This window comes from Oceanobacillus longus (genome assembly GCF_042650085.1).
GTDB classification, from domain to species: Bacteria; Bacillota; Bacilli; order Bacillales; family Amphibacillaceae; genus Oceanobacillus; species Oceanobacillus longus.
The window spans coordinates 57,672-115,342 of sequence record NZ_JBHSAO010000007.1 but is presented as its reverse complement, the minus strand read 5'-3'; the positions used below and the strand labels follow the sequence as shown (position 1 = coordinate 115,342).

The 57,671-nt window shown below is 37.3% G+C and carries 54 protein-coding genes, 2 tRNA genes and 1 other annotated feature (2 of these 57 cut by a window edge); of the genes, 21 read left to right on the top strand and 35 right to left on the bottom strand.

The window, feature by feature from the left end; translation table 11 throughout:
• The 8 genes from ACFOUV_RS10435 to ACFOUV_RS10400 form a co-directional block, all read right to left on the bottom strand.
• A protein-coding gene (locus ACFOUV_RS10435; protein WP_379496706.1) for an adenylosuccinate synthase crosses the window boundary here: on the bottom strand, positions 1-703 show its 5' portion. The gene continues 587 nt to the left of window position 1, outside the view; the window shows 703 of its 1,290 coding nt (coding positions 1-703); the start codon lies at positions 701-703; the stop codon falls past the left edge of the window.
• A gap of 231 nt (positions 704-934) precedes the next feature.
• Positions 935-1,858 (bottom strand): glycine betaine ABC transporter substrate-binding protein, encoded by a 924-nt coding sequence (locus ACFOUV_RS10430; RefSeq protein ID WP_379496705.1) that lies wholly within the window; start codon positions 1,856-1,858, stop codon positions 935-937.
• A 72-nt stretch (positions 1,859-1,930) separates the two neighbouring features.
• Entirely contained in the window at positions 1,931-2,788 is an 858-nt protein-coding gene (locus tag ACFOUV_RS10425) for an ABC transporter permease (RefSeq protein WP_379496704.1), read from the bottom strand.
• Positions 2,781-3,980: a quaternary amine ABC transporter ATP-binding protein gene (locus ACFOUV_RS10420; protein ID WP_379496703.1), complete on the bottom strand. Its 1,200-nt coding sequence runs from the start codon at positions 3,978-3,980 to the stop codon at positions 2,781-2,783. The genes ACFOUV_RS10425 and ACFOUV_RS10420 overlap by 8 nt, the downstream gene beginning before the upstream one ends.
• A gap of 845 nt (positions 3,981-4,825) precedes the next feature.
• A complete protein-coding gene (dnaB, locus tag ACFOUV_RS10415; RefSeq protein ID WP_379496747.1) occupies positions 4,826-6,199 on the bottom strand; it encodes a replicative DNA helicase in 1,374 nt (457 codons plus the stop codon).
• A gap of 130 nt (positions 6,200-6,329) precedes the next feature.
• A complete protein-coding gene (rplI, locus tag ACFOUV_RS10410; protein WP_379496702.1) occupies positions 6,330-6,776 on the bottom strand; it encodes a 50S ribosomal protein L9 in 447 nt (148 codons plus the stop codon).
• On the bottom strand, positions 6,773-8,752 hold the full coding sequence (locus ACFOUV_RS10405) for a DHH family phosphoesterase (protein ID WP_379496701.1): 1,980 nt from the start codon (positions 8,750-8,752) through the stop codon (positions 6,773-6,775). Before ACFOUV_RS10405 ends, rplI begins: the two co-directional genes overlap by 4 nt.
• A gap of 32 nt (positions 8,753-8,784) precedes the next feature.
• Complete coding sequence (locus ACFOUV_RS10400) at positions 8,785-9,732, bottom strand: YybS family protein (RefSeq protein WP_379496700.1); 948 nt, start codon at positions 9,730-9,732, stop codon at positions 8,785-8,787.
• A 278-nt stretch (positions 9,733-10,010) separates the two neighbouring features.
• On the opposite strand from ACFOUV_RS10400, the gene ACFOUV_RS10395 reads away from it, so the two are divergent.
• Positions 10,011-10,493, top strand: a complete 483-nt coding sequence (locus ACFOUV_RS10395; protein ID WP_379496699.1) for a DUF1189 family protein — start codon at positions 10,011-10,013, stop codon at positions 10,491-10,493.
• Between the two features lie 674 nt (positions 10,494-11,167).
• Here ACFOUV_RS10395 and rpsR read toward each other — a convergent pair.
• The 7 genes from rpsR to ACFOUV_RS10360 all read right to left on the bottom strand — a co-directional run bounded on the left by rpsR (position 11,168) and on the right by ACFOUV_RS10360 (position 16,013).
• The gene (rpsR, locus tag ACFOUV_RS10390; RefSeq protein ID WP_010648883.1) at positions 11,168-11,398 is read right to left on the bottom strand and encodes a 30S ribosomal protein S18; all 231 of its coding nucleotides are present in this window, start codon (positions 11,396-11,398) and stop codon (positions 11,168-11,170) included.
• A 21-nt stretch (positions 11,399-11,419) separates the two neighbouring features.
• Positions 11,420-11,935: a single-stranded DNA-binding protein gene (gene ssb / locus ACFOUV_RS10385; RefSeq protein WP_379496698.1), complete on the bottom strand. Its 516-nt coding sequence runs from the start codon at positions 11,933-11,935 to the stop codon at positions 11,420-11,422.
• 15 nt (positions 11,936-11,950) lie between these two features.
• Positions 11,951-12,238, bottom strand: a complete 288-nt coding sequence (gene rpsF, locus ACFOUV_RS10380) for a 30S ribosomal protein S6 (protein WP_379496697.1) — start codon at positions 12,236-12,238, stop codon at positions 11,951-11,953.
• Between the two features lie 218 nt (positions 12,239-12,456).
• Positions 12,457-13,557 carry a redox-regulated ATPase YchF gene (gene ychF, locus ACFOUV_RS10375; protein ID WP_379496696.1) on the bottom strand — a complete coding sequence of 367 codons (1,101 nt, stop codon included), beginning with the start codon at positions 13,555-13,557 and terminating at the stop codon, positions 12,457-12,459.
• 274 nt (positions 13,558-13,831) lie between these two features.
• Positions 13,832-14,032: a DUF951 domain-containing protein gene (locus tag ACFOUV_RS10370; protein WP_379496695.1), complete on the bottom strand. Its 201-nt coding sequence runs from the start codon at positions 14,030-14,032 to the stop codon at positions 13,832-13,834.
• A 38-nt stretch (positions 14,033-14,070) separates the two neighbouring features.
• Positions 14,071-14,970, bottom strand: a complete 900-nt coding sequence (locus ACFOUV_RS10365) for a mechanosensitive ion channel family protein (RefSeq protein ID WP_379496694.1) — start codon at positions 14,968-14,970, stop codon at positions 14,071-14,073.
• Positions 14,971-14,990: 20 nt separating this feature from the next.
• Positions 14,991-16,013, bottom strand: a complete 1,023-nt coding sequence (locus ACFOUV_RS10360; protein WP_379496693.1) for a YkvI family membrane protein — start codon at positions 16,011-16,013, stop codon at positions 14,991-14,993.
• Between the two features lie 89 nt (positions 16,014-16,102).
• On the opposite strand from ACFOUV_RS10360, the gene yyaC reads away from it, so the two are divergent.
• Positions 16,103-16,726, top strand: a complete 624-nt coding sequence (gene yyaC, locus ACFOUV_RS10355) for a spore protease YyaC (RefSeq protein WP_379496692.1) — start codon at positions 16,103-16,105, stop codon at positions 16,724-16,726.
• A 129-nt stretch (positions 16,727-16,855) separates the two neighbouring features.
• Here yyaC and ACFOUV_RS10350 read toward each other — a convergent pair whose 3' ends face one another.
• The 13 genes from ACFOUV_RS10350 to rpmH form a co-directional block, all read right to left on the bottom strand.
• Positions 16,856-17,566: a DUF554 domain-containing protein gene (locus tag ACFOUV_RS10350; RefSeq protein WP_379496691.1), complete on the bottom strand. Its 711-nt coding sequence runs from the start codon at positions 17,564-17,566 to the stop codon at positions 16,856-16,858.
• Between the two features lie 856 nt (positions 17,567-18,422).
• Positions 18,423-19,259: a ParB/RepB/Spo0J family partition protein gene (locus tag ACFOUV_RS10345; protein ID WP_379496690.1), complete on the bottom strand. Its 837-nt coding sequence runs from the start codon at positions 19,257-19,259 to the stop codon at positions 18,423-18,425.
• On the bottom strand, positions 19,240-20,013 hold the full coding sequence (locus ACFOUV_RS10340) for a ParA family protein (RefSeq protein WP_379496689.1): 774 nt from the start codon (positions 20,011-20,013) through the stop codon (positions 19,240-19,242). The genes ACFOUV_RS10345 and ACFOUV_RS10340 overlap by 20 nt, the downstream gene beginning before the upstream one ends.
• Positions 20,014-20,188: 175 nt before the next feature.
• Positions 20,189-21,043, bottom strand: a complete 855-nt coding sequence (gene noc / locus ACFOUV_RS10335) for a nucleoid occlusion protein (RefSeq protein WP_379496688.1) — start codon at positions 21,041-21,043, stop codon at positions 20,189-20,191.
• A 270-nt stretch (positions 21,044-21,313) separates the two neighbouring features.
• Complete coding sequence (gene rsmG, locus ACFOUV_RS10330) at positions 21,314-22,030, bottom strand: 16S rRNA (guanine(527)-N(7))-methyltransferase RsmG (protein ID WP_379496687.1); 717 nt, start codon at positions 22,028-22,030, stop codon at positions 21,314-21,316.
• 82 nt (positions 22,031-22,112) lie between these two features.
• Positions 22,113-23,999, bottom strand: coding sequence for a tRNA uridine-5-carboxymethylaminomethyl(34) synthesis enzyme MnmG (gene mnmG, locus ACFOUV_RS10325; RefSeq protein WP_379496686.1), 1,887 nt, complete (start codon positions 23,997-23,999; stop codon positions 22,113-22,115).
• A gap of 28 nt (positions 24,000-24,027) precedes the next feature.
• The gene (gene mnmE / locus ACFOUV_RS10320) at positions 24,028-25,404 is read right to left on the bottom strand and encodes a tRNA uridine-5-carboxymethylaminomethyl(34) synthesis GTPase MnmE (protein ID WP_379496685.1); all 1,377 of its coding nucleotides are present in this window, start codon (positions 25,402-25,404) and stop codon (positions 24,028-24,030) included.
• 241 nt (positions 25,405-25,645) lie between these two features.
• Entirely contained in the window at positions 25,646-25,855 is a 210-nt protein-coding gene (locus ACFOUV_RS10315) for a YozQ family protein (RefSeq protein WP_379496684.1), read from the bottom strand.
• Positions 25,856-25,874: 19 nt separating this feature from the next.
• Positions 25,875-26,138 carry a hypothetical protein gene (locus ACFOUV_RS10310; RefSeq protein ID WP_379496683.1) on the bottom strand — a complete coding sequence of 88 codons (264 nt, stop codon included), beginning with the start codon at positions 26,136-26,138 and terminating at the stop codon, positions 25,875-25,877.
• Positions 26,139-26,294: 156 nt separating this feature from the next.
• The gene (gene jag, locus ACFOUV_RS10305; protein ID WP_379496682.1) at positions 26,295-26,909 is read right to left on the bottom strand and encodes an RNA-binding cell elongation regulator Jag/EloR; all 615 of its coding nucleotides are present in this window, start codon (positions 26,907-26,909) and stop codon (positions 26,295-26,297) included.
• Positions 26,910-26,924: 15 nt separating this feature from the next.
• Positions 26,925-27,659 (bottom strand): membrane protein insertase YidC, encoded by a 735-nt coding sequence (yidC, locus tag ACFOUV_RS10300; RefSeq protein ID WP_379496746.1) that lies wholly within the window; start codon positions 27,657-27,659, stop codon positions 26,925-26,927.
• Positions 27,660-27,779: 120 nt separating this feature from the next.
• Positions 27,780-28,121 carry a ribonuclease P protein component gene (gene rnpA / locus ACFOUV_RS10295; protein WP_379496681.1) on the bottom strand — a complete coding sequence of 114 codons (342 nt, stop codon included), beginning with the start codon at positions 28,119-28,121 and terminating at the stop codon, positions 27,780-27,782.
• 134 nt (positions 28,122-28,255) lie between these two features.
• Complete coding sequence (gene rpmH, locus ACFOUV_RS10290) at positions 28,256-28,390, bottom strand: 50S ribosomal protein L34 (RefSeq protein ID WP_010648907.1); 135 nt, start codon at positions 28,388-28,390, stop codon at positions 28,256-28,258.
• A gap of 729 nt (positions 28,391-29,119) precedes the next feature.
• Here rpmH and dnaA point away from each other — a divergent pair.
• The 8 genes from dnaA (at position 29,120) to ACFOUV_RS10250 (ending at position 39,663) form a co-directional block, all read left to right on the top strand.
• The gene (gene dnaA / locus ACFOUV_RS10285; RefSeq protein ID WP_379496680.1) at positions 29,120-30,466 is read left to right on the top strand and encodes a chromosomal replication initiator protein DnaA; all 1,347 of its coding nucleotides are present in this window, start codon (positions 29,120-29,122) and stop codon (positions 30,464-30,466) included.
• Positions 30,467-30,699: 233 nt separating this feature from the next.
• The gene (gene dnaN / locus ACFOUV_RS10280) at positions 30,700-31,836 is read left to right on the top strand and encodes a DNA polymerase III subunit beta (protein WP_379496679.1); all 1,137 of its coding nucleotides are present in this window, start codon (positions 30,700-30,702) and stop codon (positions 31,834-31,836) included.
• A gap of 200 nt (positions 31,837-32,036) precedes the next feature.
• A complete protein-coding gene (gene yaaA, locus ACFOUV_RS10275; protein ID WP_379496678.1) occupies positions 32,037-32,258 on the top strand; it encodes a S4 domain-containing protein YaaA in 222 nt (73 codons plus the stop codon).
• Between the two features lie 5 nt (positions 32,259-32,263).
• Positions 32,264-33,376, top strand: a complete 1,113-nt coding sequence (gene recF / locus ACFOUV_RS10270; protein ID WP_379496677.1) for a DNA replication/repair protein RecF — start codon at positions 32,264-32,266, stop codon at positions 33,374-33,376.
• Positions 33,377-33,399: 23 nt separating this feature from the next.
• Entirely contained in the window at positions 33,400-33,684 is a 285-nt protein-coding gene (gene remB / locus ACFOUV_RS10265) for an extracellular matrix regulator RemB (RefSeq protein WP_379496676.1), read from the top strand.
• A gap of 35 nt (positions 33,685-33,719) precedes the next feature.
• Positions 33,720-35,645 carry a DNA topoisomerase (ATP-hydrolyzing) subunit B gene (gyrB, locus tag ACFOUV_RS10260; protein WP_379496675.1) on the top strand — a complete coding sequence of 642 codons (1,926 nt, stop codon included), beginning with the start codon at positions 33,720-33,722 and terminating at the stop codon, positions 35,643-35,645.
• Between the two features lie 230 nt (positions 35,646-35,875).
• Entirely contained in the window at positions 35,876-38,431 is a 2,556-nt protein-coding gene (gyrA, locus tag ACFOUV_RS10255) for a DNA gyrase subunit A (protein ID WP_379496674.1), read from the top strand.
• Positions 38,432-38,556: 125 nt separating this feature from the next.
• Entirely contained in the window at positions 38,557-39,663 is a 1,107-nt protein-coding gene (locus ACFOUV_RS10250; protein ID WP_379496673.1) for an HD-GYP domain-containing protein, read from the top strand.
• Positions 39,664-40,179: 516 nt separating this feature from the next.
• On the opposite strand, the gene ACFOUV_RS10245 is transcribed toward ACFOUV_RS10250, so the two are convergent.
• Positions 40,180-41,133: a YaaC family protein gene (locus ACFOUV_RS10245; RefSeq protein WP_379496672.1), complete on the bottom strand. Its 954-nt coding sequence runs from the start codon at positions 41,131-41,133 to the stop codon at positions 40,180-40,182.
• 302 nt (positions 41,134-41,435) lie between these two features.
• Between ACFOUV_RS10245 and guaB the strand changes: the two genes are divergently transcribed.
• The 4 genes from guaB (at position 41,436) to ACFOUV_RS10225 (ending at position 46,462) form a co-directional block, all read left to right on the top strand.
• Entirely contained in the window at positions 41,436-42,908 is a 1,473-nt protein-coding gene (gene guaB / locus ACFOUV_RS10240) for an IMP dehydrogenase (RefSeq protein ID WP_379496671.1), read from the top strand.
• A 162-nt stretch (positions 42,909-43,070) separates the two neighbouring features.
• The gene (locus ACFOUV_RS10235; protein WP_379496670.1) at positions 43,071-44,405 is read left to right on the top strand and encodes a serine hydrolase; all 1,335 of its coding nucleotides are present in this window, start codon (positions 43,071-43,073) and stop codon (positions 44,403-44,405) included.
• Positions 44,406-44,483: 78 nt separating this feature from the next.
• Positions 44,484-44,707: a binding site (T-box leader), on the top strand.
• 51 nt (positions 44,708-44,758) lie between these two features.
• Entirely contained in the window at positions 44,759-46,033 is a 1,275-nt protein-coding gene (gene serS / locus ACFOUV_RS10230; protein ID WP_379496669.1) for a serine--tRNA ligase, read from the top strand.
• Between the two features lie 336 nt (positions 46,034-46,369).
• Positions 46,370-46,462, top strand: a tRNA-Ser gene (locus ACFOUV_RS10225).
• Between the two features lie 63 nt (positions 46,463-46,525).
• Here the strand turns inward: ACFOUV_RS10225 and ACFOUV_RS10220 are convergent.
• Positions 46,526-47,272 carry a GTP pyrophosphokinase gene (locus ACFOUV_RS10220; RefSeq protein WP_379496745.1) on the bottom strand — a complete coding sequence of 249 codons (747 nt, stop codon included), beginning with the start codon at positions 47,270-47,272 and terminating at the stop codon, positions 46,526-46,528.
• A 344-nt stretch (positions 47,273-47,616) separates the two neighbouring features.
• Between ACFOUV_RS10220 and proC the strand changes: the two genes are divergently transcribed.
• Both proC and ACFOUV_RS10210 read left to right on the top strand, forming a co-directional pair.
• Positions 47,617-48,432 carry a pyrroline-5-carboxylate reductase gene (proC, locus tag ACFOUV_RS10215; RefSeq protein WP_379496668.1) on the top strand — a complete coding sequence of 272 codons (816 nt, stop codon included), beginning with the start codon at positions 47,617-47,619 and terminating at the stop codon, positions 48,430-48,432.
• A 13-nt stretch (positions 48,433-48,445) separates the two neighbouring features.
• The gene (locus ACFOUV_RS10210) at positions 48,446-48,733 is read left to right on the top strand and encodes a TIGR04104 family putative zinc finger protein (RefSeq protein WP_379496667.1); all 288 of its coding nucleotides are present in this window, start codon (positions 48,446-48,448) and stop codon (positions 48,731-48,733) included.
• 75 nt (positions 48,734-48,808) lie between these two features.
• On the opposite strand, the gene ACFOUV_RS10205 is transcribed toward ACFOUV_RS10210, so the two are convergent.
• Positions 48,809-49,492 (bottom strand): deoxynucleoside kinase, encoded by a 684-nt coding sequence (locus ACFOUV_RS10205; RefSeq protein ID WP_379496666.1) that lies wholly within the window; start codon positions 49,490-49,492, stop codon positions 48,809-48,811.
• Positions 49,493-49,508: 16 nt separating this feature from the next.
• Positions 49,509-50,150, bottom strand: coding sequence for a deoxynucleoside kinase (locus ACFOUV_RS10200; protein ID WP_379496665.1), 642 nt, complete (start codon positions 50,148-50,150; stop codon positions 49,509-49,511).
• Between the two features lie 138 nt (positions 50,151-50,288).
• Here ACFOUV_RS10200 and ACFOUV_RS10195 point away from each other — a divergent pair.
• The 3 genes from ACFOUV_RS10195 to ACFOUV_RS10185 all read left to right on the top strand — a co-directional run bounded on the left by ACFOUV_RS10195 (position 50,289) and on the right by ACFOUV_RS10185 (position 53,492).
• Positions 50,289-50,361: transfer RNA gene (locus tag ACFOUV_RS10195), tRNA-Arg, on the top strand.
• Between the two features lie 801 nt (positions 50,362-51,162).
• Positions 51,163-52,878: an acetate--CoA ligase gene (gene acsA / locus ACFOUV_RS10190; RefSeq protein ID WP_379496664.1), complete on the top strand. Its 1,716-nt coding sequence runs from the start codon at positions 51,163-51,165 to the stop codon at positions 52,876-52,878.
• Between the two features lie 98 nt (positions 52,879-52,976).
• Positions 52,977-53,492: a hypothetical protein gene (locus tag ACFOUV_RS10185; protein ID WP_379496663.1), complete on the top strand. Its 516-nt coding sequence runs from the start codon at positions 52,977-52,979 to the stop codon at positions 53,490-53,492.
• A 62-nt stretch (positions 53,493-53,554) separates the two neighbouring features.
• On the opposite strand, the gene hmpA is transcribed toward ACFOUV_RS10185, so the two are convergent.
• The gene (gene hmpA / locus ACFOUV_RS10180; RefSeq protein WP_379496662.1) at positions 53,555-54,784 is read right to left on the bottom strand and encodes an NO-inducible flavohemoprotein; all 1,230 of its coding nucleotides are present in this window, start codon (positions 54,782-54,784) and stop codon (positions 53,555-53,557) included.
• Between the two features lie 137 nt (positions 54,785-54,921).
• On the opposite strand from hmpA, the gene ACFOUV_RS10175 reads away from it, so the two are divergent.
• Together ACFOUV_RS10175 and ACFOUV_RS10170 are read left to right on the top strand one after the other, a co-directional pair.
• Positions 54,922-55,362, top strand: a complete 441-nt coding sequence (locus ACFOUV_RS10175; RefSeq protein WP_379496661.1) for an Rrf2 family transcriptional regulator — start codon at positions 54,922-54,924, stop codon at positions 55,360-55,362.
• 66 nt (positions 55,363-55,428) lie between these two features.
• Positions 55,429-55,944, top strand: a complete 516-nt coding sequence (locus tag ACFOUV_RS10170) for a type 1 glutamine amidotransferase domain-containing protein (RefSeq protein WP_379496660.1) — start codon at positions 55,429-55,431, stop codon at positions 55,942-55,944.
• A gap of 140 nt (positions 55,945-56,084) precedes the next feature.
• On the opposite strand, the gene ACFOUV_RS10165 is transcribed toward ACFOUV_RS10170, so the two are convergent.
• Both ACFOUV_RS10165 and ACFOUV_RS10160 read right to left on the bottom strand, forming a co-directional pair.
• Positions 56,085-57,374 (bottom strand): LysM peptidoglycan-binding domain-containing protein, encoded by a 1,290-nt coding sequence (locus tag ACFOUV_RS10165; RefSeq protein ID WP_379496659.1) that lies wholly within the window; start codon positions 57,372-57,374, stop codon positions 56,085-56,087.
• Positions 57,375-57,437: 63 nt separating this feature from the next.
• Positions 57,438-57,671, bottom strand: partial view of an isochorismatase family cysteine hydrolase gene (locus ACFOUV_RS10160; RefSeq protein ID WP_379496658.1) — the final stretch only. Its footprint extends 300 nt past the window's final position; 234 of the gene's 534 nt are visible here — the last part of the coding sequence; its start codon lies beyond the right edge, outside the window; it ends in the stop codon at positions 57,438-57,440.

Sequence of the window (57,671 nt, the reverse complement as noted above, 5' to 3'; positions counted from 1 at the left end):
GATAGGTACCTTGGTCAATATCAAGCATAACACCTTGCGCGCCTTCAAAAAGAACACGTCGTCCCGCGTCAAGTGCATCATTTAATACAACCGAAGTGTCTGTCACATATTGCGCCATTTGCTGACCATATTCATAATACTCTTCCAAGATATCTTCTACTTTCAATGGATCCACTTCATATACTTTTTCAAACAAACGATTTTTCTCATTCAAATTCTGTTCAAGCTTTTCACGGAAAGCTTCTTTATCCATTAGATCGGCAATACGGATACCCATGCGCGCTGCTTTATCCATATAAGCAGGACCAATACCTTTTTTCGTTGTACCAATTTTATTAATGCCTTTTTCTTCTTCTTGAAGAATATCTAGCTGTAAATGATATGGCAAAATAACATGTGCACGATTACTGATGCGAAGGTTATCTGTCGAAACATTGCGCTCATGTAAATAGGCAACTTCTTCAACAAAAGCTTTCGGATCAATTACCATTCCATTTCCTAAAACACATAGCTTCTCTTTAAAGAAAATACCGGATGGGATTAAATGCAATTTATAAGTCACATTATCAAATTTAATTGTGTGACCTGCATTGTTTCCACCTTGATATCTTGCAACTACTTCTGCGTTTTGCGATAGAAAGTCAGTAATCTTCCCTTTTCCTTCATCGCCCCATTGTGTTCCTACAACTACTACTGAGGACATAGCGCACCTCCAATAAATTTATGTGAATAATATGCTTTTATTATAACCAATTGTAAGTTTATCAATAATAAACGGGAGAGTCAATTTAGAATACGAACATTAAGGGAATTTTAAATGGTATTGTACGGTAAAACAGCAATAACAACAGTAAGCAACCACAGTACCACTTTTTAAAAACAGCCAATTAAAAAAACAGACTGCATAAGTACACAGTCTGTTTTTATCACTTAATTATTCAATTCCTTCTGTCCATTCAGCTACTCTATCGGAATTTTCTTCCACCCATGTTGCTGCAGCTTCCTCTACATCTGCTCCTTGATTGATATCAAACATGATAGATTCAAGGTCTGCAGGTGTCCAGTTAAAGTTATCCAAAACTTGGTACGCTTCTGGCATATCTTCTTCCAATCCTTCGCGAACCATCGTATTGATCGTTTCAGCTTCACCAAATGTACCTTCTGGATCCTCTAGATATTTCAAGTCATATGCTTGGAATTTCCAGTGTGGAGACCAACCAGTAACAATGATTTCTTCTTCGTTTTCATATGCCTCACCTAATGCTGTTGCCATGGCACCACTTGAAGAAGTTTGTACTTCCCAGCCTTCAAGGTTCTCATAATCTTCTAGTGCTTGTTCGGAAGCTGCAACCACACCTGCTCCTGGCTCAATACCAGTAACGGTTTGATTAGCTTGTCCTTCTAAATCAGCAATGGAGTCAACATCCATATAGCTTGGAACAACTAAGCCAATAGCTGCACCTTCTAAGTTTGGACCTAAATCAACGACTTGATCCCCGTATTCTTCAAACTGTGCAGCGTGAGTTCCTGGTAACCAAGCCGCAACCATACCATCTGCCTCACTATTTGCAACTGCTTCCCACATAACAGCATTGTCAAGTCCTGTTAATTTAACATCAAAACCTAAGTCTTCTAAAACCTTACCAATGACATTTGTGGATGCAACCTCTGTATCCCACTCCACATAAGCCAATTCAATTTCCTGACCTTCCACGGATGAAGATTGTTCTGTCTCTTCGTTTGTATCTGTTGATCCAGTATCTGTTTCTTCTTCTTCTGCAGCTCCACAACCTGCTGCAAACAATGCTAATGAAAGTCCGGATACTAATCCTAGACGTTTCCAGTTAAATTTCAACATAAAATACCGACTCCCTTTTCTTAAATTTTTTTATATGGAAACTTTTCAAATGAAAAGATCGCCAACAATTAATTAAGCTTCCTTGCGATTTATATTCTGTGTAATTCGATCGATTATAATCGCTAGAATAACAATTCCTATTCCTGCGACAAAGCCTGGTCCTACGCTTGCACGTTGTAAGGAAGATAGAACCTCTTTACCTAGACCTGGCGCTCCAATCATCGATGCGATAACAACCATGGATAATGCAAGCATTACCGTCTGGTTAATCCCGGCCATAATCGTAGCTTTCGCCATTGGCAGCTCTACTTTAAATAGTTTCTGTGCACCTGTACTACCAAATGCATCAGCAGCCTCAACCAAATCATTCGATACTTGTCTGATTCCTAAATTAGTAAAACGTACCGTTGGGGGTGTTGCAAAAATTAGTGATGCAAAAACACCTGGTACCATCCCAATTCCAAAAAATGCAACAGCAGGGATTAAATAAACAAATGCCGGCATCGTTTGCATAAAATCTAATATTGGTGTGAAAATTGCATTTGCAACTTTACTTTTCGACATTAATATTCCAATAGGCACCCCGATAAGGATAGATAATAAACTAGCAAGCAGTACGAGGGTGACTGTATTCATCAAGTCTTCCCAATGACCTTGATTATAAATTAGCCACAGCCCCACAATAGAAAATGCTGCAAGTCCAAACTTCTTACCAGTGACAAAAAATGCAATAAGTGCAACAAGGATAATAAAAATAATAGGTGGGATGTTCATTAATACACCCTCAGCAACAAATTCCATAAGATTCCCAAAGTGCTCCTTGATTGGATCAAATAGAAATGCAAACGTATCTTTTAACCAATCTGTCACAGTCTCTGTTGCTTCTGATATAGGTATTACTGGAACAAAATCCAACATGTTATTAAGCATTTTCCAAATTCACCTCGCCATCCCCAGCTAAAGCGGCAATTACAGCTCCACGAACGATAATCCCTTTTAGTTTGTTATCTTCAACGACTGCAACAGGTGTTTGTGAGTCGTGAATAATGGTAAAAATATCATGCATCGTTGTGTCTGGATTTACTTTAGGGATATCCGTTCGTAAAATTTCCTGTAAATTACTACTTTCTTTCTTACGTGCAGCTAAAGCATCCTCTGCTGTAACATAGCCTTTTAGATCACGTTTACCATCAATTACCAAGATACTTGATATTCCCTCTTCGCGCATACGTTCAAGAGCAACACGTGGGCCATGTTTTTCTATATTTACTGTCTCTGGTCGTTTCATAATATGATGTGCCGTTAGTATCTTGGATCTGTCTACATCCTCCACAAATTTTTCCACATAATCATTTGCTGGATGCACTAAAATTTCTTCAGGTGTTCCAATCTGAACGACAACACCGTCTTTCATCAAGGCAATATGATCACCTAAGCGCAGCGCCTCATCCAAGTCATGAGTAATAAAGATAATAGTCTTCTTCATAGAAGATTGTAAATCAATCAGCTCGTCCTGCATTTCTTTACGAATCAGTGGATCCAATGCAGAGAATGCTTCATCCATTAATAGTACTTTCGGGTCGTTGGCTAATGCGCGGGCTAAGCCAACACGCTGTTGCATCCCACCAGATAATTGTCCTGGCTTCTGGTGCTTATAGTCACCTAATCCAACCAAATTCAAAGCCTCTTCAGCCTTTTTCTTGCGTTCTTCTTTTGGTACGTTTTGGATTTCCAAACCATACTCTGCATTTTCTAGAATAGTTCGATGTGGAAATAGAGCAAATTGCTGAAAAACCATACTCATCTTTTCTCTACGTGCTTTTCGCAACGATTTTTTATCCATCTTCGCCAAGTCTACCCCATCAATTAAAATACTACCTTCTGTTGGTTCAATAAGGCGATTCAATAACCGTACTAAAGTGGACTTCCCACTACCGGACAGCCCCATGATGACAAAGATTTCTCCTTCTTCCACCGTAAAACTGGCACGGTTCACACCTACTGTATTACCAGTTTCCTTCAAAATTTCTTCTTTAGATAATCCTTTATCCATCAATTTTAATGTCTGTTTTGAATTTTTACCAAAAATTTTTGATAAATTCTTTGTTTCAATTATTGGCACATCTTTCACCTCTTATAGTTCATTTTTACCTCTTTTGACGAAATATGTAAAATGGTCGTATAGTCGCACTACCATTATATCATCTTGTAAACATGGGAAAAAAATGAATCTAATTTTGATTCATTTAGGATAAATTGTTCATTCCGCACGGCTTTTCATCAACTTATTTAGTTTAAACTTAATGAATACTTATCACAAACCTTAAAAATAGCTGTTTTCGCAAGTAATTACCGGCAAATTTGCTTGTATCCTTAGTAAATCGAAATAACATACATTTCCTCAACATTCCTTCAAAATACGAAATAATTATTGAAAAAAGGGTGTTTTCTAATAAAACGGGACTCCGCATTGCTTATTCTACCGAAAAGAATTGTTGCTAGTGTCACAAAATCTATAAACTACGAAGTAACTGCTGGTTGGTTTGGTTTCTATAAATAAGCGCTTTTCCCGCCGTCCGGAATCGCTCTGGGCGGATGCTTTCCGCGGGCACGGCCTCCGCTCACCCGGACTGGTGAAGCTGTAGGATGTTATTTTATCTATTAGCAAGTGAAGTCATTGTCAGCAACCTTAAATAGCTCTGGGAAATACACGGAGACTACTGCGGGAGGAAAGGCATAGGTGAGACTCTGAAATGCGTCAGCATGAAGGGGCTCACCAGCCGCCTTAGGATGCGCGCAGTGTATTTCCCAGAGGGTCGCCGAAGTTACCTACCCTAGTTCGCGGTTTAACTCATCTCTGCGATACTTAAAAAGCAATTCTTATTGGCAGGACGAGTAACAGAAGTCTAAAATATTAGTAAATGGGCCAAAAATAAAAAGCAGCCCTTGGCTGCTTTTTATTTGATTCTACGCCTGCATCATCGCAGGAGGAACATCTCCCTCTTGATAACGATGATCCAAATCAACGAATTTATTATATTCTTTCACAAATGCAAGCTCAACTGTACCAGTTGGTCCGTTACGTTGCTTGGCGATAATAATCTCGATAATATTCTGTTTTTCTGTTTCCTTATCATAGTAATCATCACGATATAGAAATCCAACAATATCTGCATCTTGCTCAATACTTCCAGATTCACGAATATCTGACATCATCGGTCGCTTATCCTGACGTGATTCCACACCACGAGAAAGCTGCGATAATGCAATCAGCGGGACTTTTAGCTCTCTTGCCAGTGCTTTTAATGCTCGGGAAATTTCTGATACTTCCTGCTGACGGTTTTCGCGTGAACTTTCACTCCCCTGTATAAGCTGCAAGTAATCAATTAAAATCATACCTAGCCCATGCTCCTGTTTTAGACGACGGCACTTGGACCGAATTTCACTAACACGAATTCCGGGAGAATCATCAATATATATCCCTGCATTGGATAATGAGCCCATTGCCATGGTCAGTTTCCCCCAGTCATCTGCTTGTAGTTGTCCATTACGAAGCCGTTGTGCATCTATATTTCCTTCTGCACAAAGCATACGTTGAACAAGCTGCTCTGCACCCATTTCAAGACTGAAGATGGCAACATTTTGTTCCGTTTTCACTGCTACGTTTTGGGCAACATTTAAGGCAAATGCTGTTTTACCCACTGATGGACGTGCAGCAATAATGATTAAATCATTTGGCTGGAAACCTGACGTGATTCGATCTAAATCATGAAAACCGGTTGGAATCCCTGTAACATCACCACTTTGTTGATGAAGCTCCTCAATATTGTCATAAACATCAATTAATACGTCTTTTATATTCTTAAAAGATCCCGAATTTTTCCTACCTGATACTTCGAGAATATTCTTTTCTGCATCATTCAGTACATCTTCAACTTCATCTTCCTTTTCAAAGGTGGAAGTAACAATGTCTGTTGCAGTCCGGATCAATCGTCTGAGTATCGCCTTTTCCTCAACTATTTTGCTATAGTACTCAATGTTTGCAGCGGTTGGAACACTCTCAGCTACCTGCGATAGATAGGTTACACCGCCCGCTTCTTCTAACTGTTTCTTATTATTTAAAAAAGTAGTAACTGTAACAACATCAATTGGCTCACCTTTATCTGTTAAACTCATCATTGCAGCAAAGATTCTTTGATGACTTGCACGATAAAAATCTTCAGGTACGAGTAATTCAGATGCTGTCGAGAAGGCTTGCGGCTCTAAAAATATTGCTCCAATTACCGATTGTTCCGCTTCAATATTATGTGGCGGTGTACGATCATTCCACGTTTGACTCATCATTCTCTCCCCCTTTTTCCAAGAGGTAAATTATTTCCTCTTTATTTTTACCAAATTATACAAGTCAACTGTCCATAAAGAAGAAATCGGCTTAATCGCCGATTTCAGTAATGTACTATTTTTTAATCCTTTACTGTTCACTTACATGTACTTTTACAGAACCAGAAACTTCAAGGTGTAGTTTCACTGGTACAGTTGTATAGCCTAATGCTCGAATTGGCTGATCGAGTTCAATTTTACGTTTATCAATCTTATACCCGTGTTGTTTATTTAGCGCATCGGCAATTTGTTTACTTGTAATGGAACCGAACAAGCGACCACTTTCTCCTGATTTTGCTTTCAGTTCTATCGTTAATTCTGCTAAAGTATCTTTAAGATTCATAGCTTCTTCTTTTTCCTGTTGCTCCATTTGACTGCTTTTGCGCTTTTGAGCTTCCAATGCTTTCAAACTTCCTGCAGTTGCTTCCTCTGCAAGTTTATTTTTTAACAGATAGTTACGTGCATATCCGTCGGGTACGTTTTTTACCTCACCTTTTTTTGCTTTGCCTTTTACATCTTTAAGAAAAATTACTTTCATTCCGTTTCTCTCCCTTCATAATACTCATTCAGAATATCTACTAGAAATGCTTCTGAATCATTAATCGTTGTATCCTCTATTTGAGTAGCGGCATTTGTTAAGTGGCCACCACCATTCATTTTCTCCATGATAACCTGTACGTTTACATCACCAAGCGATCTGGCACTAATACCAATTCTTCCATCACTTCTTTCAGAAATGACAAATGATGCTATTATTCCCGTCATCGTAAGCAGCGTATCCGCAGTTTGGGCAATCAATACGGGGCTATATGCTGTGCCTGATTCAGCTTTTGCGATTGCTATATGATCTCGGTAAATTTTAGCACGTTCAATTATTTTACTTCGCTTAATATAAAGTTCCAAGTCTTCCTTCATAAATTGCTGCACCAAGACTGTATCAGCCCCCTTGGAACGTAAATAAGAAGCAGCATCAAAAGTTCTGGATCCTGTTCGTAATGTAAAACCTTTTGTATCCACAATTATGCCTGCCAGTAAAGCAGTCGCTTCAAGCATTTTCAGCTTGGTTCCTTTGGGCTGGTATTCCAATAGCTCTGTTACCAGTTCCGCAGTGGAAGAAGCATATGGCTCCATATAAACCAATGTAGGATTATCGATAAATTCCTCACCTCTGCGGTGATGGTCAATAACAACTTTATATTCCGACTTATTAAGCAGGCTTTCAACAGCTACCATAGATGGTTTATGCGTATCGACTATGACTAGTAAACTTTTGCTTGTTATCATTTCCTCTGCTTCGTCAGGTTCAACAAAATAGCTCCATAATTCTTCATTCGCTTTAATTGCATCAACTAAACGGTATACACCTGTATCCAAATCATCTGGATCAAAAACAATATGCCCATTAATATTATTGATTTTCGCAATATTTAACACACCTATCGCCGCACCAAGAGAATCCATATCTGGTGACTTGTGTCCCATGACAATGACATTATCACTCGCTTTTATCAATTCTTTTAATGCATGGGATATCACACGTGCTCTGACACGTGTTCGTTTTTCCATTGGATTTGTTTTTCCTCCGTAAAAACGCACTTTGCCCTGATCCTCTTTAATTGCAACCTGGTCACCACCGCGCCCTAACGCCAAATCAAGACTGGATTGTGCGAGTTCTCCTAGCTCAGGCAAACTGATATTCCCAACCCCAACACCAATACTTAAGGTCACTGGATTATTCTCTGCACCAATCATCTCTCGCACTTCATCTAAAATATCGAATTTAACCTTTTCCAGCTGTTGGAGAATTTCTTTCGTTCCAACCGCCAAAAATCTTTCTTGTGATGTACGTTTTAAATACAACCCATAATGGCTGGACCAATTATTCAATACAGTGGTCACTTGAGAGTTCAATTGACTTTTCACAGTATCATCCATGTTTTGGGTGATTTCTTCATAATTATCCAAGAAAATAATTGCCAATATCGTTTGTTCATTATGATAAAGCTGCTGCAATTCTTGCTGATCCGTTCGGTCCATTAAATAAAGTAATCGTTCGTCTCTCCTGATAACTGTCTGAAACTTATAATCATTCAGTTCAAACCAAACACTGTCCTTATTCTCTTTAATCATTGGGATAAGATTTTCAGATAGTTTGTTAAGGGAATCACCAACAAGCGAGTCATGATTATTATCACTGAATTTATTCATATATGGATTAGCCCATTCAATATTAAAATCTTCATTATAAAGAATAATTCCAAATGGCATCTCCAATAATGCTTCTTCCCCAACTTTCTTAATCCGGTGGGAAATCGTGGAAATATACTGTTCTGCTTCATGAAGAAGTGCTCTTTCTGTCCTAATACTATAATAAAAGGAAGCAGCCAAAACAACAGTCATAATGAGACCCAATATCCATTGAAAGTACCATGTTACACCAAGTAAAATAAGGGATAATAAATAAATTACCCACAAATGACTACTCAGAGTAGGTTTCTTTTGTAAGTCTGGCATCACGATCAGCTCCTATATCTCAAATCACCTATCTATTTATTTCCGTTTTTCAGGCGATCCCTTAGCCTAAAGCCTATATCAATTATACCTAAGATTCGAACGAAATAAAGCAAAAATGTTGGGAAAAGTATTGTAAGAACAATACTAAAAATCGGTATAAATTTTGACATCTTCTTATGATGGGCATAAAAGAATATAAATGAGAATCCTTGCAATGTCATTAATAGACCGGTAAGTACGATAACATTCTGTACCGCCATAAAGTATATACCAGAAGGATCAAGATTAAAGAATGAAAGAAGTAAAGCAAAGAAATAAACCCATATTATTGATGTTGGGAATCTTAAATTGCGAAATGGTGGAAAACGAAGCTGTTTCCTTTCAATCCTGTTAATAAACTTATAACTAATCCATTGAGAAAGAAATGCAAGCAATATAGCAGATAAAGCTACACCTACTGGCAGCAGGTCAATTAGAACTTGTACTTGCAACTCCAACAGTTCCCCTATTGCTTCTGTTTGTTCTGCGGCACCGAATTGTTCCATCAAGGACGCACTCATTTCCAATGAGTCAGTTACAATTAACTCAAATTCCTCGACCAAGTTAACCGAAAATAGGACTTGGCTGAATACAAAAACGAACAATAGACCAATAACAAAACCCAATGTTCCTCTGGCCCATGTTTCATATGGAGATAATCCTTTATAAATAGCACTACCTATTGTGAGGCCTCCCAATCCCATTAATACTGCTAGCGGTAAAGAAAAGAATGTTGTAAAAAGTGTTGTTAACAACATGGCTACAGCAAACATTAACAAGGATGGCTTAAAGCCATATCTGGAAGCAAAAAACACAAATGGAATTGGTAGAAAGAACATGCTAATTATCGATATTACAGGAACAAAAATGGTAATAAACAATAGCACCATAAATATAGCCAACATTAATGCTCCGTCTGTCATTTTTCTAGATTGATTCATTCATTGCACCTCTATGCTAGTAAAAATATATTGATTGATACGTATTATAATATGATAACATGATTTTTATAGAAAGGCTTGTCGGATAATGTAGAAATTCTTATTTCCCGGGCAATAAGAATTCAAGCCTAGCGCACACTAAATGGAATGTTTGGTTTCTTATCTGACAATATTTGTCACAATTTGAAAAATGTGATCTATTTCCCACAATGAGAGACGCATTCCTCTTTATTTTGCATTATAATGTAAGTAATTACATATATATAAGGATGAAAATCATGAATTACCTACAAGTTTTTCTTAACAGTATTAAATTACCAAAGAAAGAAGCTATGTTCCGATTGAATCGAGTCGGAATGGATGTTGCAATCATTTATATGTTCATTCTTTTGGCTATAGTCTGCATTCCTGAATTTATTGAAAGGTTAAATGCTACTACCGGATTTGGATCAGAACTTAACTTTATCTTTAAATTCATCTATTTTTTTATGTTTTATTATCTTCCATTGACCATTATTGCTATAATCAGTCTCTCTCTTGTTGCTTATATTGGAAGAGGGATCGCTTATTTAATGCAACGTAAATTACGGTTTCCCATCCTTTGGAAAATGAGCGCATTCTCAACCACGATTCCATTCTTACTCTTTACTATTATCGCATTCATTATTGGTGTAAACGATACATATCTCTTATTTGCTTTTATATATACGATTGGATTATTAATAAAAATGATATCGATTTATCCAAAAAGAAGAATGTAAAACTTACGTTGGCTGTTTAGGTAGGAAGGTAAATCGACAAAATACTAATTATTATTTTATGTGAAGGCTGTTTTCTAACAGCCTTCACATACTCGTCCCATCGAAAAGAATTGTTGTTATTTCATAAAATCTATAAACTCCGAAGTAACTGCTGGTTGATGTAGAAGCTTCGGCGACCGCTATGGGAAATACACTTCGCTTTTCGCGGGCGGCTGGTGAGCCTCTTCATGCTGGCGCATTTCGAGTCTCACCTATGCCTTTCCTCCCGCAGAAGTCTACGTGTATTTCCCATAGCTGGAAGGTTGCTGACAATGACTTCACTTGTTAATAGATAAAATAACATCCTACAGCTTCACCAGTCCGGCATCGCTGTGGGCGGTGACTCCTGCGGGAATAGCACGTGTCCGAAGACCAGAAGATTGGTTTTTTCTTCGGGGCTGAGGCCGTGCCCGCGGAAAGCATCCGCCCGCAGCGATCCCGGACGGCAGCAATAGCATACATCTTAGAATACCACCCAGAAGTTATTACGTCGCTTTGTGGATAGGATCTAATAAAGGTAGAGGTTACTTCGTAGTTTATCTCAACTCTGCGAATTAAAAAGCAACTAACATTACGAAAATAATCTAAATGAAAAAACCTCAAAATCTAATCAAGATTTTGAGGTTTTAATTATATTACTCAGAAACATATGGTAGTAATGCCATTGTACGAGCACGTTTAATAGCAATTGTAAGTTTGCGTTGGTATTTTGCAGATGTTCCAGTTACACGACGTGGAAGAATTTTTCCGCGTTCTGAAACGAAACGTCTTAGCAAATCTACATCTTTGTAATCGATATGTGTAATTCCGTTTGCAGTGAAATAACACACTTTACGACGCTTTGCGCGTCCGCGACGAGCTGCCATTGATACCCCTCCTTTTAGATTCTAGAATGGTAAATCATCGTCTGATATATCGATAGGCTCTCCATTATTTTTAAATGGATCGTCTTGATTCTGATTTTGATTCTGACTCTGATTTTGCTGATATTGATTTTGGTTCTGACTCGTTTTATTTTGAAATTGGTTCTGATTTCTGTTTTGCTGGGATCCTGATGAGTCCTGTCCTCCCTGAGAAGAGGAACCTTTTGACTCTAAAAATTGTACACTGTCAGCAACTATTTCAGTTACGAATACAGTTTTACCATCTTGTCCTTCAAATGTACGTGTCTGAACACGGCCATCCACACCGATCAAACTACCTTTTTTCATATAATTTGCAAGGTTTTCAGCCGGTCTACGCCAAACAACACAGTTAATGAAGTCGGCTTCACGGTTTCCTTGTTGATTAGAAAAGGGTCTATTCACTGCAATAGTAAAGTTAGCCACGGCAACGCCATTAGGTGTATAACGTAAATCAGGATCCTTCGTTAACCTGCCTACCAATACGACACGATTTAACATCAGAACCACTCCTTATTATTGTTCATCTCGAATTACAATATGACGAATAATATCATCAGAGAACTTAGCTAGGCGATCAAATTCGTTTACTGCTTCATCACCACTGCTGAAGCTTATAATAATATAATATCCATCACGATAGTCATTGATTTCATAAGCAAGACGTTTCTTGCCTTTTTCATCTACTTTTGCGATCTCCGCCCCATTATCTGTTAGGATCTTGTTAAAACGCTCAACTAAAGCTGTTTGAGCTTCTTCTTCAATGTCTGGGCGGACGATATACATAATTTCGTATTTTCTCATCCGTTACACCTCCTTTTGGTCTTAGCGGCCCCTATCTGTCACAAACATTATCTGTTCATTTAAGGTAGGAGCAAGGAATAATCATAATCTAATTACTCACAATGATGAATTATACCAAATTTTACTCCGTTTGACAAGTACTCGAGAGATCCAAATTATACGTTATGGTAATTTTTACTGTTTTAACCCACACCTAGCTACCGTGTTTAAATAGCTTTCTATACATTAAATCGGAAATGAATGACGTCTCCATCCTTAACAATATATTCTTTACCTTCCAGTCGAACTTTCCCTTTTTCCCGTGCATGTCCCATAGATTCTGCTTCCACAAGATCATTATAGGAAACTGTTTCTGCCCGGATAAAGCCTTTTTCAAAATCAGTATGGATAATTCCTGCTGCTTGTGGAGCTTTAATCCCTTTACGGAATGTCCACGCACGCACTTCCTGAACACCTGCTGTAAAGTAGGTTGCCAGACCCAATAGACTATATGAAGCTTTAATCAACTTATCAAGCCCTGATTCTGTGATACCTAAATCTTCCAGGAACATCTCTTTCTCCTCTGAATCCAGTTCAGATATTTCCTCTTCAATCTTTGCACAAATAACAATTACTTCTGCATTTTCCTTTGCAGCAAACTCTTTAACCTTTTGTACATTTTCATTTGAATCAGGATCAGTAATTTCTTCTTCACTTACATTTGCTACATATAACGTCGGCTTGCTTGTTAACAAATGGAGACCTTTTACAATCTTCTGCTGATCTTCGGTAAATTCCATAGCCCTTACTGGTTTTTCATTTTCTAAACCGTCTTTTATTTTCACGAGTACATCGTGTTCAGCTACTGCATCTTTATCTTTTTGTCTTGCAAGCTTTTCAACACGGTGAAAACGTTTATTGACGGTTTCCAAATCTGCCAAAATCAACTCCAAGTTAATAATTTCAATATCATCAATTGGGTCAACCTTGCCCGATACATGGGTAATGTTCTCATCCACAAAACATCGGACTACCTGACAAATCGCATCCACCTGGCGAATATGTGATAGAAATTGGTTTCCTAAACCCTCCCCTTTGCTCGCACCTTTTACGATACCGGCGATATCAGTGAATTCAAAAGCTGTTGGTACCGTTTTTTTTGGTTTTACTAATTCAGTTAATTTATTTAAGCGTTCGTCAGGTACTTCTACAATTCCCACATTTGGATCGATCGTTGCAAATGGGTAATTTGCTGCTTCTGCTCCAGCTTGGGTAATTGCGTTAAATAGTGTAGATTTCCCCACATTAGGAAGTCCGACGATTCCTGCTGTTAATGCCATTAAACTTTCACTCCTTAAGGATTCCATTCAAATGAACGCGTTCGTTATTCCAATTATAGATAGTAGTAAGTAAAAAGACAAGCGAGTAAAAAGCAAAAATAGGCATATGATGGATGCCTATTTTTGCGTTGAACCCTATTACTTTTAATTTTTTATATCTCTTTATGATTCTATAATACTATTTCAGGAGCAATGTAGTCAATTTTAACTATTTTTTTAATTATTTAACGATGGCGTAAAATACTTAATAATTATTTTATTATCGGAAAAAACTCTAATTTAATTCCTCTGCTTTTTCGATGACCTTTTTCATCTTTTTTGCAAATTCTTTTCGTGGGATCATTACGCTATGTCCACAACCAAGGCACTTAATCCGAATATCCATGCCTAAGCGAATCACTTTCCATCGATTCTCTCCACATGGGTGCGGTTTTTTCATTTGTACAACGTCATTTAAACCAAATTCTTTTTCCATTTCGGGCTCCCCTTTTTTTCTATCATTATAACTAAAAATTAAAGCCCGCGCTCTCTATTTTCTCTAAATAATTTTTCTTTATCTTCATTGGAATACATAACAAGCCGTGGCGCTGGTATTTCAATGCCTGATTTATAAAGTTTGTCCTGCATTTCTTTTCGAATAACTCTTTCTCCTGCCCATTGGAACCCAGGCAATGTATCTGCAATGATGCGAATTGCAAAGTGCGATACATCTAAATTCTGCACTCCTATTGTCTCCGGCACACCAACTATATATTCATACTTTTCCGGCAGCGTAATCGCTACCTGGTCAATAATTTTTTCTGCATCTGCAACATTACTCTCATAAGGGATATTAATATCAACTACAGCAAGCCCATTATGAAGGGAATAATTCGTTACTTGTGTAACATTTCCATTAGGTAAAATATGCATTTCACCTGTCCAGCTCAAGACCTGTGTTGTTCGAAGTCCAATTTCCTCTACTGTTCCCTCCACACCGGAAACAGCTACATAATCTCCAACTGAGAATTGATCTTCAAAAATGATAAAGAATCCAGAGATGATATCCCTGACCAGGTTCTGTGCACCGAAACCAATTGCCAAACCTACCACCCCAGCACCTGCGAGTAGCGGTCCAACATCAAAGTTAAATACACCTAAAATCATTACGATTGCCATGAAGTAGACAACATATGCAACTACATTTTTAATTAGTTTTTTAAGCGTTTTTTCACGACGTTGTGAAATCCGAATGGGACCACTTGTCCTGTTTGTAAAAGTCTTATCGACCAGTGACCTCGTAACCTTCACGATAGTTATTGCGATGATAATAATAACGATAATTCTTAAGAAAGCTGTGATCAATGTAGTCCATAATTCCGGACCTGTTATATATGTCCATAATACTGATAATTGTTCATTAATTATTTCCATTTCTATCCTCCAAAATTCAATTACTTCCATTTGTCCAGCTTACTCCATAGTGGATATAATAATAATCTGGCTAATATATACAAATTAAGTATCCCATATATGGGGTATATAAAGCTAATTAATGTTGAAAATCCAAATGTAGTTAGTGGAAGCATTAAAACTAACGTACCAATAGCTATTGACTGTAATGGTTTCTGAAAATACTCTTGTAATCTAGTAACAATCCCCAGCATCCCAGAAGCTGCTGTTGTAAAAATAGCAAACCACAAGAGAATCGACATAAAAATCAGTATCTCAAATGGGTAATGCTTTAATATGGCAAACAAAGGAATTTCATACAAAAGGATTTCATCTGCAATTTGAATTAGACTATTGTTATAAATATAGGAAATGCCACCGAGACAAATGCCGCTACCCAAGCAGGCAATCATGATTTCCTTTTTCGAATGAACCTTACTCCCAATCGCTCCAAGAACTGCTACAAGTGGTAAAATATTTAAAGCTGTAAATGGAAAGGCAGCCATCCAATTTCGTTGTTCATGCCAATGCGAGAACAACGCCAATTCCTGATCGATGGTGAACATAATTAGAATATACAGCATTCCTCCAAGGAGAATCGGCAGGATGAACTGGTTTATGCTTAAAAGCCCATTAACTCCCTTACTGAATAATAAAACCAACGCTATAACAATAATACCTATTCCCATCCAGTAGGGGAAATTAAACGCCTGACCGGTTGCGCCACTACCAGCAATCATGATGACTGTCGTTGTAAATAAATACAATAAAATCATAACATCAAATGCACCGGTTAATCTTTTCCCTACAATCTCCTGAAGTACCGGTAAGTAATGAGGTGCTTTCAACTTATGGCTTATATTCATAATCACCGAACAACAAATTGAAAATAATACCGTAAATAATAATATAGCAAGTCCACTTTCATGTCCAAAAAATTGCCATAATTCCCTGCCCGATGCATACCCAGCACCAATCGTTGTACCAATTATTAAAAACATCCATTTAAAGCCAGCTCCCCACATTTTGCTTCCTCCAATATTTTTAATATTCGTATGTATAGTTCGTTAAAAAAATCCGTATACTATACCAATATGTTTCGGGAGGATAAGCTATGAATCTAAACAATCGATTTGACAAATCTGCTGATTATTTCCGTATGCCACATACAGACGCTGAGCTTTCTATTTTAATGAGCGAAAGGATTTTATCCTGGTTTCCGGAAATCCCTCGTGAATATGTAATACTCTGTATAGGAACCGACCGTTCTACAGGAGATGCACTTGGTCCATTGGCCGGTACATTTTTTCAAGAAACAAAACCAAAACATATGCAGATTTATGGCACACTACGTAAACCGGTACATGCTGTTAATTTACATGAAGCAATTGATAGAATAAAAGAAAACCATAGGAACCCCTTTATTATCGCAATTGATGCTTGTCTCGGACGGAATGCTTCCATCGGGCACATAATTACAGAAAAGGGTCCATTACAGCCAGGATCTGCTTTAAATAAATCCCTACCTGCAATCGGAGATATAAGCATTACTGGAGTTGTCAATATTAGTGGATTTATGGAGCATTCTATTTTACAAAATACTAGACTGTCAATTGTTATTGATATGGCTAGAGAAATATCTAAAGTTTTGGATAGCGTTGATCGGCGTTTAACCTACCATTTATCCCCTACTGTTATTATTTCAAAGGGCCAGAAACCCAATAAATGGACCGTCTGACTTTGTATGCAACCGATTAAAGACAGCAATGTATGAACGATGAATGATTACATACAAAAAACACACACGTTATTAATTACAATTAACGTGTGTGTTTTTGTATATCTATCCTCTATTTCAATCCTATTTTTAGTGAATTATAAGTTGATAAATATAATAAATACATCCCACAGTTGCTATAGCAGGCAATAGATTACCTATTCTGATTTGAGTTATCTTTAGGAGATTTAAACCAATTGCTACAATAAGTAATCCGCCTACTGCAGTCAATTCGACAATCATTCCGTTCAAAAATGACTCTGGTATCCATTTTTCAATTTGCGTTGCCAACAAGGCAATAGCACCCTGATAGAGAACGACTGGTATAACCGATAGAATTACTCCAAAACCCAAAGTAGTTGTCAATACAAGTGCAGCAAATCCATCAATTACACCTTTGGTTATTAACACTTCATGGTCGCCTCTAATACCGCTATCCAAAGCTCCGATAATGGCCAATGCACCAATACAAAATATTAATGTAGCTGTAATAAAACCTTGCGCTACACTAAATTCACTTCCTGATGACGTAAATTTACTACCAATCCATTGACCAAGTCTATTTAACCCCTCTTCCAAACGAATGATTTCACCAATAATGGCACCAGATAACAAGCTTAGGAGAAGAATAATGATCTGTTCAGTCACAAATGCCATTTGCAGACCTATTAACACTACTGCCAGACCTATACCTTGCATCACTGTTTCTTTATACCTTTCAGGGATTTTGGTGAAAAATAATCCAAAAATACTTCCTATTATTATTAATAGTCCATTTATTAATGTTCCAAATAAAATCATCGCTACCTCTCCAACATATGTATTCGTAATACTCTTGCTAACGAAGAATGTTCCACGTGAAACATTCTTCGTTAGCAAGAGATGAAAATTCAAAACCAATTAATATAGCATTTCATCCGACTTCAGATTCAGCCTCTCGAAGCACCCACTTTATTTAGACAATTACTTTCACAAAAGGTTTTTTCTATATTATTTTGTTACATTTGTTGCATTATAATCCTCGTAGTTGAGATAAAATGTGAACTAGGATAGGAACTTCGGCGACCGCTCTAGGAAATACACTGCGCTTTTCGCGGGCGTCTGGTGAGCCTCCCGCAGTCAAACATGTATCGCAATGTGTCTATACTAGTTCTTAATATAGTACGCCAGCTATATTCTATAAGAATTTTTAATTAGGCACTGTCTCTTTTTTACGAATGAGCTGCGTCTACTTTATTATTGCCTTTTTTCCCTATTTCAGAGGTTTGTTTTCATGGTAGAAGTCTCCGTGTATTTCACAGAGCTGGTATTAAGCCTACAAAAGACTAACAGCTTAGTGATATTAGATAGAAATCGTATCACAACTTCACCAGTCCGGGTGAGCGGCGGGCGGTGACTCCTGCGGGAATAGCACGTGTCCGAAGACCCCGCAGAGTGGGTTTCTCGAGGAGGCTGAGGCCGTGCCCGCGGAAAGCATCCGCCCAGAGCGATCCCGGACGGCGGGAAAGGCAGTTACTTCGCAGTTTATTTACTCTTTATGAAATAACAACAATCCTTTTCGGTGGGATGATTAAGTGCTGTCTCAATCTTCTAGCCAACCTTTAATAAAATAAACTAAAAGACTGACGATTGCTTTGTCAGCCTTTGTGATAGATGTCTATTTATCCAAAAATTCAATGATCCGGTTTAAATCTTCATCATTATAAAACTCAATTTCTATTTTCCCTTTGCGTTTACCTTTATGAATATTTACGGCTGTACCTAATCGTTCTCTCAAAGCAGTTTCTCTTTCCTCAATAAAAACATCTTTTTTTGGCTGTTCCTTTTTTCTGGAAGGTCTTTCATTTAATTCTATAATTAACTTTTCAACTTGTCGTACATTTAGCTTTTCCTGCCGAATTTTATTAACAAACGGCATTATTTTTTCCTTATCTTTTAATCCAAGTAAAGCACGACCGTGCCCCATTGATAAGTCTCCGTTATTTATATAGGCAACTACCTGATCTGGGAGGGAAAGTAAGCGAACAATATTCGCAATATGAGATCTGCTTTTACCCAATCTTTTTGATAATTCTTCTTGCGTAACCTTCAGCTCACTCATTAAATTCGCATAGGCATGTGCTTCTTCTATCGGTGTTAAATCTTCACGCTGCAGGTTTTCCAACAGTGCAATTTCCATCATTTTTTCATCGGATAAGTCCTTTACGACGACAGGAATGGTTTCCAGTCCCGCTTCTTTTGCGGCACGTAACCGTCTTTCACCAACAACGATTTCATAGCCTTTGATACTTTTCCGTGCAATTAACGGCTGAATGATACCATATTCTAAAATTGACTCTTTTAATTCCTCAATTGCATCCGCATGAAATGTTTTTCTGGGTTGATACGGATTTGGTCTACATTCTGTGATAGCAATTTCTTGAATGGAAGCATCTTCTTGTTTTTCAATTTCAGGAAAAAAGGCGTTTAACCCTTTACCTAACCCTTTCGCCATTAGCCATCACTTCCTTCGCTAATTCAAGATAAACTTCGGCACCTTTGGACTTTGGATCATAAATAATGATCGGTAAACCGTGACTTGGTGCCTCTCCCAACCTTACATTTCTCGGTATGATTGTTTTATAGACTTTATCCTGAAAATATTTCTTTACTTCTTCAATGACTTGAATTCCCAAATTCGTTCTCGCATCGAGCATTGTTAGCAGCACACCCTCTATCATAAGATGTTTATTTAAATGCTTCTGAACGAGACGTATCGTATTTAATAATTGACTAAGTCCTTCCAATGCATAGTATTCACACTGAACAGGAATCATTACCGTATCTGAGGCAGTAAGTGCGTTAATCGTTAATAACCCTAGTGATGGAGGACAATCTATAATTATATAATCATACTCTTCTTTTAAGCTTTCTAGAGCCTTTTTCAATCGTATCTCTCTTGAAATAATAGGAACCAACTCAATTTCAGCACCAGCAAGCTGAATCGTTGCAGGTATTATATCTAAGTTGCTTACATTTGTTGGAATTACAACCTCTTCAGCAGGTAAATCTTCAACGAGCACATTATAGATACAATTACTGACATCAGCTTTGTTGATTCCTACCCCACTCGTTGCATTTCCTTGTGGATCCGTATCAACAAGCAATACTTTATTTCCTAATGATGAAAGGCATGCACTAAGGTTTACTGATGAAGTTGTCTTTCCTACACCACCTTTTTGATTTGCGATGGACATTATTTTCCCCATGTTGACACCTACCTAACTATATAAATACTATATTATCATTATTTTCACCAAAAGGACTATTAATTTTACAATTTTAAAGAAATAGTATATTAATCTTTTCATGACTAACCACTACACAGAAATACCCATCTTGAAAGATATAAGATGGGTATAGATTAGATAAAATATAATAAGATTATTTCTTTTTTGGTATTTTTATTGTGATTTGATAATAATCATCATGTTCTTTTTCATCGGACTCTACATCTACACCCGTATCCGATACCATACTCAACGACTGACGAATCGTATTCATTGCTATACGAATATCTTTATTAACACCTTTTAATTTTGGGCGTTTTCTCTTCGGCTCTTTCGGTTCATTTATTTTAGCTATACGTTCTTCTGTTTGCTTTACATTAAGATCGTTATCTATAATCGCTTGCAGGACTAATAATTGTTTTTCCTTGTCCCTTAATTTAATTAAAGCTCGTGCATGCCGTTCCGTTATCCTTTTATTCAATAAAGCTGACTGTATTTCCTCGGGAAGCTTTAACAACCTGAGCTTATTAGCAATTGTTGACTGGTTTTTCCCCAGTCGTTGAGCTAAAGCTTCCTGTGTCAGTGAATGCAATTCAAGGAGCTTCGCATAAGCATGTGCTTCTTCAATAACCGTTAGCTCTTCCCGTTGCAGGTTTTCAATTAATGCAACAGAAGCAGTTTCTGAATCAGACATGTCTCGTATTATTGATGATACCTTATCCCAACCTAAAAGTTGAACAGCTCGCCATCTACGTTCACCAGCGATAATCTCAAATTTTCCCTCGTCTATTTTTCTAACGACGATGGGTTGAATCATACCATGCGTTTTAATAGTTTGAGCCAATTCCTTAATTTTTTCTTCTTTAAAAATGGTCCTTGGCTGAAAACGGTTTGGTTGAATGTTCTCTATTTCAAGTTGAATCACTTCATCCGGAGTATAACCTACTTCGTCCGGTTCAGGACTCCCCTTATCCCCCATACCAAATATCCGATTAAAAGGATGTACCACTACCTGACACCACCTTCATAATTTAACAATATAAACTAGTTTTCTATCTATGTATAAAATTGTTTCACGTGAAACAATTTGAATAATTTAATAAATTAATATAAAAATAGTATAGCATAATAATCTTTCATTAAGAAAAAACGCCACAGCATTGCTGCTGTGCGGTAGAATGCATGATTAATAAACCTATTTTACCATATCTGACCCTGAAAAAGTAAAGAATAGTTTAATGCTTTTACGATTTATTTAATTCAAGCATAAAATAAGGAATCATTCTATGGGTTCTTTATTTGGCAGACCTGCTTTTCTTGGATATTTCTTTGGAGTTTTTCTCTTTTTATTTATAATAACAATAGAACGCTCACTTTCTTCTTGTGGAAGTTTGAAGGTGTGGAACGCAGCTGTTTCTCCACCCATCAATTCAATTGCATTCTTTCCATCATGAAGTTCATTCTTAGCCTGAGACCCTTTCATTGCTATAAAAACGCCATCTTTCTTTACTAGTGGTAAGCATAATTCACTAAGTACAGACATTCGAGCTACTGCCCTTGCTGTTACAACATCAAATGACTCCCGGAATTGACTGTTTTTTCCAAAATTTTCTGCGCGATCATGATAGAAAGCCACATCTGACAATTTAAGCTGGGCTGCTAAATGGTTAAGGAACCCAATTCTTTTTTGAAGTGAATCAACAATCGTTACCTTCAATTGAGGAAAACATATTTTTAATGGAATACTTGGAAATCCTGCACCTGCACCAACATCACAAATTTGAAGCTCCTTATTCATATCATAATAAAAGGATGCTGTGATACAGTCAAAAAAGTGCTTTAAATAGACTTCTTCTTCATCAGTAATTGCAGTTAAATTAATTTTCTCGTTCCATTCAACCAACGTTCTAAAATATATCGAGAATTGCTGTTGTTGGAAACTATTTAATTCAATTCCTTGTTCTTTTAATGCGGTTACAAATTGTTCTGGATTCATTAGGATATCTCCTTCTTCGTAATTGAAAGATAGCAGCGTATTACGTTAATACGCCGCTATTTTCAAGTCTCTATCCATTTAATTAGTTTGCGATACGAGCAATACTTCCTTGTTGAATATAAACAAGTAATATAGATACGTCGGCTGGGTTGACTCCTGAAATTCTGGAAGCTTGCCCTACTGACAGTGGGCGAACTTTTTTGAGTTTTTCCACTGCTTCCGTAGCTAGACCATGAATATCATCGTAATCGATATCTACTGGTACCTTTTTATCTTCCATTTTTAGCATACGTTCAACTTGTTCTCTTGCCTTTTTAATATAACCTTCGTACTTAATTTGAATTCCTACTTGTTCTTTTACCTCATTATTAATTTCAGTATTACTTTCAATCATCCGATCAATTATTTCATAACTAAGCTCAGGGCGTTTCAATAAATCATATGCTTTAACCGCTTCTGTTAAGGGTGAAGCACCGGCTTCTACCATGATTTCATTAACTTCATCTGTTGGCTTAATTGTAATTTTGCTCAGACGTTTTTTCTCTTCTTCAACAAAACGCTTTTTCTCAACAAATTTATTATAACGGTCATCTGAAACAATTCCAAGAGTATGCCCTAATTCAGTAAGTCGCATATCGGCATTGTCATGACGCAATAGCAATCTATATTCTGCACGTGATGTCAACAAACGATACGGGTCATTTGTACCTTTTGTTACAAGATCATCAATCATAACACCGATATATGCTTGTGCTCGGTCTAAAACGACCGGATCTTTCCCAAGAATTTTAGCAGCAGCATTAATCCCTGCCATCAAGCCTTGGCCTGCAGCTTCCTCATATCCCGAAGTTCCGTTGATTTGCCCTGCTGTATACAAACCAGGGACTAGTTTCGTTTCTAACGTTGGCCAAAGTTGGGTCGGCACGATAACATCATATTCAATTGCGTATCCTGGACGCATGATTTGAGCATTTTCCAGACCTGGAATTGTTTTAAGCAACTCATGCTGAACATTCTCAGGAAGTGATGTTGATAAACCTTGGACATACACTTCTTCCGTATCCCTACCCTCTGGTTCAAGGAATATTTGATGGCGCGGCTTATCATTAAAGCGAACAATTTTATCCTCAATGGATGGACAATAACGTGCACCCGCTCCACGTTTTGCACCAGAATACATCGCAGAAAGCCCTAGATTATTATTAATAACCTCGTGGGTAAATTCATTTGTATAGGTTAGCCAACACGGAAGCTGTTCTACCATTTGATCAGCTGTATCATGGGAGAAATACTTTGGATTTTCATCTCCAGGCTGAATCTCCGTTTTTGAATAGTCAACTGTATGACTATTTACACGTGGGGGTGTCCCTGTTTTAAAACGCGTTATATCAAAACCTAAGTCTTCCAGGTTTTTAGAGAGATTAACAGAAACTCGTTGATTATTTGGTCCACTTTCATATTCCAAATGACCCATCAATACTTTTCCGCGCATAAATGTACCGGTTGTTACGATAACCGCATCCGCATAGTAAGCCGTTTTTGATTCCGTAATAACCCCTTTACAAACGCCATCTTCAACGATTAATTCATCTACCATCCCTTGACGAACTGTCAAATTCTCTTCATTTTCTACTAACCTTTTCATTTCTTTCATATAAATAGGTTTGTCAGCCTGTGCACGTAATGCTTGTACAGCTGGACCTTTTCCTGTATTTAACATTCTCATTTGAATATAGCTTTTATCTATTACTTTGCCCATTATTCCACCAAGGGCATCGATTTCACGTACAACAATTCCTTTTGCAGGACCACCAATTGATGGGTTACACGGCATAAAGGCTATCATATCTAAATTCAACGTAAGCATTAATGTTTTTGCGCCCATGCGTGCAGCTGCAAAACTAGCTTCTACTCCGGCATGGCCAGCACCAATAACAATTACATCATATTTGCCTGCATCGTATGTCATCTTATTTCATCCTTTCAAATTTTTTTATTTATTTACCTAAACAGAACTGCGAAAATAACTGATCAATTAAGCTGTCACTCGCAGTATCTCCAATAATTTCTCCTAAAAACTCCCATGATCGAGTAACATCTATTTGAACGATATCCATAGGCATGCCAAATTCAATACCTTCCATAGCTTCCTCAAGCGCTTGTTTCGCCTGCTTAAGCAGCTGGATATGCCTTATATTGGAAACATATGTCATATCACCTGTATCAATATCTCCAGTAAAAAATGTTTCAGCAATTGCCTTTTCCAGTTCATCTACCCCTTCTTCTTCTATTAAAGAGGTGGTAATAATTGGTCTATTTCCTGCTAGTTCCTTTACTTTATCCATATCAAGCTTTTGATCCAGATCGGTCTTATTTATAATAAGAATGTATTCCAGTCCACTGACCGCCTCGAATAACTTCAAGTCTTCATCGGTAATTTCATCATTATAATTTAAAACAAATAAAATTAGATCTGACTCCTTCAATACTTTTCTGGATCTCTCTACACCAATTCTTTCAACAATATCTTCTGTCTCACGAATTCCAGCCGTATCAACTAATCGTAAAGGTACCCCTCTGACATTAACATATTCTTCTATAATATCACGGGTCGTACCAGGAATTTCAGTAACAATTGCTTTATTTTCTTGTACAAGTGTATTCATTAATGAGGATTTCCCTACATTTGGTCTGCCGATAATTGCCGTAGCAAGACCTTCACGCAAAATTTTCCCTTGTTTAGCAACACCCAGCAGCTGTTCAATTTCAGCACGAACTTCTTTCGTTTTCACACGCATCATATCATGGGTCATTTCTTCTACATCATCATATTCAGGGTAATCGATATTAACTTCCACATGTGCAACTGTTTCCAACAATTCTTGTCTTAGTCGCTGGATTAAACCCGATAAACGCCCATCCATTTGTTTCAGTGCAACAGACATCGCTTTATCAGTTTTAGCCCGAATTAAATCCATTACAGCTTCCGCCTGGGATAAGTCAATACGACCATGGAGAAATGCGCGTTTTGTAAATTCCCCTGGTTCAGCCAGTCGTGCTCCTTGTGCTAAAATAATTTCCAGCACTCTATTAACAGCAACCATTCCACCATGACAATTTATTTCTACAACATCTTCACGGGTAAATGTCTTTGGTGCACGCATTACAGAGACCATTACTTCCTCAGCAATTTCATTTGTCTGTGGCTCCATAATCTTTCCGTAATGAATGGTATGCGAATCAACATTATTTAAATTTTTCCCTTTAAAGATCTCTGCTGTTATTGAAATTGCCTCACGCCCACTCAACCTCACAATGGCTATTGCACCCTCACCAATTGGGGTTGATATTGCAGTAATTGTATCTGTCTCCATCTCCGTCACCTCCAATATTCTTCTTACTCTATCTATATAAATTAATATGTTTTATATTTTTAATGTCACTAACAAAATAGAATAACATAATTTACAATAAAAATAAAGTTATCCACATAAAAAATATATTTTATTATACAAAATATATTTATCCACATGTTAATAATTATATTTTTATATTTAAAGACACAAAAAAGCGTAGATAACTACGCTTTTTGTCAGGATTTTTTATTGTCTCTTTCTACTTCCTTGGAATTTCTTCGTTTTCTGCATGATCATCACGACCATTTTTTCCTTCTAATCGATCAATGGTTCCTTCCATATACGTATCGGAAACCTGTTCATGGGATACAGCCATACCTTTGGAGAGCTGGTCATTGCTATAGTAGTCGGAATACTGATACGTTTTGTCGGCAACAGTCTTGGCTTTTTCATCTATTTTCTTATCCATTTAGCACATCTCCTTTCCCTTACGAGGTCTTCAAAGCATTCATTATACTTGCAAGATCAACAAGTAATTCTGCTACTTCCTTTTCCTGCAAAAGAATTGGGATCTGATCATTAATTGTAATCATACAGGATTCACCCTGATTGCTTAAATATTGATTAAGCTGCATTAATTTACCCTCTGATAAATTAGATGCTGTTTGGAGGTTTTTAACCTGGGTTAGATAAAATGAATCCTGTAAGAGATCCAATTCTCCACTAAATATCTTTCCAGAAAAATTTCGCACGTTTTTACTCCTTCTTGAAATTCTAATTGAATATAGTTAGTATGCTATAAATTAAAGAAATGATTCATAAAAGGATTTAATATTAATATGTGCAAATTGAAGTTATTTAATCACAAAAAGACCCTGAAAAAAACCAGGGTCTTTTTATTTTATGATCTAAGGCTTTATTACAATATGCCTATGAGGATCCACACCATCCGAATAAGTGGAAATATCCACTTTATTCTGAAGTGCGTTATGGATAATTTTACGCTCAAAAGCCGGCATTGGCTCAAGAGCTACTTTTTTATTCATCCGTTTTGCCTTCTCAGCCATTTTAAGAGCCAGTGATTCAAGGGTTTCTTGTCTACGGTTTCGGTACCCTTCAGCATCCAAAGTAACCGTATAGTAATCCTTACTGTCTTTATTAATAGCCAAATGAACTAAATATTGCAGCGCATTAAGGGTTTGTCCACGTTTACCTATGATGATTGCAATATTTTCGCCGTCTAATTCATAAGTAACATGCTTTCCATTTACAGTAGTCGTGATTTCTACAGTTAGATTCATATTGCTGGTTACTTGTTTGATAAATTTTTCTGCTTCTTTAACAGGATTTTTGACAAGTGTGACTTTGACAATGGCGCGTTTCGAACCAAATATACCAAAGAAACCCTTTTTCCCTTCATCAATCACATCGATCTCTACTTGGTCCTTCGTGGTGTTTAACTGCTCTAATGCTGATTGAACCGCTTCTTCAACTGTTTGTCCGCTAGCAGTTATTTCTTTCACTATTTGTCTCCTCCATTACTTGTTCGTCATCATTGGTTTATTGATGAGAAGTACCTGAACTACCATAAAGATATTCCCGGTTACCCAATATAATGCTAAAGCAGCTGGGAAGAATAGAGCAAATACACCAATCATAATTGGCATTACATACAGCATAACCTGCATTTGTATCGCCATTTGTGGATTGCTTTTCATAGATGTATTTGTCGACATCATCAGCTTTTGCTGCAGGAATGTAAAAAGGCCCGTCAATATCGGTAAAATAAAGTATGGATCCGGTGAGCCAAGTTCAAACCAAAGAAAACTGTAAGAATTGATTTCATCTGTACGCATAATTGCATGGTACATGGCTATCAATATTGGCATCTGTACGAATATTGGCAAACAGCCAGCAAGTGGGTTTACTCCATTTTTTTGGAATAATTCCATTGTTTCCTTTTGAAGTTGTTGCTGTGTATTTGCATCCTTCGAACTATGCTTTTTCTGAATTTCCTGAAGTTTCGGCTGAATCTCCTGCATTGCTTTTGAACTTTTTAATTGTTTAATATTCAATGGCATTAACAGTGTACGAGCAAGTATTGTTACAATAATGATTGATAGACCATAACTGTTATTAAAAAATTCGGCTATTTTTATTATTACCCACGATAGTGGATATACAAAGATTGTATTCCAGATTCCTTCACTTTCTGGTGTAATCGGTTGATCTACTTCCATACAACCGGAAAGGATTGCTACTAAACCAATCATGGTTATAAGCAATAAATACTTTTTACGCAATTTATTTCCTCCTTAACAAAACCAACATCTATTCTAAATGCTATTTTATCCTAAACAAGTACAAGATTCTATCCTAAACTTATTTTTCCTTCATTTCTTTAATAATTTTTCTTTATACAACAGATGCGTCAAACTTTTTTTTATGTCTTCATAGCCCATATCCTTCGTAGGATTCCTTGCGATGATGACAATGTCTAGAGGATAGCGGATAGCAACTCCCAGTTCTTGAAAAGCTTGACGCAGATAGCGTTTTATTCTGTTTCTAGTTACAGCGTTCCCAATTTTTTTGCCGACAGATAGGCCTACACGAAAATGCTCCTGATCTTCTTTCTTCAAGTAATAGATAACAAGCTGCCGGTTGGCAAAGGTCTTTCCATATTTAAATGTGGATTGAAACTCTTTATTCTTTTTAATACGAAATTGTTTTTTCATCTCTATCACCTTTAATTACTGCATTACACCTGCAAGCCTGTAAGTTTTTATGTAAAAAGCAGCAGGAATCGCTGCTTTTATTCTTTCCAAATTTCGCTAAAAAAGCAGAAAAAAACCACTGATATTTCAGTGGCCTATGCAGATAATACTTTTCTTCCTTTACGACGACGGCGAGCTAAAACATTACGACCGTTTTTAGTACTCATACGCGCGCGAAAGCCATGTACTTTTTTGCGTTTACGATTATTTGGTTGATAAGTTCTTTTCATGTATCTTGCACCTCCCCAAGGGAACCCTTTTTCGATATCTAAATTTAAATAATAACTAATCCAGTAGACAGTCCTTGATATTATACGAAATATTACTACCATCTGTCAACATCCTATCCAAATATAAATTATCCACATACGCAGTTAGTAAAAAAATACCTTTACATTTCTATCCACAACAGGTGAATACAGGTTAATCACAAAATATAGTAGTGTGGATAGATTTAATACACAAGTAGTGGAATATGTGGATAACTATCTTAAAACCATTGCTTTATTACCTTTTTTTTGATATTATATTTATGTTTTCACCTGTGGAAACTAGAATTGACTTTTAAAGTTATGCACAATCTGTGGATAAGATGTGGATACTTGTTCACACGCTTCCTTATAACTTTTTCAACAAGGTTGTGGATAACGTTTATAACAATTTGCAAGTCCATGTCTATCACCTTTATCTATCCACACGTATTTTCTGCAAAAAAATTTAATTTTATATTCCCTATCAAATAGAAGCATCTATTATGATATGCCTTTCCATCTGCTTTAGATTGAGAGAGGCTTTTTCTGTCATCCAATTTCATTTATCGATGTTGACTGAGCACCCAGAGTATATAGAAGTCAACAACGCATGAATACTGGAGGACGTGGCAGGCTTATGTATTAATTGTTTTTATTTTTTATACTTTATTATTTTTGTAAATTATTTTGAAAGGAGTGAAATCGATTTTGGAAAACATCGAAGAACTTTGGGTTGCTACATTAGAAAAAATAGAAGAAAGAATCAGCAAACCCAGCTTTGATACTTGGTTAAAAAATACGAAGGCAGAATCTCTTGAAAAAGATACATTGATCATTTCCGCTCCAAACGAATTTGCTAGAGACTGGCTGGAAAATCAATATACTGAACTAATTTCTGAAATTCTTGATGAAGTAACTGGTACTAAATTAAATACAAAGTTTATTATTCCGGATTCAACTATAGAAATAGAAGATCTAAAGCCAGTGCCTAAATCGAAACCAAGTATGAACAGTACGGATACACCGAAATCAATGCTAAATTCCAAATATACATTTGATACTTTCGTAATTGGAGCAGGAAATCGATTCGCTCATGCTGCATCCTTGGCTGTAGCTGAAGCACCTGCCAAAGCCTATAATCCGCTTTTTATTTACGGTGGCGTTGGACTCGGAAAAACCCATTTAATGCATGCTATTGGACATTATGTCCGTGATCATAATCCAAATGCAAAAGTCGTTTATATTACTTCTGAAAAGTTCACGAATGAATTTATCAACGCCATTATGGAAAATAAATCAAATAACTTTAGGAACAAATATCGAACTATTGATGTGCTATTAATAGATGATATTCAATTTATTGCTGGAAAAGAATCAACCCAGGAGGAATTTTTCCATACATTTAATGCGCTGCACGAAGAAAGCAAACAAATTATAATCTCCAGTGATCGTCCACCAAAGGAAATCCCTACATTGGAGGATCGTCTGCGTTCACGATTTGAATGGGGACTGATTACCGATATTACACCACCTGATTTGGAAACAAGAATTGCTATTTTAAATAAAAAGGCAAAAGCTGAAGGTCTTGATATTCCGAATGAAGTCATGCTTTATATTGCCAACCAAATTAACACGAATATTCGTGAACTAGAAGGAGCTCTAATTCGAGTAGTTGCTTATTCTTCACTTGTTAATCAGGATATTGATGCATCACTTGCGGCCGACGCTTTAAAGGATATAATCCCAAGCAGCAAACCTAAGATCATTACCATTCAGGGGATTCAAGAAATTATAGGGGAAAGATATAACATACGTCTGGAAGACTTTTCAGCGAAAAAACGGACAAAATCAATTGCATACCCAAGACAAATAGCCATGTATTTATCCAGAGAGCTAACTGATTTTTCTTTACCTAAAATTGGTGAAGAGTTTGGTGGTAGAGATCATACAACGGTTATTCATGCACATGAGAAAATCTCCAGGTTATTGGAGCAGGATTCCGATTTAAATCGCGATATTGAGGATATTAAAGAAAAATTAAAGTCTATTTATTAAGTTCAAGAAACTATTATCCAAATTTGCTTGCAATCCGATTTTTATAAGAACGGTCCACATGTGAATACTGTTAATAACTGTGCAAAGATACAAACAAGTTATACACATGTGGAAAACTGTAACCATTATGGTAATTATTCACTTATCCACATAATCACAGTCCCTATTACTATTACTACTGTTTTTTTATAAATAATAATAAATAAAAGAACTTCCATTAGGAGGATATTTTCATGAAATTTATAATTCAACGTGATCAACTAATTGCAGGTGTACAGGATGTTATGAAAGCAATTTCGTCCAGAACCGTAATTCCAATTCTTACAGGAATGAAAATTGAGGCAAAACAACATGGCATAACATTAACAGGAAGTGATTCCGATATTTCCATCGAGTCATACATACCAGCCGAAGAAGACGGTGTCGTTCATGTAGAGCAAATTGAAGAGGGAACAATTATATTACAGGCTAAATATTTTCCTGATATTGTACGTAAATTACCGGAAAAAACAGTGGAAATTGAAGTAGATGCCAATCTGAAAGTAACAATCAGATCCGGAAAAGCTGAATTTAACTTAAATGGCCAAGATGCAGAAGAATATCCACATTTACCAAAACTAGAAACTGAAAACAGCTTTGAAATGTCCATCGAATTATTGAAAAGTATGATTAAACAAACGGTATTTGCTGTTTCAACGATGGAGACACGACCCATTCTAACCGGGGTTAATTTGAAATTAGCAAATAACGTATTATCGTTCACTGCAACAGACAGTCATCGTTTAGCTAAAAGGGAAATCCCTGTAACAGATGCGAATATTGAATTTCAACAAGTCGTAGTTCCAGGAAAAAGTTTAACTGAACTATATAAGATTCTTGATGATTCAGAAGAAACAGTGGAAATTAGTGTTACAAACAACCAAATCTTATTCCGAACAAAACATTTAAATTTCCTTTCTCGTCTGCTTGATGGAAACTATCCGGAAACGTCACGTCTCATCCCTGAGCAAAGTAAAACAAAACTCCAGGTGAAGACAAAAGAACTGCTCAGCACAATTGATCGTGCCTCCCTTCTTGCCAAAGAAGAGCGAAATAATGTTGTAAGGCTATTTACACAAGGTGATTCTGTTATTGAAATTTCTAGTAATTCTCCTGAAGTTGGAACTGTAGTAGAAGAAATATCTGTTGAACTCATCGAAGGAGAAGAACTGAAAATATCTTTCAGCTCCAAATACATGATTGATGCTTTAAAAGCAATTGAATACGATGATGTGACAATTGAATTTACAGGAGCAATGCGACCTTTCGTCATTCGCCCATTAAACGATGATTCAATATTACAATTGATTCTTCCGGTAAGAACATATTAAGTTATAAGATAATATGGCAACTCAGCAAAAAGCTCTTTTACAGAGCTTTTTTTCTTGTAAATCAAAAATAAGGCTAATTTACGCGTTTTTATCTGAATTGAGGGTATTACCTTCCCTTTCACTTAAAACTTTAGTAAAATAGGTTTATAGGACATTTAAAGATACGTTGATATAAAATAATACAGAATTTGGTGATAATATTGCATGAACAAATCGAAATAAATACAGAGTATATTACGTTAGGCCAATTCATTAAATTACTTAATATACTGGAATCCGGTGGAATGGTAAAATCTTTTCTCACGGATGTAGGAGTATTGGTTAATGGTGAATTGGAACACCGACGAGGCCGTAAGCTTTATCCAAAAGATGTAGTTGAAGTTGAAGGCGCAGGTTCGTATATCGTAATTAAAGAGGATTAATTTGCATGCACATAGAACAACTTCAATTAAAAAATTACCGTAATTATGAAACTTTAGATATCTCTTTTGATGATAAAGTGAATGTAATCATAGGTGCTAACGCCCAAGGGAAAACGAACCTGATGGAAGCTATTTATGTATTGGCTTTTACGAAATCTCATCGTACCCCTCGTGAAAAAGAGCTTATCCAATGGGAAAAAGATTATGCTAAAATAGAAGGTAGAATAACGAAACGAACTCAGTCCATTCCACTTGAAATCATCGTTTCTTCAAAAGGTAAAAAAGCCAAACTAAACCGGCTTGAGCAAAGGCGGCTGAGTGATTATATAGGAGCTATCAATGTCGTCATGTTCGCCCCCGAAGATTTAACTCTCGTAAAAGGGCCACCTCAGATCAGAAGACGTTTTATTGATATGGAGCTCGGTCAAATTCAGCCGCGATACATCTATCACTTGGGGCAATATCAAAAAATACTGAAACAGCGAAACCACTTATTAAAGCAAATGCAGCGTAAAGATAATCCTGATCTCACTATGTTAGACGTGCTAACTGAACAATTAATTGAACATGCTGCAACTTTATTGGAAAGACGGTTTGTTTTCTTGGAGTTGTTACGGAAATGGGCTCGGCCTATTCATCATGGCATCAGCAGAGAACTCGAAAGTCTTGAAATTCACTATAGTGCAACAATTGAAGTATCAGAAGAAGCAAATAAGGAAAAAATAGGAAATATATATATTGAAAAATTTCATGAACTTAAACAAAAAGAAATTGAACGTGGAACTACGTTAATTGGTCCCCACAGAGACGATCTTCTTTTCTATGTAAATGGCAAAGATGTTCAGACTTATGGTTCTCAGGGCCAGCAACGGACAACAGCATTATCGGTGAAATTGGCTGAAATTGAACTAATTTACCAAGAAGTGGGTGAATATCCAATTCTACTTTTGGATGATGTTCTAAGTGAGTTGGATGACTTCAGACAATCGCATTTACTGAATACGATTCAAGGCCGTGTTCAGACATTTGTTTCGACTACAAGTGTTGATGGAATTAATCATGAGACATTAAAACAAGCAGAGCTGTTCCGGGTTTCAGATGGAAAAGTCGACAGGTAAACCCAGACATAGGAGTTGACATGATGTTTATTCATATTGGAAATGGAAATGTGATTCAGTCGGAAGAGATTATTGCAATCATTGATTGTAACTTAATATCTTCGTCCGTCATAATCGATGAAATGATGACTGCATCCAAACGGGAGAAGAAAGTTATCGGTCCGAAGAAAGATGCGAAAGCGGTTATGATAACTAAAGATTATATTTACTACAGCACATTATCCGTCTCCACGCTAAAGAAGAGATCGAGTATTATTTCAACCATTAATAAATTGGATGATTACTCTGAAGAAATCAGCAGCAATTAAGACAAGCGTACTTCAATAGAAATGAGTGTGAGAATATGTCGATGGAAGACAAAGTAACAGAAAATCAAGCATATGATGCCGATCAGATTCAGGTATTGGAAGGCTTGGAGGCCGTTCGTAAAAGACCAGGGATGTATATTGGATCAACAAGTGAAAAAGGACTGCACCATCTCGTATGGGAAATTGTCGATAATAGTATCGATGAAGCACTAGCAGGATATTGTGATCATATTCAAATCATTATCGAAAAAGATAATAGTATAACTGTTAAAGATAATGGTCGTGGAATTCCGGTTGATATTCAGAAGAAAACGGGTCGTCCAGCACTTGAAGTCATTATGACGGTTCTGCATGCTGGTGCTAAGTTTGGTGGCGGTGGCTATAAAGTTTCCGGTGGATTGCATGGTGTAGGTGCCTCGGTTGTAAATGCACTATCAAGCAATTTAGAAGTTCATGTCCACCGTGATAACAAAGTTTACTTCCTTGGCTTCGCTAAAGGTGCCCCGCTTGGAGAAATAGAAGTTGTAGGTGAAACAGATATTACCGGTACGGTTACACACTTTACACCAGACAAAGAAATCTTTACAGAAACAATTGAATACAATTTTGATACATTAGAGCAACGTATTCGTGAATTAGCTTTTTTAAACAAAGGATTAACATTAACGATTGAAGATAAACGTTCAGATAAAGAGCCAATCACTTATTTTTATGAAGGTGGAGTAAGCTCTTATGTAGAGTATATAAACAAAAATAAAGAAGTATTACATGAACCTTTTTATGCAGAGGGAGAAGAACAAGGAATAGCTATTGAAGTTGCTATTCAATATAACGATGGCTTTGCAAGCAGTCTTTACTCTTTTGCGAATAATATTCACACCTACGAAGGTGGAGCACATGAAGTTGGATTCCGAAGTGGTTTGACACGTGTAATTAATGATTATGCACGAAAAAAGAGTCTGTTTAAGGATAATGATCCGAATCTTTCAGGTGAAGATGTACGCGAAGGTTTGGTCGCAATTGTATCTGTTAAACATCCAGATCCTCAATTTGAAGGGCAAACAAAAACAAAACTGGGAAATAGTGAAGTTCGAACGATTACAGATTCCGTTTTCAGTGAGAAATTTTCCAAATTTTTATATGAAAACCCATCTACTGCAAAAATAATTGTTGAAAAAGGATTGATGGCTTCACGTGCACGGTCTGCAGCAAAAAAAGCGCGTGAATTAACACGAAGAAAAAGTGCATTGGAAATTTCAAGCTTGCCCGGAAAATTAGCTGACTGCTCATCAAAAGATGCTTCCATTAGTGAATTATATATTGTTGAGGGTAATTCTGCAGGTGGTTCTGCAAAATCGGGAAGAGACCGTCATTTTCAAGCAATTCTTCCATTACGTGGGAAAATCTTAAATGTAGAGAAAGCTCGCCTTGATCGAATATTATCTAATACAGAAATTCGTTCCATGATTACAGCACTCGGTACAGGCATTGGAGAAGATTTTGATATAACAAAAGCCCGCTATCATAAAGTGGTTATTATGACAGATGCGGATGTTGATGGTGCACATATTCGTACGTTACTTTTGACATTCTTCTTCCGCTATATGCGTCCTTTAATTGAATATGGCTATATTTACATTGCCCAACCACCGTTATATCAAGTGAAACAGGGCAAATCAGTACAGTATGTCTACGATGACAATCAATTAACCAAAATTTTACAAGAGATCCCAGCATCTCCTAAACCAGCTATCCAACGATATAAAGGTCTTGGTGAAATGGATGCGGAGCAACTATGGGAAACTACAATGGACCCAGAAATGCGTACATTGTTGCAAGTAGAATTGGCAGATGCGATTGAAGCAGACCAGGTCTTTGATATGTTAATGGGCGATAAGGTAGAACCTAGGAGAAACTATATTGAATCAAACGCAAAGTACGTGAAAAACTTAGATATTTAAAGAAACGCGAAACGATTGTATAGCAAGCAGGATGCCGTTTACTTGCGTCCGCATCTATCTATGGGAGCTAATTAATAGCCAAGGCAAGAAAAAAGTGTGAGTAGTGAGAAATCTATGTTTGGATCAAAAATAACAATAGCTCGTTTGCTACTAGGTTACAATCCTTTCTTAAATCTCTTACTACTACTGGGAAAGCATAGAAAGTGTTTTTCTAATGGGAGGTAGTTAAAATGGCGGAGGAAAAACGTCGAAACGTTCAGGAAGTTAATATAAGTAATGAAATGCGTACATCTTTTCTAGATTATTCAATGAGTGTTATTGTCTCAAGGGCTTTGCCCGATGTACGCGACGGCATGAAACCAGTACATCGAAGAATTTTGTACGCAATGAATGATTTAGGAATGCATTCAGATAAGGCACATAAAAAATCAGCCCGTATCGTTGGCGAAGTTATCGGTAAGTACCATCCACACGGTGATACAGCTGTTTATGAAACGATGGTTCGTATGGCACAGGACTTCAGCTATCGGAAAATGCTTGTAGACGGTCATGGAAACTTTGGATCTGTTGATGGAGATCAAGCTGCCGCTATGCGTTACACAGAAGCTAGAATGTCAAAAATTGCGATGGAAATAGTACGTGATCTGAATAAAGACACAGTTGATTTTAGGGATAACTATGATGGTTCTGAACGCGAGCCAGTTGTGTTCCCTGCTAGATTCCCTAACTTACTTGTAAATGGCACCTCGGGCATTGCAGTTGGAATGGCTACCAATATTCCACCTCATAACTTAGGTGAAACAATTGATGCTGTACTAGCTATTAGTAAAGATCCAGAAATAACAATTGATGAACTGATGGAAGATTATATTCCCGGACCAGATTTTCCAACAGCAGGAATCATCATAGGCAGAAGTGGTATCCGTAAAGCATATGAAACAGGAAAAGGTTCCATTACGATGCGTGCGAAGGTAGATATTGAGGAACATGCAAATGGAAAGTCAACCATTCTTGTTACCGAATTGCCTTACCAAGTAAACAAAGCTAGACTGGTTGAGAAAATAGCGGAGCTTGTTCGTGACAAAAGAATTGAGGGAATTACAGATTTACGGGATGAATCGTCCCGTGATGGGATGCGTATTGTCATGGAAATTCGTCGTGACGCAAATGCCAACGTCATACTGAACAATCTATATAAATTCACCTCGTTACAGACTACATTTGGTGTTAATACGCTAGCACTTGTCGATGGTCAGCCAAAGGTTCTAACGATTAAGCAATGTTTAGTGCATTATTTAGATCATCAAAAAGTAGTGATCAGACGACGGACAGCCTTTGAATTAAAAAAGGCAGAAGCACGTGCACATATTTTAGAAGGCCTACGTATAGCCTTAGATCATTTGGATGAGGTAATTTCGCTGATCCGTAATTCAAAAACAGCCGATATTGCAAGAGAAGGATTGATTGAGCGCTTTGAACTTTCTGAAAAACAAGCACAAGCTATTTTAGATATGCGTTTGCAACGTTTGACAGGCTTAGAACGCGAGAAAATAGAAAATGAATACAGTGAATTAATGAAGCTTATAGCTGAATTAAAGGATATTTTGGCCAATGAAGAGAAAGTCCTTGAAATTATTCGAGAAGAACTTACTGACATCAAAGAACGTTTTAATGACAAACGTCGGAGTGAGATCGTTGCTGGGGGCGCAGGATTCTTTGAGGATGAAGATTTAATCCCTGTAGAGAACATCGTTATAACGCTAACACATCAGGGTTATATCAAGCGACTGCCTGCTTCGACTTATCGCACACAAAAACGTGGCGGTCGTGGAATTCAAGGTATGGGGACAAACGAAGATGACTTCGTAGAACATCTCGTTTCCACATCTACGCATGATACAGTGCTATTCTTTACGAATAAAGGTAAAGTATACAAGGCAAAAGGATATGAAGTTCCTGAGTATAGTCGTACTGCAAAAGGAATTCCGATTATTAATTTGCTTCAAATAGAAAAAGGCGAATGGGTCAATGCTGTTATCTCTGTAAGTAATTATGATGCAGAATCCTTCTTATTCTTTACAACAAGACATGGGATTACAAAACGGACATCGTTAGACAAATTCGCTAATATTCGTAAAGGTGGATTAATTGCTGTTGGCCTTCGGGAAGATGATGAGCTGATTTCTGTTCGATTAACAGATGGAACAAAAGACATGATGCTTGCAACGAAAAATGGCTATCTGATCCGATTTGAAGAAACGCAGATACGTGCAATGGGTAGAACTGCTGCTGGTGTTAAAGGCATTTCACTAAGAGGTGACGATATCGTAGTTTCCATGGAGATTATAGAACCTGATTCGAAAATCCTTCATGTTACCAATAAGGGATTTGGGAAACAAACGAATGAATCGGAGTATCGCCGTATAAATCGTGGAGGAAAAGGTGTTTTCACTTGTAAACTCGATGAAAAAACTGGCGATGTTGTTGCTGTAAAAGCCGTTACTGGTGATGAAGATCTCATGATGATTACTATAGCTGGAGTACTGATTCGTATTCAGGTATCAGAGATTTCCACTACTGGTCGTAATACAAAAGGTGTCCATCTGATTCGACTTCAGGATGGTGAAGAAGTTGCTACCGTCGCTAAAGTAGAAAAAGAAGAGGTTGAAGCAGAAATTGAGGCTCAACCGGTAGAAGAGAAAGTGAATGAAGAAGTTATTATAGACTCTGAAGACACAGTAGTAGAGACGGAGAATACGGAAAACAACACAACAGATGAAGATTAATAAAAAACTCTTTTACGGGGCAATATTGCCCGCATGATGGGATAAAGCTTAGAAGATGACTTCGGATAATCAGTAACTTATTCCGAAGTCATCTTCTTCATCTTATTTATAACGGGGGAAATCATATGCGAGTTGAGCCATCACGGTTAGTCCCAGGCTGTATACTGCTTGATGAGGTAAAAGGGAAATCCAATCGGGAAATCATTCCAAAAAACACTGTTTTGACAGAAACACATATTACCATTCTTAATAAGTTTCTTGTTGAATCCGTTGAAGTATCAACTAAACTTTCTGATGGGAATAAATTTGAACCGAAACAACTACCTAACATAGTAATAGAACAAGATGTCCGAAAACCTGATCAAGTGGGTATGGATGAAATCTCATTTGTGGATCATTATCTAACAGCTACAGCATCTTATAAGAATCAATATAAAAATTGGCAAAACAGTATGCCAATCGATATGCCAACTGTTCGAAAGATTATAATTCCGCTATTGGAACGGTTGAAAGATATTAAATCAGAACAAATATATTCACTACATAAATATGTGGAAAAGAATGATTATATTTATCATCATAGCGTAGCAATTTCACTTATTTCTGCATTTTTAGGTAGAGAGATGGGTTATTCCAAAGGAGAATGGTTGCAGATAGGATTGGCAGGATTATTATGTGATTGCGGAATGGTGCGGATTGATTCAGATCTTATTTTAAATGCTGATCCTTTAACATCGATGGGGATTAATGACATTAAAAACCACCCGACATACTCCTATCGAATGGTGGAGAACCTTCCGACCATTACTATAGGCGTAAAATTGGCAGTTTTACAGCACCATGAACGAGTGGATGGTAATGGCTACCCGCTTGGAATAACAAAAGAAAAAATCCATCAATACGCTAAAATCATAGCTGTTGCTGATATGTACCATGCGATGACGAGTGAGAGACTCTATCAAAAAAAACAGTCCCCATTTAAAGTAATCGAGGAAATTCAGAAAGATCAGTATTTAAAATTTGATGCAGAGGTAGTGAAGTTCTTCCTAGGGAGTTTCTATCATCTATCATTAGGTTCAAAGATTATCTTATCCAACCAACAAAGCGGAGAAATTGTATTTATCCATCCAGATAAACCTACACGACCAATGATTCGAATGGATGATAGTGAGGAAATTATCGCACTAGAACAGATACCTGAGCTTTATATAGAGGAAATCACAGGGGGCTAGCCATGTTATAGCTCCCTGGTCTCTTTGTCTTTTCGTAAGTATTGTTGCTTTTAATCCTCGCAGTTGATATAAACTACGACATAACATAAGAAACTTCGGCGACCGCTCTGGGAAATATACTTACGGTTCGCGGGCGGCTGGTGAGCCTCCTCGTGCTAACGCACTGCGGGGACTCACCGATGCCTTTCCTCCCGCAGGAACCTTCGTATATTTCCACAGCTTTTTTAAGCCTGCACACCATTAACAGCATTAGTGAATTATAAAAAATTACATCACACAGCTTTACCAGTCCAGGTGAGTGGAGGGTGGTGACTCCTGCGGTAACAGCACGTGTCCGAAGACCCCGCAGAGTGGTTTACTCGAGGAGGCTGAGGCCGTGCCCGCGGAAAGCATCCGCCCTCCACTCACCTGGACGGCAGCAAGAGCAGATATCTTTGGAAATAAACCTAACTAAAGTACGTCTTCGTTTATAACTTTTATAGCAAAAGCAATAAACTTTTAGAAAACAGCCTATATTTAAAACAGCTTTTGATTCTTATATTTATCCATCAGTTTCTTTCCAATCATATAAGGAATTTTTTCTGAAGTGATTTTTAAAAAATGATGTATAAATGGATAATCAATATCAGGTCTTGATAATAACAGATCCCCCCACCATTCCGCTTCGTAACGGCACAACATACTAAGATTGAATAAAATCAAATAATGGGTAATGATTTCAGAAATTGGAAGAAAATGATTCCTATCTGAGGGAAAATAAATTTTTTTATCATGCATATGAACATAAAAAGGACCATGGGACGAAGAAAATGACTTTCCTAAATGAATGGAGATGTTTGAATTATCTATCTTTATTTCCTTGATCGAGGGCAGAAAACCTTCTAAACGTCGTATAAATGCCTTATCTGTTAAATGATAGTTATCCAATAATTGGATTGGAAATTGCAGTAATAGTGATTCTGAAACACCAATTTCAATCATTTTATTCTTATTTTGAAGGGAGAAAAAATCATTCATTTCCGGTAATGTACTGAAAAGCATTTCCATATTGATTTTCTCAAAGGAAAATTTCTTCATGGAAAAAAGATGCTCGGAGAAATAAGGAAACAGACCTTGTTGCTGAATTTTGACTTCATCGTCCATAAAGGTATACTGTTTTTTCTTACGCTTTCTTGTTGTGACTCCGTGTGCAAGTAATGATGTAGATTCGGGGTAATCCGGACGTTCCGTCAAAAGGGATGCCTTTAGTAGGTGAACCATTCCGTAAAAATAAAGAACGGGCTGTACCACTTGATCAGCCTTCTTTCCATTTTCATAGAAACGGAGTCCATGGTCTAAATAATACATAAATGTATTGCAATTCTGATAACTTTTGGACTCCGCATCTTCCATTCCCTTATAACAAGAATATAAATATTGCTGAGCTGTTTGCTGTGCATTTAAGTATGTATAGAAATCAGATGTATTCATTTGTTCCCTAACCTCATAACTGTTTTAATATTTTGAATCAAGTTTCTTTTTGAATTCCATTAAACTGGGTTGAAAAAGCAGTAGGTTTAGAGTAATGTAAATAAAAATAGATATACGTATATAGTGTGAACGATAAAGTCTAACTTCATGCATGAGTGGGGTTTCCATATTATTTCTAAGTATGGAGTTAAACAGAATAGGCATGTAACGGTAGTGACTTCCAATAAATGAAATCACTTGTTTTGCGGTCATATTATCCGTGACTGCATGGTAAATACATAACCTTAGAAGGAGGAATTAAAATGAGAGAAGATAAGTTTGCAAAGGAAGGGTTAACTTTTGATGATGTTCTACTAATGCCAGCCGAATCAGAGGTGTTACCTAATTCGGTAAATCTTAGTACACAATTATCATCGACATTAAAGTTGAAATCACCTTTTATCAGTGCAGGTATGGATACTGTTACAGAAGCTAAAATGGCTATCGCAATGGCACGTCAAGGTGGTTTTGGAGTTATTCATAAAAACATGACAATTGAAGAACAGGCTGAACAGGTAGATCGTGTAAAACGCTCGGAAAGTGGCGTTATAACGAATCCATTCTTCCTTACTCCAGAGCATCAAGTATATGATGCGGAGCATCTCATGGGTAAATTCCGAATTTCAGGAGTACCAATTGTTAACAATATTGAAGAACAAAAACTTGTAGGTATTCTAACTAATCGTGATCTTCGTTTCATTCAGGATTATTCCATTTCTATTTCAGAAGTAATGACAAGTGATAATCTCGTAACAGCTCCAGTAGGCACCACATTGGAAGAAGCTGAAAAACTTTTGCAGCAATACAAGATAGAAAAATTACCACTAGTTGATGAAAATAATATTTTAAAGGGACTCATTACAATTAAAGATATTGAGAAAGTAATTGAGTTTCCAAATTCTGCAAAAGATGATCAAGGACGACTGCTTGTAGCAGCAGCAGTTGGTATAACCGGTGATGCAATGCATCGAATTGAGAAGTTGGTTGCAGCAGGTGCCGATGCTATTGTTATTGATACGGCTCACGGACATTCAAAGGGTGTTCTTACCCAACTGAAGGCCTTTCGTGAAGCCTACCCTGATTTGGAAATAATTGCAGGCAATGTCGCTACGGCTGAAGGTACTAAGGCGTTAATTGAAGCTGGAGCATCCGTTGTGAAGGTCGGAATTGGTCCTGGATCTATTTGTACAACCCGTGTTGTATCAGGAGTTGGGGTACCGCAAATTACAGCAGTTTATGACTGTGCATTAGCAGCATCAGAATATGGCGTTCCAGTCATTGCTGATGGAGGTATTAAATACTCTGGTGATATTGTAAAAGCATTAGCTGCAGGAGCTCATGCTGTCATGATTGGGAGTATGTTTGCCGGTACAACGGAAAGTCCTGGAGAGACGGAAATCTATCAAGGAAGAAAGTATAAAGTGTATCGCGGAATGGGATCTGTTGGTGCAATGAAATCTGGTTCTAAAGATCGTTATTTCCAAAGCGATTCCGATAATAAAAAACTTGTTCCAGAGGGAATTGAAGGACGTGTTCCATATAAAGGCGCACTTTCTGATACTTTCCACCAGCTCGTGGGAGGATTACGTTCGGGTATGGGTTATTGTGGATCAAAAACAATTGACGCGTTACGTAATGAGGCACGATTTATACGAATTACAGGAGCTGGACTTCGTGAAAGTCACCCACATGATGTCCATATAACGAAAGAAGCACCGAATTACTCCATTCAATAGTGAACATAAATCGAATTATTCAATAAAAAAATAGATGAGGGACTTTCCTCATCTATTTTTTTAATTTTTTCTGTGGTAAAATAAAAAAGGTGCATATTAATGAGCCAAACAGAATACAAAAATAAACTATAAAGCGATACAGCTTCTTGGAGGTACGGAAAGTTGAACTACAACGTAAAAAAAATTTTATCATTGGTACTTACAGCATTAATAATAATGGCGTCATATATTACATATCCAATAACTACAGCAGCAGAAGAAGTTGAATTAAATGCTGAATCAGCAATACTTGTCGATGCGAAAACAGGAAAAGTTCTATATGCTAAAAACCCTGATATCTTACTTCCACCGGCTAGTATGACAAAGATGATGACAGAATATCTTGTTTGGGAAGCTGTCGAGAATGGTCAAATCAGCTGGGATACGACAACGCAGATTAGTGATTATGCATATAGTATATCTGCAAATAATTCCTTCTCTGGTGTTGGTTTAAAACAACAACAGGATTATACTGTACAAGAATTATATGAAGCAATGGCGATTAATTCCGATAATGCTACAACGATTGCATTAGCTGAACTAATTGCAGGCTCAGAAGGTGAATTTGTTACATTAATGAATGAAAAAGGCGAGGAAATGGGTCTTGAGGAATATGAATTTGTTAATTCCACTGGACTGGATAATGCAGACTTAGGTGAAAATTATCCCGAGGGTACGGATCCAAATGCTACCAATTTACTTTCAGCAAGATCCTCAGCTTTACTTGCATATTACCTTGTTAATGATTATCCAGAGGCGTTGGATATTTCTAAAATTCCACAAACCGAATTTGATGGACAAACAATTGATAACTGGAACTATATGCTTCCACATGAAGGAGTTAACTTGGAACAATTCTTTTATGAGGGAGTAGATGGCCTAAAAACAGGTTTTACAACACTTGCAGGCTATAGCTTTACTGGTACTGCTCTGGTAGATAATCGACGCTTAATTACTGTTGTAATGAAAACCGAAAGTGAAACAGAACGTTTTGTAGAAACAGCTAAGCTACTTGATTATGGTTTTAGCCAATTTAATGAACAAGAACTTTTCCCAGCAGGTCATCAGCTTGAGGGAGATGAAACAATTCCTGTAGCAAAAGGAAAAGAAGATGCAGTGAATGTTTCCTTAAGTAAAGCTATTAATGTTCCGATTAAAACAGATGAAGCAGAATTATATAGCTTAAAATACGATTTAGATGAAGATAAACTAAATGAAAATGGTGAATTGATAGCCCCGGTTGAAAAAGGGGATGTCATCGGTACTGCTGAGCTCGTGTATAATGGCGATACAGACTATGGATATATTTTCTCTGACTCTTCAAATCAGATAGAGTTAGTAACCAATGAAGCTGTCGAAAAGTCAAACTGGTTTATGCTTACATTAGGTGCAATTGGTGATTTCTTTGCCAATCTGTTCACATCAGCTGTGGATTGGATAAAAGGACTTTTTAGCTGATTTAGGCATAGATAGTTAAGTTTTTCTTAGATAACTTGCATCTTCTTGAAAAATTGATTATGATAACAATAATTAAAAGCAAATGTATTGATAGGAAGCAGTAACAGTACTTCTTTCTCTAGAGAGCCGATGGTAGGTGGAAATCGGTGTCAGAGTCCTGTGAATCCATCCTTGAACTGGTTTACGGAAAAGATTTTATCCAAGTAAGTAGACCCGGTAGAGTACCGTTAACAACTTTGAGCCGGAAGATATTTTATCTTCAACAAGGGTGGCAACGCGGGAAATAAACTCTCGTCCCTATTTTTAGGGACGGGAGTTTTTTGATTTTTTATAGCTATAAAGGAGGAATTTTTATGTTGGATATGAAGTATTTAAGAACTAATTTTAAAGAAGTACAAAAGAAGCTTGCACATCGTGGTGAGGATCTAACGGATTTGGATAAATTTGGTGAGTTGGATGAAAGACGCCGTGAATTGATTGCGGAAACGGAAACGTTGAAAGCCCAACGTAACGAAGCAACCAAGCAAATTTCTGTTCTAAAGAAAGAGAAAAAGGATGCAGAACCTGCAATAAAGGAAATGCGATTAGTTGGGGATAAAATTTCCATTCTTGATAAAGAATTGAGAGAAATTGAAGAAGAACTGCAGCGTATTATGCTGTCCATACCTAATATTCCTCATAAAAGTGTGCCAATTGGTGAAGACGAAGATGACAATATTGAAGCACGCAAATGGGGGGACGTACCGGAATTTAATTTTGAAACCCAACCACATTGGGATATCGCAACAAACCTTGATATATTGGATTTTGAGCGTGCCGGAAAAGTAACCGGAAGCCGCTTTGTATTCTATAAAGGTTTGGGAGCAAGACTTGAACGTGCATTATTAAACTTTATGATGGATTTGCATGCAGAAGAACATGGATATGTGGAAATGCTGCCACCAAGCATTGTTAATAGAACAAGCATGACAGGAACGGGTCAGCTTCCTAAATTTGAAGCAGATGCATTTAAACTAGAATATTGGGATTACTTTATGGTTCCAACAGCGGAGGTCCCAGTAACAAACTATCATCGAGATGAAATTTTAAACACGGAAGAATTACCGAAGAAATATGTAGCATATAGTGCAAGTTTCCGTTCTGAAGCTGGTTCTGCTGGGCGAGACACAAGAGGATTAATTCGACAGCATCAATTTAATAAAGTGGAACTTGTAAAATTTGTAAAACCTGAAGAATCCTATGAGGCTTTGGAAACTTTAACAGGCAATGCAGAAAAAGTATTACAGCTGTTAAATCTTCCATATCGTGTTATGAGCATGTGTACCGGTGATTTAGGTTTTACCGCAGCGAAAAAATACGATATCGAAGTCTGGATTCCAAGTCAGCAAACCTATCGAGAAATCTCTTCTTGCTCCAATTTTGAGGATTTCCAGGCGCGTAGAGCGGGAATCCGCTTCCGCAGAGATGCAAATGGAAAACCGGAGTATGTGCATACATTAAATGGTTCAGGTCTTGCAATTGGACGCACAGTTGCAGCAATTTTGGAGAACTATCAGCAGGAAGATGGCACGGTTATTGTGCCGGAAGTGCTTCGTGGCTATATGGGAGGAAAAGAAGTTATTAAGTAAAGTTTTAAGGTGGAGCCTGGGACATAACTAAAGTGTTTAACTCAAAGCCGAACATTTCGCCATAATAGCGAAGGAAATACACGGAGACTCCTGCGGGATGAAAAGCCTAGGTGAGACTACGTAGAGCGATAGCTCGGAGTAGGCTCAGCAGCGCCCGCGGAAAGCGTAGTGTATTTCCGTAGCGGTATATATGCACCAACTATGTTCGGATTTTACTTTGGTTAAAACACTTTTGTCCCAGTCTCTTTCCTATTTTTTGCAGAAAATAGGAAAAAAAGTCGGAAAATATTTGACAGCAAACTATGCAACATGTTATATTAATTTTTGTCGTCATACGGAGGTATACCCAAGTCCGGCTGAAGGGATCGGTCTTGAAAACCGACAGGCGGGTCAAACCGCGCGGGGGTTCGAATCCCTCTACCTCCTCCATTTTTAAATTCAAAACTTAAATAGATAAGTAAAAACCGCTGTTCTTCAGCGGTTTTTTTGTTTTTATTTCTCATGTAAAAAGGACTTTAAGAAGTTGGTAGGTAGATGAACTTTTTCCTCATTAATTTGCAGGTAAAAAATATCCTCATCTTTTATCCCATCTTCTGTTTTAATATTATTAACCTCTTTATTCAATTTTTCCATTTTGAGATCCAGTTCATTGGCTACCGTTGCTGCTTCCGTTATTTCCATTGTTAAATGATCAGGTATTTCCCTATTATATTTATAATAGATTTTATGCTCGAGGCTTGCCCAGAAATCCATTGCTACGGTTCGTATTTGAATTTCTACAAATACTTCCTCTTCCCTGTCAGATAAAAATACTGGAATTGACAAAATAAGATGAAGGCTTTTATAACCATTTGGTTTTGGATTTGCGATATAGTCCTTTATTTCGATTACTTTTACGTCTTTTTGCTTTTGTAACATATCGCTTATTTTATAAATATCAGAAATGAATGAACAGACAACACGTATTCCAACTATATCTTGTACATTTTCCTTAATGGAATCCATAGAAACTTCTAGATTTTTCCTAGTCATCTTTTTTAGGATGCTTTCAGGAGATTTAATACGTGATTTCAAATGCTCAATTGGATTATATTCATGAATATATTGGAATTCTTCTTTTAATATATTTAGCTTTGTATTCATCTCATCCAATCCAAATTTATAGGTTACCATAAAACGGGTTAATTCATTGCGGACTTGCTTCAGTGCCTGAATTTCCTTTGGTTCCATTATTCTAATTCCTTTCCATGATTCAGAATATAATTCAGTATAACAAATGATTTTGTTCTTATATAGTTTCTTGACAAAACATACCTGAACGCTTATAGTACAATCAATTAAATGAATATTTATATAAGACCGTAATTAGCCAGTAATACAATGTTTGTCAAGGGATTCGCCGGCTGAAAAATCCACCTGAAACAGCATATAGGAACCAAGAGGTCGTTAGCAATAAACTAACCACAGGAAACTGTGTTAACAATTAGAGATGGGCAACTAGCCAATTAGGTGGTACCGCGGAAACTGATTCCGTCCTTTTAAAAGGATGTGACATTGGTTTTTTTATTTCGAGGAGGAAGCATATGAATAAAAGAATAGCATTTCTAGGAGCGGGATCCCTTGCGGAGTCGATTATTTCAGGTATTATCAAATCTGAACTAATTGCAAGAAAAAATATTTATGTAACCAACAAAAGTAATATGGCGCGTCTGGAGTACATGCAAGAAAGATATCAAGTACAATGCAGCACGGATAAGAATGAGCTTGCCAAAGAGGCGGATATCATTGTATTAGCTATGAAACCAAACGATGCAACAGATTCGATCCAATCTATTAAGACATATTTAAATAATAGCCAATTAATAATATCTGTTATTGCGGGTTTATCTACAGAGAAAATGGAACGTGCTATAGGAATAGATATTCCAGTTATGCGTGTTATGCCTAACACTTCAGCCTTAATAGGCCATTCTGCAACTGCCATATCTCCTGGAAAGTATGCGACCAGTGAACATGTTCAAGAAACAGATCAATTGTTTCAAACCGTAGGGCTAACAAAAATTGTCGCTGAAAAAGATATGCATACCGTTACTGCAATATCGGGAAGCGGACCTGCTTTTATTTATTATTTAGTTGAAGCTATAGAAAAAGCTGCAGTGGAAGCTGGTATGGATTTAGAGACTGCTTCGGAACTACTAGCGCAAACGGTCATTGGTGCAGGGAAAATGTTGCAGGAATCTGGAAAAAAACCGGGAGTACTGCGGGAAAATATTACTAGCCCGGGTGGGACGACCGAGGCGGGGATCGAAGTTTTAAAAAGACATGAATTTCAGGAAATGATGATATCCTGTATACATGAAGCTCGACATCGTTCGATTGAGTTAGGAAACAGTAAATAAAGGGGATAGATAGATGGAAACACCAGCATGTGCGTTTTGCAAAGAAAAATGGAGCTATACGGATACGTTAAAAAATAATTTTCGTTTAACGATGATTTGTCCTCAATGTGGGAAGGAAAATTATTTTATGCCAATGGAACGGAATGGTAACAAAGCATTAATGATTCTACCAATTGTTATTTTAATCGGTGTTTTTATAGACATATCTATTGGATGGCTAATCGCTCTCTCTGTTGTGTTGCTCTCTATACATCTTCTGTTATTTCCGTTCAAAACCAGATTAAAGAAACCACATCAATAGAGATGCAGTTATTATTACATAAAAAAAGAATGCTCCGTTTTATTCTTGGGGCATCCTTTTTCCTTTAAATGATGATTATCTTGTTAATTGTTTTCTTGTATAGCGACTGGAATGTTGTAACGAATGCCCTACCTTTTCCAAAATCTGCTCAATCGAATTCTCCTGCTTGATCAAGTCATAATCAGAGATATTTATTCGTAAAATTGGACAAGCATTAAAATTATCAATCCAATTGTTGTAACGTTTGTACATTTCTTCCCAATAGCTTACGGGAGTATCTTTTTCCATTTGGCGTCCACGCATCTGAATTCTGCTTACAACTTCATCAAAAGATCCATCTAAATAAATTAGGAGATCAGGATGGGGGAAGTATGGAGTCATGACCATTGCATCAAACAGGTTTTTGTATGTTTCATAATCAGTTGGTGACATTGTTCCTTTGTCATAATGCATTTTTGCAAAAATCCCTGTATCTTCGTAGATGGATCGGTCTTGTATAAATCCACCACCATATTCAAATATCCTCTTTTGTTCTTTAAATCGTTCTGCAAGGAAGTAAACTTGAAGATGAAAGCTCCAACGTTCAAAATCATCATAGAATTTTTCGAGATATGGATTTGTGTCCACTTTCTCAAAAGAGGTTTTAAAGTTTAAAGAAGTTGCCAATGCCTTAGTCAATGTTGATTTACCAACCCCAACAGTACCAGCAATGGTTATTACACTGTCGTTTCGGATATGGTACTTTTCTCTTAAGTTCATATATGGTTCCCCTTTATTATCTTTTAATCACTGCATCGGTTAAATCGTTATTTACCATTTCAATAATCTGATCAAGGTCATCTTGGTAATGTACAAAGTCAGTTTCGTCTCCATTAATCCGAATGACCGGTATTTCTGGGTGTAACAATTCAAATTCATTCATAAAGTCTTCATAATCGCTTGCAAGCTGTTCCAAATAGGAATGTTTGATGTTTTGCTCAATATCCCTGCCTCGCATACGTATTCGTTCCAAAATGGTATCCAGATTTGCATTTAGATATATCAGCATGTTTGGTACAGGCATATCCTTTGTAAGAATCTGATATATTTGTTCATATTTTTCAAATTTATCCTCTTGCAATGTGCGTTTGGCGAAAATCATATTCTTTGATATATGGTAATCAGCAATTACTGCTTTGTTTGATTTCAAGTATTTCTTCTCGATATCCTCCAATTGCTTGTATCGGTTACATAAAAAAAACATTTCCGTCTGGAAACTCCATTCATCGATATCATCATAAAATTTGCCAAGGAAAGGATTTTCCTCAACAATTTCTTTTAGTAAATGAAAATCAAAATGATTGGATAGCTTCTTTGCGAGAGATGTTTTACCAATGCCAATTGGACCTTCAATTGCAATGAACGGCACTTCTGCCATCGCTATTCCTCCAATCACTGCTACATAGACAGATGTGCTTATTTTATCACAAATTGCTTTCTTCTACTATAAGAATTCGGAATTTGCTTTCCAAATTAGTTGATTTTTAGTATAATGGTATTTGTTCTCTAAAAATTAGGCCTCGTAGCTCAGGGGATAGAGCATTGGTTTCCTAAACCATGTGCCGCAGGTTCGAATCCTGCCGGGGCCATAGCTTTTCTTTCTCCAATTTCAAAAGTAAAACGATCATGAATCAGGAAACCATCTACTTTAATCGTAGGTGCTTTTTTATGTGAGAAAAAAGATGAAATGTTGCTAAATACACTATTAGAAAGATTAGTTATTGCTCTTTCTTCACTGCAGAGTTGAGAAAAACTGTGAACTAGGATAAGTAACTTCGGCGACCACTCTGGGGAAATACACTTCGCTTTCCGCGGGCGGCTGGTGAGCCCTCCTCGTGCTTCGCACTGCGGGGTCTCACCGATGACTTTCCTCCCGCTGGAGTCTTCGTATATTCCCCCAGAGCTGGTTTTAAGCTTACAAACTGATAACTGAATTAGTGATTTATAAAATTCATATCACCGAGCTTCACCAGTCCGGGTGAGCGGCGGGCGGTGACTCCTGCGGGAAAAGCACGTGTCCGAAGACCCCGCAGAGTGGGTTTCTCGCGGAGACTGAGGCCGTGCCCGCGGAAAGCATCCGCCCAGAGCGATCCCGGACGGCGGTAATAGCACTTATATATAGAAATCAAACAACCAGCAGTTACTTCGTAGTTTATGTATTCTATGAAATAACAACAATTCTTTTGGAGGGGCGAGTAACCGAAGTCCCAATCTTTTAAAAAACAGCCAAGGTTAAAAATAGTTGATTTTAAAAATTTACCAGTTTATCGAGCGAAACACTTTTAAATTGTCACAGAATGTTCTAAAATAAAACTAGTTACCGAATGTTTTAATAATTTAATGTAATCGGATATGTAATCGTTTGCAAATATTGATAAGAGGTGAATAAAATGGATATGCAAGTAGTACCGGCCCGCAAAGGAAATTATAATCTGCAAGACTATGAAAAGTTACGCGAAAGTTTTTCATGGGAAGATGTGAAAAAGAATTTCACCTGGAATACAACAGGTAAAGTAAATATGGCATATGAAGCTGTTGACCGACATGCAACAGATCCAGCTAAAAAAGATAAAGTAGCTTTATTGTATTCTTCTCCTGAGAGGGAAGAAAGCATGACATTTGAACAACTAAGTCAAGAAAGCAATAAGTTTGCCAATGTACTTAAAAAATATGAAATAAGCAAGGGAGATCGTGTATTTCTCTTTATGCCGAGAAGTCCGGAATTTTATGCTGCATTTTTTGGTATTTTAAAAGTTGGCGCTATTGCCGGTCCATTATTCGAAGCATTTATGGAGCAGGCAGTTAGAGATCGCCTTCAAGATAGTGAAGCAAAATTACTTATTACGACACCTGATTTACTTTATCGTGTGCCACTGAACGAACTGCCGAAGTTGGAGAAAATAGTTCTTGTGGGGGGCAATAAGGAGGACACAAATAAGTTTATTGATTATAACAAGGAAATGAAAGAGGCTTCTATTAATTTTTCAATTGAATGGGTAGATTTGGAAGATGGGATGCTATTGCATTACACTTCTGGTTCTACTGGGAAGCCAAAAGGGATTTTACATGTACACAATGCAATGATCCAGCATTATGCAACTGCTGAGTGGGTATTAGATTTAAAAGAAGAAGATGTCTATTGGTGTACTGCAGACCCGGGTTGGGTCACCGGAACAAGCTATGGAATCTTTGCTCCATGGTTACACGGTGTTACAAATGTAATCCGTGGAGGCAGGTTTACACCAGATGATTGGTATACTACATTGGAAAAAAACAACGTTTCCGTATGGTACACTGCCCCAACGGCATTGCGAATGCTTGTAAGTTATGGCGAAGAAGCTGTTAAGAAATACGATTTAGATACACTTAGACATATTTTAAGTGTTGGTGAGCCACTTAATCCGGAAGTCATTACATGGGGATTAAAAGCATTTGATCTGAGAGTCCATGATACATGGTGGATGACAGAAACTGGTGCACAGCTTATAGTCAACCTCCCATCTTTAGAAATCCGCCCTGGATCAATGGGGAAACCTATACCAGGTGTAGAAGCATCGATTGTGGATAATGAAGGAAATGAAATTCCACCAAACCAAATGGGGAATTTGGCAATTAAAGAAGGATGGCCTTCGATGATGCGGCAAGTATGGAATAACCCAGGTAAATTTGAGAGTTATTTTATTAATGGCTGGTATGTATCCGGCGATAGTGCATATCAGGATGAAGATGGCTACTTCTGGTTCCAGGGTCGGTTGGATGATGTTATTAACACTTCCGGTGAACGTGTTGGGCCGTTTGAAGTAGAGAGTAAGTTAATTGAACATCCGGCTGTTGCTGAAGCGGGTGTTATTGGTAAACCTGATCCGGAGCGTGGAGAAATTATTAAGGCTTTTATTACTCTAAATGATGGATATGATGATACCAAAGAACTCCTGGAAGATATCCGTCAATTTGTTAAAACAGGATTGAGTGCACATGCAGCACCACGTGAAATTGAAGTGAAAGATAGCATTCCAAAAACAAGAAGCGGTAAAATTATGCGCCGTCTCTTGAAGTCATGGGAGCTTGGGCTTCCGACGGGGGATACCTCTACATTAGAAGATTAATTATAGTAACTTTGGTTTTTGCCTTTCAGTGGCAGGAGCCAAAGTTTTTTTATTTTTGTTATAATTAGTAGAAATACGATTCTGAGGAGAATTCTAGTATGAAAGAATCAAATGATTCTATCCCTAATTATCCGGGTACATCTATTCGAATGATCCCTGGAGATGTTCTTTATTCGCATAAGACAGCTTTGTCTTCCCTAGTCGTTGGACACTCTGGGATTGTTGGTGAAGATTTTTATATTTACCATGTAAACAAATGGGGGAAAAAAGGACATGCTGATCGTATGCCTATTTACTTGAGCAGACATAAGTCAGGGGAAAAATTAACCGTATTACGAGCCAGTCATTCGAACCATGCCATAAATGCAGCAAAATGGGCCAAGCAAAATATAGAAAGTGTAGAATCATACTATTACACAAGAGATCTCAATGACCTCACAAAGAATTACTGCTCTAAATTTGTTTGGCAGGCCTTCTATTTTGGAAGTGAAGGGAAGGTCGATCTTACCGGGCATAGATTACATGTTGCCTCAAAATATTATATTATGCCTGCACAAATTTACCACAACCTAGAGAAAATCGGCGTCTTTGATTATGATATCCGTGTTAAATAGAGAAAACATAGAATAAAGCAAAAAGGAGAATCCCCTGAGGAAAATCTCCTTTTTGTTTTATTTTATTGTGTAATATCTTCAGAAGGTCCAAATATTTCAAAGTGTAGGTCCTCATCGGAAACATTTAATTTTTTCAAATGTTGGTAAGCTGCACGCATAAAACCTTTCGGACCACAGAAGTAAAATGCTGCGTCAATTGTAGGGAGAATCGATGATAGCCACTCCTGATTGATGTGTCCCTCTCTATCATACTGATCCCCTTCAACAGGGCTATCGTATACGGTAAAACGAGTAACATTATTATTTACAGAGGCTATTTGCTCCACGCGATCTTTCATAGCATGGAATTTCCCTGAGCGAGTTGCATGGATATAGATTACCTCACGTTCAGGATGGTCTTTCACTACGGTTTCAAGCATACTCATCAGTGGTGTTAAACCAACCCCACCACTTATTAAAACTAATGGTCTTTCATCGTTTTGAGCTAGATAGAAGTCACCAGATGGGGCACTGATTGGTAAAATACTACCTTCATGCAGATGATGGTGTAAAAAACTAGAAACAATTCCTTTTGGATGATCTTGGGTAGCATCTTCGCGTTTAACACTAATGCGATAATAATCTTCACCAGGAGCACAGGATAAACTGTATTGACGTAAATGATCGTATGTTTCACCGGGAATTTCAGCTTTTACAGTAATATATTGTCCGGCTTCGTAAGTTGGAAAGGCTTTTCCATCTGCGGGTACCAAGTAAAAGGAAGTAATGACATCACTTTCTTCTACTTTCTTAACAATCTTGAAGTCTCGGAAATCAATCCAGCCACCAGTGTTTTTTTCTACTTCATCATACTTTTCTTTTTCTACAGAGATGAAGACATCGGCGATTACTCCATATGCTTTCGCCCACGCGTTCATGATATCATCTGTTGCTGCATCTCCTAAAACATCTTTTATCCCCATTAAGAGGTATTTTCCAACGATTGGATAATGTTCAGGTTTAATATTTAAACTTCTATGTTTTTCTGAAATTTGTTTCACTACTGGTAAAATTGCTTCGAGATTTTCAATGTGTACAGCTGCTGCATACACTGTATTTGCCAATGCTTTTGGCTGATCGCCTTTTCGTTGATTGACTTGATTAAATATATTTTTCAATTCCGGATGGTCTTTAAACATGAGCTGATAAAATCTTGTGGTTATCGCGGTTCCATGTTCTTTTAAAACTGGTACAGTAGCTTTAATTATATCCATTGTTTTCTGATCTAATCCAATTGCTGTTTCTGTTGCCATTTTAAGCACTCCCTGTCTTTAATTAAACATGTATTTCAAATACATCTTTAATTGTATACTATTTATTAAAACGGTATCAATAGTGAAAGCTCCTTTTGTGTTACAATATTGTGAAGAAGTTATTGAGGTGATGTACATTGCAATTAAAAAAATATACCGATTATGCACTGCGCATTTTAATATATACTGGAACGAAACCGAATACTGAGCTTTCCAGTATCAAAGAGATATCTGAAGTATTTAATATTTCACAACATCATTTGGGAAAAATCGTTTTTGAGTTAAATAAAATGGAATTATTGGAAACAGTGAGGGGAAGAAATGGAGGAATTCGTCTCGCCAAACCAGCAGAGGAAATCAATGTTGGCTTGCTTGTCCGCAGTTTAGAAAGTGATTTTAATTTATTGGAGTGCTTTGATAAGGAGACAGATCATTGTGTTATATCGCCGGCATGTACATTAAAACATACGTTGAATAGAGCGTTACATGCGTTTTTTAAAGTGCTAGAAGATTATACAATTAAGGATCTAATTGTAAATGAACAAGAGTTAAGGAATTTAATGGGAATGAACAAGTGATGTTTTATTTTTAATTTAAGGGGTAGACTCATTATGAATCAACTCAGGAAAAGGAGCGGATTACAAATGGGTAAAAAAATAGCAACTCTCATTACAAATATGTTTGAGGACGTTGAGTATACAAGTCCAGCAAAAGACTTTAAAGAAGCGGGTCATGATGTTGTAACGATTGAAAAGGAAAAGGGTAATGAAGTAACTGGTAAAAACAATGAAGCTACAGTAACAATTGATTATGGAATTAATGATGTGAATCCTAGTGATTTTGATGCACTCTTTATTCCTGGTGGTTTTTCTCCGGATCAGTTAAGAGGGGATGATCGTTTCGTGAAGTTTGCAAAACACTTTATGGATGAGAAAAAACCAGTATTTGCAATTTGCCATGGCCCACAATTACTAATTACAGCAAAAGCACTGGAAGGCCGGGATGCTACAGGATTTAAGTCCATTCAGGTAGATATGGAATATGCAGGTGCAAAAGTCGTAGATAAAGAAGTGGTCGTATGTCAAAACCAATTGGTAACGAGCAGGCAGCCAGATGACATACCAGCATTCAATCGTGAATCGTTAAACTTGTTAAAATAATATAAACAACGGAAAGGGACTCACCTCAGATGTGGGTCCCTTTTCATGCACGGAAGCGCCGATAATTTTGTAAATAAGCTGATAAATTTATTCATTCGCCGATAAAACAGCCAATAGGCCGATAAACATCCTTACACTTATCATTCTATTTTTGTAATCGCAAATTGATCATTCAGTAACAGCCAATTTTGTGGGAAGGCTAAACCAAGCTTCCAGTATGCAATACCTAATAAATTTAATTCACGTATTAAATCGAATTTGGCCTGAATTGACCTTGCATCTTCAAACCAAACTTCATGTTGCGACCCTTCATCATCTGTGTAGAAAAAGAACGGTGCTTGTGCTGTTGTATCATATTGAATGTCCGCATTGTTCTCACGTGCAATTGTTATTGCCTGCTGAGGGCTTACTGCACGTGCTGCTGGTCCACCTTCAATAAATGGAAGTGTCCAATCATAGCCATATAGATTTTGACCCATTAATATTTTATCAGGCGGTATTTCGGTTACGGCGTATTCAATTACTCTTCTTACTTCATTAATTGGTGAAACGGCCAGCGGAGGACCATAGCTGTAACCCCATTCATAAGTCATGAGAACAACAAAATCAACTATTTCCCCATGCGCAGCATAATCATGTGCTTCATACCATTGCCCCGCTTGTGTTGCACTTGTCTTTGGAGCCAGTGCAGTGGAAAGCAGCAAACCTGCTTGAGAAAGCCATTCCTTTGCTCTGCGCAAAAAGTTATTATATGCTTCCCGATCTTCTGAAAGCAAGAATTCAAAGTCAAAGTGAACATCGACAAATCCGCCTGCTGTGGCAGTATTTACAATATTATCCAATAATGTATTCTGGACAGCCTGTACGGTAAGTATGATATTTCCAAGTTCATCACTGAATGCGCCTTCTTCCAAATTTGTAACGACCATTGTGAGCGCGGCATCATTATTTTCTGCTATCTTTCCAAGATTCCCTAAGGGAGGGGGAGTCAATGTCCCATCGCGGTTGACTCGATAGCTGAATAATGCAAGATAGGTTAAGTAAGGTGAATTTTTCCTGGCAGCATTTTCAAGTGTTTCTGAAACGGTCTCACCAAAAGGCTCGATATACGCATAAGATGTGATTGGCCTTTTATCCCAAGATGGAATATAAAGACGTAACCCAACAGAAAGCGTTGACTCAACAGAAATATTATTTATTCGAGCCAGTTCCTGGTATGGTATCCCAAATCTAATCCCAATGGAATATAGGCTATCGCCAGGCTGGACAAAATAAAATTGTCCGATAATCGGTATGACAATCGCCTGCCCGATAACAAGATTATCAGGTGTTTCCAATTCATTGGCATCCGTTATGGCGGCAGCAGTTGTATTGTATGTATTTGCGATCGAGAATAACGTATCACCCTGACTAACAACATGAATTTGCAAAAAAACTTCCCCCTCTATTTAGTTCTCTATCCAAATTTATGAAGGGAAAGTATAAGATATGACTTAAATGGGTGTAATATCTGCATCCATGACAGAACGCATCAAATATAACGCATAATCATTATTTTGCACCTGCTCAGATGCCATGCAGTTTTTTGGAATACGTAAGTTAAATTTATACATATAGGCATCTTGTGCTGAAAATAGAATACATATATCTCCCGCGATACCTGCCATAATTAAATAGTTTCGTTCCAATTCCATAAGCAATGATTGGAGTGGTGTCTGGAAAAAGGT

Bases quoted from the DNA above. Each gene is read 5' to 3' on its own strand.
- ACFOUV_RS10430 (WP_379496705.1), bottom strand. From the start codon at position 1,858: ATGTTGAAATTTAACTGGAAACGTCTAGGATTAGTATCCGGACTTTCA.
- ACFOUV_RS10425 (WP_379496704.1), bottom strand. From the start codon at position 2,788: ATGCTTAATAACATGTTGGATTTTGTTCCAGTAATACCTATATCAGAA.
- dnaB (WP_379496747.1), bottom strand. From the start codon at position 6,199: ATGAGTCAAACGTGGAATGATCGTACACCGCCACATAATATTGAAGCG.
- rplI (WP_379496702.1), bottom strand. From the start codon at position 6,776: ATGAAAGTAATTTTTCTTAAAGATGTAAAAGGCAAAGCAAAAAAAGGT.
- ACFOUV_RS10405 (WP_379496701.1), bottom strand. From the start codon at position 8,752: ATGCCAGACTTACAAAAGAAACCTACTCTGAGTAGTCATTTGTGGGTA.
- ACFOUV_RS10400 (WP_379496700.1), bottom strand. From the start codon at position 9,732: ATGAATCAATCTAGAAAAATGACAGACGGAGCATTAATGTTGGCTATA.
- ACFOUV_RS10395 (WP_379496699.1), top strand. From the start codon at position 10,011: ATGAATTACCTACAAGTTTTTCTTAACAGTATTAAATTACCAAAGAAA.
- rpsR (WP_010648883.1), bottom strand. From the start codon at position 11,398: ATGGCAGCTCGTCGCGGACGCGCAAAGCGTCGTAAAGTGTGTTATTTC.
- ssb (WP_379496698.1), bottom strand. From the start codon at position 11,935: ATGTTAAATCGTGTCGTATTGGTAGGCAGGTTAACGAAGGATCCTGAT.
- rpsF (WP_379496697.1), bottom strand. From the start codon at position 12,238: ATGAGAAAATACGAAATTATGTATATCGTCCGCCCAGACATTGAAGAA.
- ychF (WP_379496696.1), bottom strand. From the start codon at position 13,557: ATGGCATTAACAGCAGGAATCGTCGGACTTCCTAATGTGGGGAAATCT.
- ACFOUV_RS10370 (WP_379496695.1), bottom strand. From the start codon at position 14,032: ATGGAAAAAGAATTTGGTTTAAATGACGTTGTACAAATGAAAAAACCG.
- ACFOUV_RS10365 (WP_379496694.1), bottom strand. From the start codon at position 14,970: ATGGAAATAATTAATGAACAATTATCAGTATTATGGACATATATAACA.
- ACFOUV_RS10360 (WP_379496693.1), bottom strand. From the start codon at position 16,013: ATGTGGGGAGCTGGCTTTAAATGGATGTTTTTAATAATTGGTACAACG.
- yyaC (WP_379496692.1), top strand. From the start codon at position 16,103: ATGAATCTAAACAATCGATTTGACAAATCTGCTGATTATTTCCGTATG.
- ACFOUV_RS10350 (WP_379496691.1), bottom strand. From the start codon at position 17,566: ATGATTTTATTTGGAACATTAATAAATGGACTATTAATAATAATAGGA.
- ACFOUV_RS10345 (WP_379496690.1), bottom strand. From the start codon at position 19,259: ATGGCGAAAGGGTTAGGTAAAGGGTTAAACGCCTTTTTTCCTGAAATT.
- ACFOUV_RS10340 (WP_379496689.1), bottom strand. From the start codon at position 20,013: ATGGGGAAAATAATGTCCATCGCAAATCAAAAAGGTGGTGTAGGAAAG.
- rsmG (WP_379496687.1), bottom strand. From the start codon at position 22,030: ATGAATCCAGAACAATTTGTAACCGCATTAAAAGAACAAGGAATTGAA.
- mnmG (WP_379496686.1), bottom strand. From the start codon at position 23,999: ATGACATACGATGCAGGCAAATATGATGTAATTGTTATTGGTGCTGGC.
- mnmE (WP_379496685.1), bottom strand. From the start codon at position 25,404: ATGGAGACAGATACAATTACTGCAATATCAACCCCAATTGGTGAGGGT.
- ACFOUV_RS10315 (WP_379496684.1), bottom strand. From the start codon at position 25,855: ATGGATAAGAAAATAGATGAAAAAGCCAAGACTGTTGCCGACAAAACG.
- yidC (WP_379496746.1), bottom strand. From the start codon at position 27,659: ATGATTGGTTTAGTAGCAATCCTTTCCGGTTGTATGGAAGTAGATCAA.
- rnpA (WP_379496681.1), bottom strand. From the start codon at position 28,121: ATGAAAAAACAATTTCGTATTAAAAAGAATAAAGAGTTTCAATCCACA.
- rpmH (WP_010648907.1), bottom strand. From the start codon at position 28,390: ATGAAAAGAACTTATCAACCAAATAATCGTAAACGCAAAAAAGTACAT.
- dnaN (WP_379496679.1), top strand. From the start codon at position 30,700: ATGAAATTTATAATTCAACGTGATCAACTAATTGCAGGTGTACAGGAT.
- recF (WP_379496677.1), top strand. From the start codon at position 32,264: ATGCACATAGAACAACTTCAATTAAAAAATTACCGTAATTATGAAACT.
- remB (WP_379496676.1), top strand. From the start codon at position 33,400: ATGTTTATTCATATTGGAAATGGAAATGTGATTCAGTCGGAAGAGATT.
- gyrB (WP_379496675.1), top strand. From the start codon at position 33,720: ATGTCGATGGAAGACAAAGTAACAGAAAATCAAGCATATGATGCCGAT.
- gyrA (WP_379496674.1), top strand. From the start codon at position 35,876: ATGGCGGAGGAAAAACGTCGAAACGTTCAGGAAGTTAATATAAGTAAT.
- ACFOUV_RS10250 (WP_379496673.1), top strand. From the start codon at position 38,557: ATGCGAGTTGAGCCATCACGGTTAGTCCCAGGCTGTATACTGCTTGAT.
- ACFOUV_RS10245 (WP_379496672.1), bottom strand. From the start codon at position 41,133: ATGAATACATCTGATTTCTATACATACTTAAATGCACAGCAAACAGCT.
- guaB (WP_379496671.1), top strand. From the start codon at position 41,436: ATGAGAGAAGATAAGTTTGCAAAGGAAGGGTTAACTTTTGATGATGTT.
- serS (WP_379496669.1), top strand. From the start codon at position 44,759: ATGTTGGATATGAAGTATTTAAGAACTAATTTTAAAGAAGTACAAAAG.
- proC (WP_379496668.1), top strand. From the start codon at position 47,617: ATGAATAAAAGAATAGCATTTCTAGGAGCGGGATCCCTTGCGGAGTCG.
- ACFOUV_RS10210 (WP_379496667.1), top strand. From the start codon at position 48,446: ATGGAAACACCAGCATGTGCGTTTTGCAAAGAAAAATGGAGCTATACG.
- ACFOUV_RS10205 (WP_379496666.1), bottom strand. From the start codon at position 49,492: ATGAACTTAAGAGAAAAGTACCATATCCGAAACGACAGTGTAATAACC.
- ACFOUV_RS10200 (WP_379496665.1), bottom strand. From the start codon at position 50,150: ATGGCAGAAGTGCCGTTCATTGCAATTGAAGGTCCAATTGGCATTGGT.
- acsA (WP_379496664.1), top strand. From the start codon at position 51,163: ATGGATATGCAAGTAGTACCGGCCCGCAAAGGAAATTATAATCTGCAA.
- ACFOUV_RS10185 (WP_379496663.1), top strand. From the start codon at position 52,977: ATGAAAGAATCAAATGATTCTATCCCTAATTATCCGGGTACATCTATT.
- hmpA (WP_379496662.1), bottom strand. From the start codon at position 54,784: ATGGCAACAGAAACAGCAATTGGATTAGATCAGAAAACAATGGATATA.
- ACFOUV_RS10170 (WP_379496660.1), top strand. From the start codon at position 55,429: ATGGGTAAAAAAATAGCAACTCTCATTACAAATATGTTTGAGGACGTT.